The following is a 56,561-nucleotide window of genomic DNA, read 5'->3' as shown; positions in this document are numbered from 1 at the left end:
CGGTGAAGCGCTCGTAATGGCCAAGATCGAGATCGGTCTCGGCACCATCATCGGTGACGAACACCTCGCCATGCTGGTACGGCGACATCGTGCCGGGATCGACGTTGAGGTAAGGATCGAGTTTTTTGATGCGTGCGCGATAGCCTCGCGCCTGCAGGAGAGCCCCAAGGGCCGCTGCGGCAATGCCTTTTCCAAGTGAGGAAACCACGCCGCCTGTGATGAATACATATCGCGCCATGGGAGTCATCGCTTAACGCGGCCGGATTGATTCCGCCAGAGAAAAAACCACCGCGAAGGCTTTTTCCCAAGAAGGCGCGAGCCCTTGAGGGCAAGTCAAAACAAAAGGGCCGGCTGAGCCGGCCCTTTCGGCAGGATGATTGAAACGTCAGATGATGACGACTTTGGTGCCGACCCTGACGCGGCTGTAGAGATCCATGACGTGCTCGTTCATCATGCGGAAGCAGCCATTGGAGGCGCTGGTTCCGATCGACTGTGGCGCGATGGTTCCGTGAATACGCAGATGCGTGTCCTTCTTGCCGTCATAGAGATAGATTGCGCGGGCGCCGAGCGGGTTCTGGCCGCCGCCGGGCATGCCGTCCTTGAACCGGCCATAGTGACTGGGCTCGCGCTTCTGCATGTCGAGCGTCGGGATCCAGCGTGGCCATTCCTGCTTGTCGCCGACCGCGACGGTGCCCTTGAACTGCAGGCCTTCGCGGCCGACCGCGATCGCATAACGGCGAGCCGTCGTCGACGATTCGACGAGATAGAGGCGGCGGGCGCTGGTGTCGATGACGATCGTGCCGGCATCGTAGCCGGTGAACTCCACGTCCTGCGGCACGAATTCCGGCTTCACCTTGAACGGCTTCCTGGCGTCCTTCTTGGCGAGAGCCTGATCGAGAGCGCGTGTCTCCGGGAGATATGAAATCGAGGAAGATGAGGACGTGCCGCCAAACAAGCCGGCGAACAGGCCGCCACTTGGCTGATTCTGGCCGACGACCTCACTGCGCAGCTCGCCATTGTTGCCGGTCAAGGCGACATTCATCGCCTCGGCCGGGATCGGCTCCGCCGACTGGATTGGCGTAATCGGTTCAACCGGCTCGATGACCTTGGTCTTCTTGGCCGGCTTGGCGTCAGCCACTTCGGTTGCTTGCGCTTTCTGGCCCTTGCTAGCCAGGAAGGCCTGCCGGTCCGCGTCGGCCCTGGCCTTTGCCGCTTCGCGCATCGCCAGTTTCCTGGCTTCGAGCGCCTTGGCCTTGGCGTCTTCCTTGTCGGCAACGATCTTGGCTTCGATCTTCTTGATCTGGGCGAGATCGTCCGGTGTCGGGTTTTTCTTCCTCTTGAGAAGCTTCAACTGCGTCGCATCGCTCTTGACTGCGACGTTGATGGCGTCGGTTTTTTCTAACGAGACCGACTGTTGCGCGGCCATGTTTGCCGGCATTCCGGCGAAGGCCGGGGAATTCAGGCCGAATGCGGCGCAAAGTCCCAGGAAAATGAAGCTGCGAAGCTGCATGGCGAAGATCCGATCGTTCAATGCTTGTTGCCCACGGCGTCGCCCGGCATCCCCCAAGGACACCGAAAATGCCGCCTGCAATCTATAGTCGAATAAGGGCGGGTGCCTCAAGCGCGAGACCGCGCTGTAACCCGTCGAATCTTCGTGATCGAGCAGCATTTGCCACGACTGTGTTCAAACGATCACAGATTCGCGGCTTTGGAAATGCCGAGGTTACTGGTTCGGAACCTGGGGAGCCGCCGGCGCGGTGTTGGTCGTGCCGTTGGCTGCCGGCAGGGTCGTACCGGCGGCGGGAGCCGTGGCCGGAGCAGCCGGCTTCGCTGCGGCATCGTTGCCCGACGGCGGCGTCGGCTTGGTGCTGCCGGCCGGTGCCGGGGTGGTCGTTCCCGGCAATTGGTTGAGCACGCCCTTGCCGGCGCCATCGGAGGTCGCCGGAACGCGGTCGAGAATGTCGATCGGCTTCTCGCCGTAGCGGGCGATGACCGACAAGGTGAGCGATGTCACGAAGAAGGCAGCGGCCAGGATCGCCGTTGCGCGCGTCAGTGCGTTAGCCGCACCACGCGCTGTCATGAAGCCCGATCCGCCACCAATGCCAAGGCCGCCGCCTTCGGAGCGTTGCAGCAGCACCACGCCGACAAGGGCGAGCACGACCATGAGATGGATGACGATCAGTACGGTTTGCATAGTTTATCCTGGCAAGGCCTTGCCCGGCCGCGGACACGACCGGTGAATTGGAGGCGGCTCAATACAATGCTTTCACGGCATTTCCAAGCCCGTGGCCGGAATATGGGAAGCAACGCGTCCTTTGCAACGAATTTGGACGGGATGAGACCCGTCCAGCATCGCGGATCTCAGCCTGCAATGCTGCGATAGGCTTCCGCGATACCCAGGAAATCAGCCGCTTTCAGGCTGGCGCCGCCGACCAGCGCGCCATCGACATTCCTGACGCCCAGCAGTTCCACTGCGTTGGACGGCTTGACCGAGCCGCCATAGAGAATGCGCACTTTGGCAGCGATGGCGCCGAGTTTTTCCGACAGCTGTTCGCGGATATGCGCATGCGCTTCGGCCACGTCGGCTGCCGTCGGCGTCAACCCGGTGCCGATCGCCCAGACCGGCTCATAGGCAATGACGGTGTTGGATGGCGTGGCACTTGGCGGCACCGAGCCGGCCACCTGGCGCGACAGCACGTCCAGCGTCGCGCCCGCTTCGCGCTGCTGCTGCGTCTCGCCGATGCAAATGATCGCCACGAGCCCGGCGCGCCATGCGGCGGAGGCCTTGGCCTGGACCGTCGCATCGTCCTCGCTGCGTTGTTCGCGGCATTCGGAATGGCCGACAATAACGTGGCTGGCGCCTGCGTCCTTCAGCATTTCCGCCGAGATACAGCCAGTGTAGGCGCCGCTTTCCTTGGGGTGGCAGTCCTCGCCACCGGCATGCACCGGCGTGCGCGACAGAATCTCCGCTGCATGGGAAAGCAGCGTCGCCGGAACGCAGACCAGCGCTTCGGTCTCCGCGTCAAGCCCGCTCATGAACCCGTTGCCGATCATCCTGAGCTCGTTGAGCGAGGCGCTGGTGCCGTTCATTTTCCAGTTGCCGGCGACAAGCGGGCGAATTCCTGGCGTCATGGTCTGCTTCTCCGGGCAATATCAGGCTCTGGCCCTCACTACCAAAATCAGGCCACAAAGCAATCGACAGTGGGCCGGAAGGGCGCTATTGCGCTTGTTTCAGACTCGGCGCATGCGAAAATGCGCATAAATCGGAAGTAACCATGCTTGGTATATTGAGAAGCGCGGCGGGTACCTGGGTCGCGAAGACCTTGCTTTCGCTGCTGGTGGTCAGTTTCGCCGCCTGGGGCATCTCCGGACGGTTGATGGGCGGCTTTGCCGGCCACGATTCGGTGATAACAGCGGGTGGCACCAAAGTATCGATCAACGAGTACCGCCTCGCCTATGATCGCCAGCTTGCCGTGATGTCGCAGCAGTTCGGTCAGCGCCTCACTCACGAACAGGCAAAGGCACTTGGCATCGACAACACGGTGCTGGCGCAGCTCGTTTCCGGTGCTGTTCTCGACGAACAGGCGCGCAAGCTTGGCTTGGGATTTTCCAAGGATAAACTGGCCGAACTGACGCGAGAGGAACCCGCCTTCCAGGGCCCCGGCGGTCAGTTCGACCGCAGGGTCTTCGAGGCGCGGCTTCGCGATCTCGGCATGCGGCCGGAGGACTATTTGAAGAACAAAGCCCAGGTGGCGGTGCGCCAGCAGATCGTCGAGGCGGTCTCGGACGGCCTCAAGGCGCCGGACACGTTCTTCAAGGCTGTGGCGCTCTATCGCGGCGAGGACCGCACCGTCGATTACCTGGCGTTGCCAAAGACGCTCGTCCAGCCGATCGAGGCACCGAGCGACAGCGTGCTGTCGGCCTATTTCGAGGCCAACAAGAAAACCTACGCCGCACCCGAATACCGCAAATTCTCCTATGTCCGCCTCGAGCCGGCGGACATCGCGGATACGACCGCAGTTACCGACCAACAGGTCAGCGACGACTACAACAAGAACAAGGCGCGCTACACCACGCCTGAAATGCGCACCATCGAGCAGCTTGTGTTCAAAACGCCGGATGCGGCCAAGGCCGCGCTCGATTCGCTCAAGGCCGGCGCCACTTTCGAAAAGCTGGTGACCGCCGAAGGCAAGACCCCCGCCGACACGCTGCTTGGCACGCTCGCCAGGGACAAGATCGCCGACAAGGCGGTTGCCGATGCCGCCTTCGCGCTCAACGCCAACGAAGTCAGCCAGGTCGTTCAGGGCACCTTTGGCCCGGTGCTGCTGCGCGTCACCGAGATCAAGCCCGAGGTGGTGAAGCCGCTCACTGAGGTCTCCGACCAGATCAAGAAGGACCTGGCGCTAGGCGAGGCAAACCGCATCCTTTTGGATGTGCACGACAGCTACGAAGACACCCGCGCCTCCGGCAGTTCGCTGGCCGACGCGGCCACCAAGCTGAAGCTGAAGGACGTCACCATCGACGCCATTGATCGCAGTGGCCTCCGGCCGGACGGCTCCATCGTCAAGGACCTGCCGGAATCGCCGGATTTGATCAAGGCCGTGTTTGACGCCGAACCCAACACCGAAAACGAGGCGCTGACCACGGCCGACAACGGCTTCGTCTTCTATGAGGTTGGTTCGGTCACGCCGGCCCGCGACCGGACACTGGATGAGGTCCGCAAGAAAGTCGTCGCCGACTGGACGGCGGCAGAGACGACCAAGCGACTCGCCGCCAAGGCGGGCGAACTTGAAAAGCGGCTCAAGGCTGGTGCGACGCTTGACGTCATCGCCGGCGAGCTCAAGCTGGACAAACAGACCAAGCGCGGCCTGAAGCGTGAAGCCGACGATGCCGATTTCGGCAAGGAGGGCGCGGCCGTCATGTTCGGTGTCGGCGAAGGCGGCACCGGCTTGATCCCCTCGCCCACCGGCGACGGACAGATCCTGTTCAAGGTCGCCGAAGTCTTCGAACCCGCCGGGGCCGATGCCAGCTCGGTGCCTCAGGATGCGCAGAAATCCTTCACTTCCGGCATGTCGGACGATTTGCTCGACCAATTGGTGGCGCAGTTGCAGACGCAGTACGACGTCCGCATCGACCAGGCCGCAGTTGCCCAAGCCTCGACCCGATGAGCGCGCTGAAAACCCATATCGCCAAGGTTGCGGGCGGCACCGCGCTTTCCTTTGAGGAAGCGCGCGAGGCCTTCGACATCATCATGTCTGGCGATGCGACCCCCGGGCAGATCGGCGGCTTCCTGATGGCGCTGCGCGTGCGCGGTGAAACGGTGAGCGAGATTTCGGGCGCTGTCGCCACGATGCGGGCCAAAATGCTTCGCGTCGAGGCGCCCGCCGGCGCGATCGATATCGTCGGCACCGGCGGCGACAATTCCCACAGCGTCAACATTTCGACGGCATCGGCGTTCGTCATCGCCGGCAGTGGCGTTCCAGTCGCCAAGCACGGCAATCGCGGCCTGTCCTCGCTGACCGGCGCTGCCGACGTCCTGATCGCCCTTGGGCTCAAGATTGATATCTCACCGGAAACGATCAGCGGCTGCATCAGGGAGACCGGTCTCGGCTTCATGTTCGCCCCCGCGCACCATCCGGCGATGAAGCATGTCGGCCCGACCCGCGTCGAGCTCGGCACCCGCACCATTTTCAACCTGCTCGGGCCGCTCTCTAATCCGGCGGGCGTAAAGCGGCAGATGGTCGGTGTGTTCCTGCCCGAATGGATCCTGCCGATCGCTGAGACATTGAAGGCGCTGGGCACAGAGCATGCCTGGGTCGTTCATGGCGACGGCTATGACGAAATCACCACCACCGGCGAGACGCAGGTGGCGGAACTGATCGGCGGCGAGATCCGCAGCTTCACGCTGACCCCGGACGAGGTCGGGCTGAAGCGTCACACCAAGGACGAGCTGCGCGGCGGTGACGCCGCCTACAATGCCAAGGCATTGCGCGATATGCTGGGTGGCGCTGCCGGCGCCTATCGCGACACCGTACTGATGAATGCTGGCGCTGGATTGGTGATCGCGGGCAAGGCAACGACGCTTGGTGACGGCATCGCGCTCGCCGCGCAAGCCATCGACAGCGGCCGGGCGCTGCAGGTGCTCGATCATCTGGTCGAAATTTCTAACGGGTGAACCGTGTCTGACATTTTGCGCAAGATCGAAGCCTACAAGCGCGACGAGATCGCCGCCGCCAAGGCACTGATACCGCTGGCCGAGATCAAGGCGCGAGCCAAGGATGCCGACGCACCGCGCGGCTTTCTTGCGGCACTCGAGGCGAAGCGCAGGTCGGGCAACTTTGCCCTGATAGCCGAAATCAAAAAGGCGAGCCCCTCCAAAGGGTTGATCCGGGCCGACTTCGATCCACCGGCGCTGGCGCAGGCCTATGAGAAAGGTGGCGCCGCCTGTCTTTCGGTGTTGACCGATGCGCCGTCCTTCCAGGGTGCGCCGGAATTCCTCACCAAGGCACGGGCAGCCGTCGCCCTGCCCGCGCTACGCAAGGATTTCCTGTTCGACCCCTATCAGGTCTATGAGGCTCGCGCCTGGGGCGCTGATGCTATCCTGATCATCATGGCCAGCGTCGACGACACCCTGGCGAGCGAATTGGAAGCGACCGCATTCGAACTCGGCATGGATGCGCTGATCGAGGTGCATGACGAGGCCGAGACGCTGCGCGCGGTAAAACTCTCGTCGCAGCTGATCGGCATCAACAACCGCAATCTGAGAACGTTCGAAACCAGCCTTAAAACCTCGGAGCGGCTGGCACCGATGGTGCCGGGCGGCCGCTTGCTGGTCAGCGAGAGCGGTATTTTCACCCATGACGACTGCCTCAGGATGCAGAAGACCGGCATCGGCACCTTCCTCGTCGGCGAGAGCCTGATGCGGCAAGAGGATGTCACCGCGGCCACGCGCCTGCTTTTGACGGGCAAGGTATCAGCCGAGGCCGTCTGAGAATGACATCAGCCCTTACCCATCTCGGCGCGCAGGGCGAGGCCAATATGGTCGATGTCGGCGACAAGGAAGAGACGACGCGAACCGCGATCGCCGAAGGCTTTGTTTCGATGCAGCCCGAGACGCTGAAGACCATTCTCGCCGGCAACGCCAAGAAAGGCGATGTGCTCGGCACGGCGCGCATCGCCGGCATTATGGCGGCGAAGAAGACGCATGAGCTGATCCCGCTCTGCCATCCGTTGCTCCTGACCAAGGTTTCCGTCGACATCGAGCCCGACCATGCGCTGCCGGGCCTGAAGGTCACCGCCTTGGCGCGCGTCACCGGCAAGACCGGCGTCGAGATGGAAGCGCTGACCGCCGCGTCCGTGGCCTGCCTGACCATTTACGACATGGCAAAGGCGGTGGACCGCGCCATGGTCATCTCCGGCATCCGATTGGTCGAAAAGACCGGCGGCAAGTCAGGCGACTACAAGGCCACCGAACATGCGGCAGGCGCCTGATGGCGCTGGTTCCGGTCGCGGAAGCACTCGAACGCCTGCTTGATGGTTCAGCCCCCCTGGCCGGCGAAGGTGTCCCTCTGTTCGAGGCCGTGGATCGCGTTCTCGCTGAACCGGTCGTGGCACTTCGCACCCAGCCGCCCTTCAACGCCTCGGCCATGGACGGCTATGCTATCCGCACCGCCGATGTGGCCTCAGTACCGTCGAAACTCTCGGTGATCGGCATGGCGCCGGCCGGGCGTGGCTTTGACGGCACTGTCGGCGAGCGCCAGGCGGTACGCATCTTCACCGGCGCTCCGCTGCCTGACGGCGCCGACACCATCGTCATCCAGGAAAACGTCCGGGATCTCGGCGGCGGCCATATCGAAGTGATCGAACCGACAGCGGAATGGCGCAACATCCGCCGTATCGGCCTCGACTTTTCCAAAGGCGACGTCTTGCTGGAGAAAGGCCGCTTGCTCGACCCGGCGGCGCTTTCGCTGGCCGCGTCGGCCAACCATCCCGTGGTCACAGTGGTCAGGCGGCCGCTAGTCGCCATCATCGCTACCGGAGACGAGTTGCTGCCGCCGGGCAGCGAGCTCGGGCCGGATCAGATCATCTCGTCCAACGCCTATGGTGTTGCTGCCGCTGCGCAATCGGTCGGCGCTCGTGCTCTCGATCTCGGCATTGCCCCCGATCGCAAAGAGGCAATTGCCGCGCTGGTGCACAAAGCCGTCGCGGCCGGTGCGGATGTCATCGTCACGCTTGGCGGCGCCTCGGTCGGCGACCACGACTTGATCCATGACGTGCTGACTGGCGAAGGCATGGCGCTCGGCTTCTGGAAGATCGCCATGCGCCCCGGCAAGCCGCTGATGTTCGGCCGCCTCGGCAACATCAGGTGCATCGGCTTGCCCGGTAACCCGGTGGCCAGCCTGGTCTGCTCGCAATTGTTCCTGAAGCCGCTCCTGGCCAGGCTCGGCGGCCGCAATCATCGTCAGGACATTCGTCCGGCACGATTGGGCGCCGCAATGCCGGCCAACGACCTGCGCCAGGATTATGTGCGGGCGGTGGTCAGGGAAGACGATTCCGGGCTGGTGGCGACGCCGTTCAACATCCAGGATTCCTCGATGCTGAGGATGCTGGCCGACGCCAACGGGTTGATCGTGCGGGCGCCATTTGCCTCTGCATCCGCGACCGGAGACCCTTGCAGGGTCCTGATGTTGCGCTGAAGTAGCGCAATATAACCAACTGATAGAATTACAGAAAATGATCCCTTCTATTCCGAGATCAAGGTCCGCGTCAGCGCATGTGCCGGATCGGCAAGCCCATCGACAACGTCGTAATGATGCCGGTCGGGTTCGACCACCGTGCAGGTCGTGGCGCCAAGACCGGTCCAGATGTTGGCCAGCAGCGCATTCTGGCGCAGGAACTCCGAGCGCTCACCGCCGCCGGCCCAGCAGGTGATGCGAACACCCTCCATGGGGCGCAGCAGCGCCGGGCTTTCCGCCAGGGCTTCAGCCTCATCGATTGCCAGAGCCGCGTTCATGCCTATGCGCATCAGCGGGCGCAGGTCATGCAGGCCTGAAATCGAGACGACGTGGCGTATGCGCTTTGCCACATCGGCGGCCAGAAACGTTGACGTTGTCACCATGCGGCTGGCGAGATGTCCGCCGGCCGAATGTCCGGTCAGCATCAACGGTCCCCCGACCATCGCCGCCGCCGTGTCGATCGCCGCGCCAATTTCGCGGACAATGCCGGCGATACGGATGTCCGGGCACAGCGTGTAGGACGGCATCGCCACGGCGAAGCCGTTGCTGACCGCGCCTTTGGCCAGGTGTGACCAGGTGCTCTTGTCGGACTCCAGCCAGTAACCGCCATGGATGAAGACGACGAGCCCCTTGGGAGCCGTCGCCGGAAGGAAAAGATCGAGCCGATTGCGCGGTCGGTCGCCATAGGCGATGTCGATGCGTGCCCGGCCCTGCGCCGACAGCGCGTCACGAAAGGCTTGCGCCGGTTCTGCCCACGCGGCCGGCCAACGGTTGCTGCCGGCGATGTTCGCGCCATTGGCATAGGCATTGTTCCAATCGGCAATGCGATGTCCAGGCATCGGCACCCTCCCCAAAGCGCGTCCGTTTCAGCGCCAGCAATCGCCGCCACCATGCCATGCATCGACGTTCCAGGCAAAAACATTTTAGGCTTGAAACAAATTTCGACTGGTGCGATCCTGCCCCACGAACAGCGACAATGGGAGGTCTGCTGTGCTGTCCAAACCTGCGGATGGCCACCTTTGCCGGTGGTGTCTCGAACAGACGTAGCTGGCTGCACGAAGCCTCTCGCGAAAAGATGGGAACTTCAGATCCACCACCTCGGACAGATGCTTCGCGCACTGGCCAGGCAGCAGATGGGATGGCGGCGACATGCTTGGGCCTTCAGCGCATATCGACACTTTCACGCGCGATCATCTGCCGCCGCCGGATCAATGGCCTGATATCCTGCTCGACGGCTTCGACTATCCGGAACGCCTCAACGCCGGTGTCGAATTGACGGACAGGCTGGTCGAGAAGGGCCTTGGCGATCACACCGCCCTGATCGGCAATGGCCGCCGCCGCACCTACAAGGAACTGTCCGACTGGACGAACAGGCTCGCCCACGCGCTGGTCGAGAATTACGGCGTCAAGCCGGGCAACCGGGTGCTGATCCGCTCCGCCAACAACCCCGCAATGGTCGCCTGCTGGCTGGCCGCCACCAAGGTCGGCGCCGTGGTCGTCAACACCATGCCGATGCTGCGTGCCGGCGAACTCACCAAGATCGTCGAAAAGGCGGAGATCACGATTGCCCTTTGCGACACCAGGCTGATGGACGAGATGACCGCCTGCGCCAAGAACAGCGCGTTCCTCAAGCAGGTCATCGGCTTCGATGGCACCGCCAACCATGATGCCGAACTCGATCGTGCTGCCCTCGACAAGCCGGTCACCTTCACCGCCGTCAACACCGGCCGCGACGATGTCGCCCTGCTCGGCTTCACCTCGGGCACGACGGGCGTGCCGAAGGCGACGATGCATTTCCACCGCGACCTGCTGATCATCGCCGACGCCTACGCCCGCGAGATTCTGCAGGTGACGCCGGACGACATCTTTGTCGGCTCGCCGCCACTCGCCTTCACCTTCGGCCTTGGCGGGCTCGCCATCTTTCCCCTGCGCTTCGGTGCCGCGGCAACGCTGCTGGAACAGGCGACGCCGCCCAACATGATCCACATCATCGAGACCTACAAAGCGACCATCTCCTTCACCGCGCCGACCGCCTATCGCGCGATGCTGAAGGCCATGGATGAAGGGGCAGACCTGTCATCGCTGCGCGTTGCCGTTTCGGCGGGCGAAACATTGCCCGCTCCGGTCTTTGAAGAGTGGACGAAAAAGACCGGTAAGCCGATCCTCGACGGCATCGGCGCCACTGAAATGCTGCACATCTTCATCACCAACCGCTTTGACGACATGAAGCCTGCTTCCACAGGTAAACCGGTCGGCGGCTACGAGGCGCGCATCGTCGACGACGCGATGCGCGAGGTGCCGCGCGGCGAGACCGGACGGCTGGCAGTGCGCGGCCCGACCGGCTGCCGCTACATGGCCGACGACAGGCAGAAGGAGTATGTGCGCGACGGCTGGAACCTCACCGGCGACACTTTTACCCAGGACGAGGACGGTTTCTTCCATTTCGCCGCGCGCTCCGACGACATGATCGTCAGCGCCGGCTACAACATCGCCGGGCCCGAGGTCGAGGCAGCACTGCTGTCGCATCCCGATGTCGCCGAATGCGCTGTGATCGGCGCCAGGGACGCCGAACGCGGCGAGATCGTCGAGGCGCATGTCGTGCTGGTGCCAGGTGTTTCGCCCGACGCGCTGACCATCAAGCGCCTGCAGGACCACGTCAAGGCAACCATTGCGCCCTACAAATATCCGCGCTCGGTCAAATTCATCGCCGCCCTTCCCAAGACGCAGACCGGCAAGATCCAGCGCTTCCGGCTGCGCATGGAGAAAATCAATTGAGCGAGCCCTACGATCCGGCGTCCGAAGGCGCGCAGATGTCGTTCAAGGAGCGCATGTCCTACAGCGACTATCTGCATCTGGAAAAAGTGCTGGAGGCGCAGACGCCGCTATCTTCGGCGCATGACGAGATGCTGTTCATCATCCAGCACCAGACCTCCGAACTCTGGATGAAGCTCGCTTTGCACGAGATTGGTGCCGCGATCCGCTCCATCCGCGCCGATCGGCTCGAGCCTAGCTTCAAGATGCTGTCGCGCGTCGCCCGCATTTTCGAGCAGCTCAACAACGCCTGGGACGTGCTGCGCACCATGACCCCCAGCGAATACACCGAGTTCCGCGACGCGCTCGGCCAATCCTCGGGCTTCCAGTCCTGGCAGTATCGCGCCATCGAATTCATGGCCGGCAACCGCAACCTTGCGATGCTTGGCCCCCACAAGCACCGGCCGGACCTCAGCGGCAAGCTGGAAGCGATCCTCGCCGAGCCGTCGCTCTACGACGAAACTTTGCTGCTTCTGGCGCGCAACGGGTTCGACATCGGCGCCGACGCCAAGCGCACCGACTGGCGCGAAACCCGCACCGAGAATGAAGAGGTCCTGGTCGCCTGGCAGACCGTCTACCGCGATCCGCAGCGCTATTGGATGTTTTACGAACTGGCCGAGAAACTGGTCGATTTCGAGGACTATTTCCGTCGCTGGCGCTTCAACCATGTCACCACGGTTGAACGCATCATCGGCATGAAACGCGGCACCGGCGGCACGTCAGGCGCGTCCTATCTGAAGAAGATGCTTGAGGTCGTGCTGTTTCCCGAGCTCTGGACGGTCCGCACCCGGCTCTGAAATCATCGATCGAGAACAATGGCACCGGGCGGATGTCATAGTGGCAGGGATCCGTCGCGAATAAGCAAGGACTGAATGACCATGAGTGGAATTCCTGATCTCGCTGCAATCGAAGCAATGGATGCCGCGGATCCGTTGCGAGCGATGCGCGATTGTTTCATTCTGCCCGATGGGGTGATCTATCTCGACGGCAATTCACTTGGCGCGGCGTCCCACGCCGTCTTCGGCGAACTGCAGAAAGCAGCAACCCAGGAATGGGCCCAGGATCTCATCCGAGCCTGGAACACAGCCGGATGGTTCGAGATGCCACTGGAGCTCGGCGATCAACTTGGACGCCTGATCGGAGCCGCCGCCGGCCAGACCGTGGTCTGCGACACGACGTCGATCAACATCTACAAGGTGCTGCATGCGGCGCTGAACATGCGGCCAGGCCGGCCGGTCATCGTCGCCGAGGGCGACAGTTTTCCCACCGATCTGTACATCGCCGAAGGCGTCGCCTCGACCCGAGAGGGCATCTTGCTGCGGCTGGCTGGCGTCGACGCGCCAACCATCGAAGAGCTGATCGACGAAAACGTAGCAGTGGTGCTGGTCAATCACGTCAACTACAAATCGGGTGAACTGCGCGACATGGCGGCGCTGACGCGCAAGGCTCATGCCGCCGGAGCGCTGATCATTTGGGATTTGTGCCATACCGCAGGCGCTCTACCCGTCGAACTCGACCGTGCGAATGCCGATTTCGCCATCGGCTGCACGTATAAGTATCTCAACGGCGGTCCTGGCGCACCGGCCTTTATCTACGCCGCGCAACGTCATCATGGCGATATCAGCCAACCGCTCAGCGGCTGGTGGGGGCATGCCCGCCCCTTTGCGTTTGAACGCGGTTACGTCGCAGGAACCGGCATTCGCCGCTTTCTCTGCGGCACGCAGCCCGTCCTGTCGATGCGGGCGCTCAAGGGTGCGCTCGCCATCTGGGACGATGTCGACATGGATGCGTTGCGGAAGAAGAGCGTCGCACTGACCGAATTGTTCATCCAACTCGTCGAAGCGAAGTGCGGCGCCTATGGTCTCACGCTGGAAACCATCCGCGACGCGACCAAGCGTGGCAGTCAGGTGTCGTTCCTTCACGATCACGGCTATCAGGTCATGCGAGCCTTGATTGAGCGCGGTGTGATCGGCGACTTCCGCGCGCCGTCCACCATCCGTTTCGGATTTACGCCGCTCTACGTCGCCTACAAGGATGTGTGGCTGGCGGTTGAGGTCCTGCAAGACATTCTACGCGCCGGCGCATGGAAGGATCCGCGTTTCGCCGTCAAGGAGTCCGTCACCTGAAGCGGCGATCCTAGCGATCGGTTGTCACCGGCCGTATAACGAGCAGCGAGTTTCCAGTTCACAAATGGGTAGCCTCTCGGTCGAGGCGCTAATGGTCGCGGACAAGCCAGAGGTTGGCATTTTGGCTTCGTTTCGTTCACGGCAAACGAGCGTCCTCAAAACTGTATATGCGTGGCATGGAACTCTGTAGCCGACTGATGCCAAGCCAAGCCGCCGGATAGGCCACAAGCCATTAACCAAAGCGATTTCAATGGTCGCCAACATGCGGCGACAGGGTTGACGCGTCAGTCATTGCCGCAGCCGCCTGCCAAATAATTTCAGACGCGTTAACAAATTCACTAAACTTTAAACGGTTGCAGAACACAACTGGAACAGATAGTGTTTGTTCTGGGTTTGTTTTTCGATTCTGGTTCAAACCCTTCGTTCAATGCCTTGGGGGCCGCCATGCTGACGCGCAAGCAACATGAACTCTTGATGTTCATTCATGAACGGCTGAAGGAAAGCGGTATCCCGCCGTCCTTCGACGAGATGAAGGAAGCGCTCGATCTCGCCTCCAAGTCAGGCATCCATCGCCTGATCACGGCACTGGAGGAACGCGGCTTTATCAGGCGGCTGCCCAACCGGGCACGCGCGCTGGAGGTGCTGCGGCTGCCGGATTCAATCGCGCCGGGTCTCAACGCGGCCAAGAAATTCTCGCCAAGCGTCATCCAGGGCAGTCTTGGTCAAGGCGGCCTTGGCCGCCAACTCAAGCCTGCAACGCCATCGCGCCTGCCCGCTGCCGGTAATGATGACGACGTGGTTTCGGCGGTGTCGATCCCTGTGATGGGCCGTATCGCCGCCGGTGTGCCCATCGATGCCATTCAGCATCAGACGCATTCCATTTCGGTGCCGCCGGACATGATCATGGGCGGCGAACATTATGCGCTGGAGGTCAAGGGCGACTCGATGATCGAGGCCGGCATCTTCGACGGTGACACCGTCATCATCCGCAATGCCGATACCGCCCAGCCTGGCGAGATCATCGTGGCGCTGGTGGATGAGGAGGAAGCGACGCTGAAGCGGTTCCGCCGCAAGGGTGACTCGATCGCCCTTGAAGCCGCCAATCCGGCCTATGAAACGCGTATTTTCGGACCGGACAGGGTCAAGGTGCAAGGCAAGCTGGTCGGGCTGATCCGGCGCTACTGAAGCGGTGGCGGTTTAACGGTTGGCTTTTCGGGTTTCTTGTAAGGTGGCAGGCCCCTCGCCTCACGCGAGAATTTGCGTTGCGCGTGCCAGGGTCGGTACGGGCTGTCCACGGCGAAGCTGACGGTTGCCGGCGTGATCGCCGATTGGCGATCGAAAAAGACGGCCGCGCTGCCTTTGCGGGCAAGCTGCCGCTTGGTGATGACGAGAACCAGCGGGTTGTGACAGGCATCATAGCCGGTTGCGTCGTTGACGATGATCAAGTCGGCGAAGCCGCAGGCCTTCCAGGTGTCCTTGCGGTCTTCGACATAGGCAATGATCGCACCGGATGTGTGCTTGGCCAGACAAACGCCTGAAGTGCAATAGAACGGCGCTCCTGGCGGCAGTTCCGTGGCATCCGCGATCTCGAATTGTCCGTCACCTCTGGTGAAGGTTTCCGGCGCGACGATGGTTTCGGATGTCAGAGCGCGTTTCCAGTTGTCGACCATGAATTCGTTTGGACGCGCGCGGCTGACGGCGAGTTCGCCGCCCCCGATCGGCATCGCAACCAGCCTGGCGTCCTCCGAGATCAACACATCCGGCGTTCGCGTGTCCGGGATGGTCAGCACACTGGCAAGCACGAAGGGAACCGCGGCAAGCCGAAGCCATGTCGTCGCCGTGGTCGCAATCACTAGGGCAATCGTCACCAGCAAGACGGACTGTTGGGAAATCAGGCCCGACCGCATCGACCGGAGAGCGCTCCGATATCCAGGCCGAGATGGCGATCATTGCGGTCAGGCCCTTGCCCATCAAATAGAGGGCAGGCCAATCCAGCCCAAATGGCATCAACAGCGCGCTGGCCACAGCCAGAAACATCACCACTGATACAATCGGCATGATGGCCAGATTGGCGATCAGGCTGAGCGGCGACACGCGCTGGAAATGCCAGATGGCAAACAGCGCCGTGGCACTGCCGGCGATGATGGAGGTCATGGCCAGCCCGCCTGTCGCCAGCAGAAATTTTCGCGCCAGAAAGCCGGGCAAGGATCGCTTTGGCGGCGGCGGTCTGGATTTTCCCGCACGATGATCCGCCCAACCCGCATAGGCGCCGACCAGCGCAGCCGTCGCCGCAAAGGACATCTGAAAACTTGGGCCCACCACCTCATGCGGCGATACCACAATGACGGCGATCGCCGAGATCGCCAGATTGCGCATGGTCAGCGCCGCCCGATCGAACAGCACTGCAATCAGCATCACCGCCAGCATGATGAAGCTGCGCTCGGCGGCAACGACGACGCCCGAAATGATGAGATAGGCGGCGATTGAGACCAGCGCTGCGGCGGCCGCGTATTTCTTCACCGGCCGGCGCGCGGAAAAATCTGGAAACAGCGCGAAGGCGCCGCGCAGCAGGCCCATGATGGTGCCGGCGACCAGCGCCATGTGCAGTCCTGAAATAGAGATGATGTGATAAATGCCGGTGCGCCGCATCGCTTCGTTGATTTCATCGGGAATGCCGGCACGAACGCCGACGATCAGCGCCGCCGCGATCTCGCCTTCGGCGCCGCTGACCGTGCCCCTGATATGATCGGCGATGGCTTCACGGGCATTTTCTATTCCTGAGGAAAGACGGGCCGAGATCGGCATGTCACCGTCGCTGGCCGATACAATTTTTGGATTGCCGAGAAAAAAGCCGCTGCCGCCGATGCCGGCGAAATAGCTGTCGAAGGAGAAGTCGTAGCTCTCCGGCCGCACCGGACCGGTTGGCGGCAACAGTTTGGCATAGCCGGTGATGAGTGAGCCCGCGGTCATCTCTGGCGGTATCTTGCGCGCCGAAAGCCGTACCCTTTCCGGCATGTAGCGCAGTTTCGGCCGGGCGGTCGCTGTCACGTCGATGGTCAGCCGGATGCGGCCAGTTTCCATTTGCTCGAGCGAGACCACACGCCCGGTCAGTTGTGTCGAGATTTCAGAACCGAGCATCTGCGTTCCGACCCGCCATGTCTCGACCTTGCCTGCGAGCAAACCCAGAGCGCACAGCAGCGCCGCCATGAAGCACAGATGGGTTTTCGGCCAGGAACGCGAGACAAGCGCACATATCCCCGTCAGCACGACGACCGCGATGAGCCTTGGGAAATCAGGCTCCGCGGCCAGCGAGAAATAGCCGACCGCCCCAACCGCCAGGCAGACCGGCACCAGCAGGAAGGCAATGCCCCGATCAAGCTCCATCTCCGCCGCAGTCGCCGCGCTACGACGCAGGCGCGGCAAAGAAACCTGGCCAAGTTGCCGACGGACCCGCACAATCCTGCCGTCGGCGGGCGAGACTGGCGCTGGAATATCCGCCTGAAAGGGTTGATTGCCAGGACCTGGAATGACAGGTGGTGGCGGCGGCGAGGCCGGCAAAGGCATCGCAAACAGGGATCGTTCGCTGACGCCGACATTAGCGTCCTCGCCCTGATCCAAGCTCCGGCCTCGTCCAGCCATCGGGTCTGCCCCTTGCACCCCTGACGCCCTATGCTACATGAACGCGCAAAGCGCGAAAGTCCGCGCACCGACACCCCGTTTCAGACGTTTCCCGAGAGTTCCATGTCCGACAAGGTCGTTACCCGTTTTGCCCCCTCGCCCACCGGCTACCTGCACATCGGTGGCGCGCGCACGGCGCTGTTCAACTGGCTGTACGCAAAGCACACCGACGGCACGATGGTGCTGCGCATCGAGGATACCGACCGCGAACGATTCAACGAGGCGGCGACCCAGGCCATTCTGGATGGGTTGACTTGGCTCGGGCTTTCCTGGGACGGCGAGGCCATATCGCAGTTCGAGCGCGCACCGCGCCACCGCGAGGTCGCCGAGGAACTCGTGCGCCTGGGCAAGGCCTATTACAGCTACGAGACACCAGCCGAACTCGAGGCGATGCGCGAGGCGGCACGCGCCAAGGGCCTGCCGCCGCGCTATGATGGCCAGTGGCGCGATCGCGATCCATCCGAGGCACCTCCCGGCGTCAAGGGCGCGATCCGCATCAAGGCGCCGACCGAGGGCGAGACGGTCGTGCACGACCGCGTCCAGGGCGAGGTGCGCTTTCCCAACAAGGATCTCGACGATTTCATCATCCTGCGCTCGGACGGCAACCCGACCTACATGCATGCCGTCGTCGTCGACGATCACGATATGGGTGTCACGCACATCATCCGTGGCGACGACCACCTGACCAATGCCGCCCGCCAGACCGTGATCTACAACGCCATGGGCTGGGACGTGCCGTCGATGTCGCACATCCCGCTGATCCACGGTGCCGATGGCGCGAAACTGTCGAAGCGGCATGGCGCGCTCGGCGTCGAGGCCTATCGCGCCATGGGCTACCTGCCTGAGGCGCTGCTCAACTACCTGGCGCGCCTCGGCTGGAGCCATGGCGATGACGAGATCATGTCGATCAAGGACATGATCTCGTGGTTCGACATCGGTGACGTCAACAAGGGCGCGGCCCGCTTCGATTTCGCCAAGCTGGAGGCGATCAACGGCGCGCATATGCGCCGCATGGCCGACCCCGAGCTGTTCGACATCTTCATCGCCACCTTGCCCTATCTCGAGGGCGGTCCGGCGATGGCCGCGCGTCTTGACGATCGCAACAAGGCGCAGTTGCTGGCAGCCCTTCCGGGGCTGAAGGAGCGCGCCAAGACACTGGTCGAGCTCGTCGACGGCGCCGCCTTCCTGTTTGCCACGCGGCCGCTGCCGATCGACGACAAGGCTGCACTCCTGCTCAATGACGATGCCCGCAAGATCCTGCGTGGCGCTCACGAAGCTTTGAACGCGCTTACAAGTGACTGGACGGCTGCCGCGGCCGAGGCTGCGATCCGCGAGGTTGCACTGGCTGGCGGCCACAAGCTCGGCGCCGTGGCCCAACCTTTAAGGGCCGCGCTGACCGGCAAGAGCACCTCGCCGGGTGTGTTCGACGTGCTTGCCGTGCTCGGGCGCGAGGAGAGCCTGGCGCGCATAGCGGATCAAATCGATTAGGAGCAAACTGGCCCAAGAAGATTGGCATTGAAAGGCGCGTTTCGCAGTGCAACATTAGGCCTTGGCCCAATCTGGCACGCACCTCCTGAAATGCGGTGGCGAATATGCGCATTGCGGTGATTTCGACGTGTCGCTCTGCGGAATTTGCCCTTGCCGGCATGAGGAAACAAGAAGGAGTTTGCAATGACCGAAGCTGCGAAAAAACTGGATGTGGGCGGCCATGAGGCTACGGCAACGCTTGAGTTCGCCGGCAAGACTCACGAGTTCAAGGTGCGAAGCGGCTCCGTCGGGCCCGACGTCATCGACATTGCCTCGCTCTACAGCACGACCGGCGCCTTCACCTACGATCCCGGCTTCACCTCGACCGCAAGCTGCGAGTCCGAAATCACCTTCATCGATGGCGATGCGGGTATTCTTCTCCATCGCGGCTACCCGATCGACCAGCTGGCCGAGCACGGCGACTTCCTCGAAGTCTGCTATCTCCTGCTCTATGGCGAACTGCCGACCAAGGCGCAGAAGGACGATTTCGATTACCGCGTGACGCGCCACACCATGGTGCACGAGCAGATGTCGCGTTTCTTCACCGGCTTCCGCCGCGACGCACACCCGATGGCGGTGATGTGCGGCGTGGTCGGCGCGCTGTCGGCCTTCTATCACGACTCCACCGACATCTCCGATCCCTACCAGCGCATGGTCGCGTCCATGCGGCTGATCGCCAAGATGCCGACGATCGCGGCCATGGCCTACAAATACCACATCGGCCAGCCCTTCATTTACCCGAAGAACGAGCTGAACTTCGCCGCCAACTTCCTGCATATGTGCTTCGCCGTGCCGTGCGAGGAGTACAAGATCAACCCGGTGCTGGCGCGCGCCATGGAACGCATCTTCATCCTGCACGCCGATCACGAGCAGAACGCCTCGACCTCGACCGTTCGTCTCGCCGGCTCGTCGGGCGCCAACCCGTTCGCCTGCATCGCCGCCGGCATCGCTTGCCTCTGGGGCCCGGCGCATGGCGGCGCCAATGAAGCGGCGCTGAACATGCTGGGCGAGATCGGCCATGTCGATCACATCCCGGAATTCATTGCCCGTGCCAAGGACAAGAACGACCCGTTCAGGCTGATGGGCTTCGGCCACCGCGTCTACAAGAACTATGATCCCCGTGCGAAAATCATGCAGAAGACCGCGCATGAGGTGCTGGGCGAGCTCGGCATCAAGGACGATCCGCTGCTCGACATCGCCATGGAACTGGAAAAGATCGCGCTGACCGATCCTTATTTCATCGAGAAGAAGCTCTACCCGAACGTCGACTTCTATTCCGGCATCACGCTGAAGGCGCTGGGCTTCCCCACCACCATGTTCACCGTGCTGTTCGCGGTCGCCCGCACCGTCGGCTGGATCGCGCAGTGGAAGGAGATGATCGAGGATCCGCGCCAGAAGATCGGCCGCCCGCGCCAGCTCTACACCGGTGCGCCGGAGCGTGACTACGTGCCGATCGCCAAGCGCTGACCGAAGCTATCTGATCGAAAAAAGGCGCCTCTCAGGGCGCCTTTTTTATTTGGCGCAGCACCACGCCCGCCGCGATCTCGCCAGATGGCTTGTCGGTCGCCATGCGCCTTGCGATTTCGGCAAAGCCTTGCTTCTGCCAGGCACGCATGCCGCTGTCGGCGAACAATGCTTCCATCTGCCGGGCCAGATTGTTCGGCTTGACGTACTCATTGTAGAACTCGGGAATGAGCGCACGATCGGCGATCAAATTGGGCAGCAGCGCCGACCAGACCGAGACGAAATAGGGGGCGATGGCCCGTGCGATAGGGTCCAGCCTGTAGCAGGACACCATCGGAACGCCCGACAGCGCCAACTCCAGAGAGACGGTACCGGACGAAATCAGCGCGGCATCGGCCTTGCCGAAGGCCTGCCATTTGCGCTGGGGATCGACGATGATTTCGGGCTTTTCGTCCCATCGGGTGACGCCAGCATGGACGAGCTCCGCGACATGCGGCACTGTCGGCAGCATCAGCCGAAGGCGATGGCCGCGAGCCTTCAGCATCGACACCGTCTCGCCAAACGGCTCCAGCAGACGTCGCACCTCGCTGCGCCGTGAACCGGGCAGCACCAGCAACGTCTTGACGCGATCCGCGGAGAGGTCGCGCGGCAGGTCTTGCGCCTTCGCCGCCGCCAGAACGCCCACATCATGGGTCAGGCGATGCCCGACATAAGTGCCGGGCGGACCACCAAGCCGCTCCAGTTCCTTGACCTCGAACGGCAGGATGCAGAGGATATGGTCGACATAGGGTTTCATTGCCGCCGCCCTGCCCGGCCGCCACGCCCATACACTCGGGCAGACATAGTGGATGATCGGGATCGACGGATTGGCCGCGCGCACTTTCCTGGCCACGCGCAGCGAAAAATCGGGGCTGTCGATGGTGACGAGGCAGTCCGGCTTTTCCTGAGCAACGGTCTTGGCCAGCTGGTTGATCCGCTGCATCAGCCGTGGCAGATCGCGCAGGACGGCGGTGAACCCCATGAGTGCGATCTCGCCGGCATCGAATGGCGATACCAGGCCCAGAGCCTGCAGATGGCGGCCACCCAGTCCGAGGAGTTGCACATCGCGACCGGTCGCATGTTTCAGCGAATGCACGATGTCGGCGCCGAGTACGTCTCCGGACTCTTCGCCGGCGACGATGGCAATCCTCAGTGGCCTGTCACTAACCATTAGCCGGCTCCACAGCAGGCAGACCGACGATGAAGAGGCCAAGTGCATTGGCCCGGGCGATGGTCGCAGGGCCTTCCAGAACCAGTGAACGTCCTGCCTCGACGGCAATGCCGGCCAATCCAGCCGCATGCGCCGCTTCCACCGTCTGCGGGCCAATTGAAGGAAGATCCGCGCGCAGCTCCTGACCGGGCTTGGCGCATTTGACGAGAACGCCACGGGTCTTGCCCGCGATGCGGCCGTGGCCGCGCAACAGCTTCGCCCGGTCGAGCAATCCAGCCGTCCCTTCAATGCCTTCCAGCGCGATGACGCGGCCACCGATCGCTATCGCCGCCTGGCCGATATCCAGCGCCCCGATGGCCTTCGCCGCGGCGAGCCCCGCTTCGATATCGTGCCGATCCGAATCCCTGGGTGCTGCTTTCGTCAACACGCCTTCGGCGGCAACAAGGGTCGGAACGATTTCGTGGGCGCCGACGACCTTTATTCCACGCGCCTCAAGGCCTCGCGCCAGCACCTTCAGCAGGCCGTCGTCGCCGCGCGCGAGTGCCATCACAACAAGCGGTATGACCGCAAGCAGGCTGAGGCTGGGGCGCAGATGTGTCAGTCTGGGTCTGCGCCTGATCTCACCCGCGAGCACCAGGTGGGTGATCCTGTGGCGCCTGAGCAAGGGGAGCAGTGAGCCGATGGCCTCCAGGGCAAGGGTCTCATGCTCATACTGGCGCAATTCGACCAGCCGGTCGGCCTCACCTTCCATGAGAATGATGAAGGGCGGGTAGCCCTGCCCGACCGAGCCTGCCGCGACTTCGACCGGCAGACTGCCGCCACCGGCGATGATGCCGACCTTGGCATCAGGCGAAAGATCGAGACCCCTCGCGACGACCTCAGTCTTCGTCATCGACGTCGTCGCCATCGCCGCCCCTGAGCGACGGCACGGCATAGTGCCGCTTGCCGCGGCTGGAGATGAAATCGATGATCTTCATGGCTGTCGGCGACGAGGCGAATTCCGCCTTGGCCAGCTCGACATTCTCGGCAACCGTGCGGGAACGATCGAAAATCGTCCTGTAGGCTTTGCGCAGCAGGTAGATTTCCGCGCGCGGCAGGCCGGCCCGCTTCAGGCCAATGATATTCAGGCCGCGCAGGCTGGCGCGGTTGCCGACGGCAATGGCATAGGGGATGACATCGCCGACAAACGCCGAGCATCCGCCGAGGAAAGCATTGTCGCCGACGCGCACGAATTGATGAACGGCGCTGAGGCCGCCAATATAGACGTTGTTGCCGACCTCGCAGTGGCCGCCCAGCGTCGCGCCATTGGCAAAGGTGGCATTGTTGCCGACAACGCAATCATGGGCGATGTGGGCGTAGGCGAGGAAATTGCCGTTGTCGCCGACCGTAGTTTCGCCGCGGCTGGTATCGGTACCGACATGCATGGTGACGCCTTCGCGGATGGTGCAATTGGCGCCGATGACCAGCGTGGTGCGACCGCCCTTGTGCTTGGTGTTCTGCGGCGGCGCGCCCAATGTCGCCATCGGATAGACCTTGGTCGACGCCCCGATGGTCGTCGCGCCCATCACCGAGACGTGGCTGACCAGTTCGACACCGTCGCCGATCATGGCATCGGCGCTGATGTGGCAAAACGGCCCTATACGGACACCCTGGCCAATTTTGGCGCCTTCTTCCACGACGGAGGAAGGATGGATTGAATTCTTGATTGTCATAAGCACCCGATCGTCAGTCGCCGGTGACCATCATGGCTGAAATCTCGGCCTCGGCCACCTTGGTACCCTCGACCATGGCTTCGCAGGCGAATTTGAGCAGGTTGCCGCGCTTCTTGATTTTCTTGACGTGGATCTTCAACTGGTCGCCAGGAACGACCGGTTTGCGGAATTTGGCGTTGTCGATGGTCAGGAAATAGACCAGCGACGGCTTCGACGCCCCAAGGCTGCGGATGCAGATGGCGCCGGCCGTCTGTGCCATGGCCTCCACGATCAGCACGCCCGGCATGACCGGCTGCTCAGGGAAATGGCCCTGAAAATGTGGCTCGTTGATGGTAACGTTCTTGATGCCGATGGCCGAATTATCGCCATCGATGTCGACAATGCGGTCGATCATCAGGAAGGGATAGCGATGCGGCAGGAGCTTCATCAGCCCCATAATGTCGACCGCTTCCAGCGTCATCGCCGCCACCATATCAGCCATTTCCGTTGCCCTGCTTGCGTGCCCTGGCCATCGTGCGCAACATGGCTATCTCCCGCATCGCTTCCGCCATCGGCTGTGCCGGATAACCACCCCAGATCTCGCCGGCAGGGACATTGCTCATAAATCCACTTCTGGCGGCAAGCTTGGCCCCAGACCCGATGGTGAGGTGATCCGCAAGCCCGACGCCGCCGCCCATGGTGACATTGTCACCCACGACCACGGAACCCGAAATACCCGAAAGTCCAGCTATTATGCAATTGCGCCCGATGCGAACGTTATGGGCGATCTGCACGAGATTGTCGATCTTGGTGCCCTGGCCGATGGTCGTATCGGACATGGCACCGCGATCGACCGTCGTGTTGGAGCCGATTTCGACATCGTCCTGGATGACGACCCGTCCGATCTGGGGAACGCGTTCCGGCCCCTTGGCGCCGCCAACAAAGCCAAAGCCATCCTGGCCGATCCTGGCGCCGCCATGGATGATGACGCGGTTGCCGATCAGCGCATATTGGATACTGGTGCCTGGGCCGATGTAACCGTCGCGGCCGATCTGGCAGTACTGTCCAATGACCGCGTTTGGCGCGATGACGGTGCCGCTGCCGATCGAAGCCCCAGGCCCGATGACCACGCCGGCCTCGATGATGGCGCCGGCTTCGACATGCGCGGTCGGATGGACATGGGCATGCGGCGAAACACCGGTCTCACCGGTCATTGGTCCCGGCGTGGCTGCCGCGGGGAACAGCAGTCGACCGATCAGCGCGAAGGCCTGTTGCGGCCGTGGATGGGTCAGGACGGCAACGCCCGCCGGAGCCTTGCTGGCGAATTCGGTCGGGCAAAGGACCGCGGCTGCCCGCAGGGACGGCATCAACGCGGAGTTGCGCTTGCCATCGACGAAGACCAGCGCATTGGCACCGCCCTCGCTCGCCGGTGCGAGCGCCTCGATAAATATGTTGGAATGGCCGGAATCGACAAGCACCGAGCCGGTCAGATTCGCGACTTCGGCCGCCGTAAACCGGCGTGATGGCGCGAAGAACACCGGATCGGTCATTCCAGAAGCTATATCCAGCTAGGTCGGAACATTTCTCCCGGATCCAGAAAATCCGGGAGCATCGTTGGCCGCCGATCAGAAGCGGGTCGATATGCCGAAGTTGAATTCCTGCACGTCGTCGTGAGCTTGCTTCTTGACCGGGATCGCATAGTCGATACGGATCGGGCCAAACGGCGAGGCCCACATCAGGCCAAGACCGACAGAGGCGCGCAACTCCAAGTTCGTTGACTCCTGAGCAACGCTCGTAACCTGGCTGCCATAGAGAGTGGCCGCGTCAGCAAACACAGCACCGCGAAGGCCGAAGCTTTCCGGAACGACTGGCAGCGGGAACTGGGCTTCAGCGGAGGCATTGAAGTAGGTCGTGCCACCAAGATGGTCACCCGTAGCAGGATCCACAGGACCGATACCATTATACGCGAAACCACGGATCATACGGTCCGAGCTCTGGAACTGGTCGAAGATACGCAGGCCGTCACTGCCATAACCCTCTACATGACCGGCGCCGCCCGAAATAAGGCCGACAAGGTCAAGCGACTCGGACAGCGTCTGATAGACACTGCCGCGACCCGTGATCTTTACGAACTTCGCATCGCCGCCCAGACCCGCCACTTCGACGGACGTGTTGGCATAGATACCCTCATGCGGGTTCTTCATGTCATCGATGGTGTTGTAGACCAGCCCCAGGCTGACAGACGATTTGATCCACGGGCTCTGATCTATGCCATTCAGAATCGCAGTCGAGATGGTACAAGGGCTACCTGCAATATATGCCCCGTTGGTCAAGCAGCTGTCGTCCACCTTATATTTTTCTTGGGCGATATTATACGCCAGCTGGGTCGTGATGTTGTTGGTGATCGGCAGGCCGAAACGGATCGTCGCGCCCGTGGTGTCGCTGTCATAGTTGTTGTTGTATTCCCGCGTCGACTTGTAGATGTCGAAGCCGGCGGCGATACGCCGTCCGAGGAAATACGGCTCGGTGAAGGACAGGCTGTAGTCGCGCGAATTCTTGCCGCCGCCGGCTGAAATCTTGATGAACTGGCCACGGCCAAGGAAGTTGCGCTCGGTGATCGATCCTTCGACCGACGGACCCGCCGTATCGCCGCCAGTCGAATAACCGGCGCCAATCGAGAATTCACCCGTCGACTTCTCGACCACGGTGACCACCAGAACAACCTGATCGGGTTGCGAGCCAGGCACTGTCGAGATGTCGACCGACGTAAAGTAATCGAGGTTCTCCAGGCGCTTCTTCGCACGCTGGACGAGCACCTGATTGAAGGCGTCGCCTTCGCTGACATCGAATTCGCGGCGGATGACGTAATCACGCGTACGATCGTTGCCACGGATCTCGATGCGCTCGACATAGGCCTTGGTGCCCTGGTCGATGGTGTATACCACCGAAATCGTATGGTTCTCGAAGTTGCGGTCGCCACGCGGCGTCACCTGAGCGAAGGCGTAGCCGGAACCGGCCACCTTCTCGGTAAGCGCTATGAGAGAGTCTTCGACGTCCTTGGCGTTGTAGACATCGCCCTTTTGGGTCAGGACCACCGATTCCAGCGACTTCGAGTCGACTTCCGGGATCGTGCTCTCGACGCTGATATCGCCGAAATTATAGCGAGTACCTTCCTGGACGGTGATGGTGACCGTGTATTTGTTCGTCGCGTTGTCGAGTTCGCCGACAGCGGACACGACCTGGAAGTCGGCATAACCGTGATTGTAGTAGAAACGGCGCAGCAACTCCTGGTCGGCGCGCAGCTTGTCTTCGTCATAGACGTCGTCACGCAGGATGAACGAAACCCAGGACGAGCGCTTGGTGTTGATCACGTCCGACAGGCGGCGGCTCGAATAGGCGCTGTTGCCGACAAAATTGATCGCCGCGATCTGCGTGCGGTCGCCTTCGGTGATTTTGAAAACCACATTCACGCGGTTGTCACCGAGGTCCATCACCTCAGCGGTCACGCCGGCGTCGTCGCGGCCGATATGCTTGTAGGCGCCCTTGATCTGCTCGACGTCGGCATCGAGCGTCGCCTGAGAGAACGTGCCGCGCGGCTTCAGCTGGATAGCCATCTGAAGCGCGGGGTCCTTGATCTTCTTGTTGCCCTGGAAGAGCACCTGGTTGACGACCTTGTATTCGGCAACCTTGACCACCAGCGTCGAGCCGACCTGGTTGATCTGGACATCCGAGAACAGGCCGGTGCCGAACAGCGCCTTGACGGCCGCGTCGATGTCGGAACTGGAGAAGGCCTTGCCCGGCTTGATGGTGATGTAGTTGCGGATGGTTTCGGCGTCGACACGCTGGTTGCCGCTCACTTCAACCCTGCTGACGACAGCGGCCTCAGCCGTCGATGTGGCAACGATTTGCACTGCGAGCGCACCCGGCACAACCAGAGCCGCGGACAGTGCCGCCGCTGACGCGGCGTTCAGAAACTTGGAAGCTGCCTTCATCGGGCTTAATAACCTTTTCTCGTAGTCCCCACGGCGAGAAAACCGGACGTGCGGTAATTTCCCCTACCGTATTAACCGGATTTTCCCTACACGCAAGGCTTCTGGTTAATTTGTATTTACTTAACCCTGGTGCGTGGCTTTCGCGTCACTCATATCCCCGTGCATGGTAAACGGCGTCTCAACATCGACCATGCCCAGGCCAAATTCCTTCATGATTTCAGCATCCAAACAGATCGTTCCAGAACACGAACCCCATGAAGCACAAGACCAGAAGCAGACCGGCCCGATAGGCCATTTCCATCATCCGTTCCGACACCGGCCGGCGGATGACGGCCTCCACCCCGTAGAACAAGAGATGGCCGCCGTCGAGGGGGGGAATCGGCAAAAGGTTTAGAATGCCTATCCCCACGGACAGCAGTGCGACGAGTTGCACCAGCCATTCAAAACCCAGTTTGGCCGCCTTGCCGGCCATGTCGGCGATCTTGACCGGACCACCCAACTGGCACTTGTCCTCGCGCCCGACGGCGAAGCGCTGCATGAACTGGCCGGTGCGCTCGATGACGTGGCCGGTCTCCTCGACAGCCGCCGCAACGGCGCCGACCGGTGTATAGGTGATGAGACGAGGCTGGCCGAGTTCCTTGTTGTTGACGACGCCGATCACCGCGACCTTGACCTTGTTGCCGAGCGCGTCTTCCTGCTCCATCAGCTGCGGGCTCGCGGTCACCGTGACTTCCTTGCCATCGCGCAGCATGACGAAGGTGATGATATCGCCGGCGCGGCCCGAGACCAGCCGCTGCACGTCACCGAAGGTTTCCACCTTGCTGCCGTCGACGCTGACGAATCGGTCGCCCGGCAGAATGCCAGCCTTTGCCGCCGGACTGTCTGTTGTAACCTCGGCCACCATGGGCTCTGCGACATAACGCCCATAGGTGGCAAACAGCACGGAAAAGACGACGATCGTCAGCAGGAAATTGAACAGAGGCCCGGCCGCCACCGTTGCCGCGCGCTTCCAGATCGCCTGGGTGTGGAAGGCAACCTTGTGCTCTTCCTCGGTCAGCGTTTCCAACTCATCCGACGTCGGCTGGCTGGAGGTGGCGTTCATGTCGCCGACAAATTTGACATAGCCGCCAAGCGGTATGGCGCACAGCTTCCAGCGCGTGCCATGGCTGTCGTTGAAGCCGATGAGTTCGGGACCAAAGCCGATCGAGAAGGCCCTGACGCCGATGCCGCACCAGCGGCCGACGAGGTAGTGGCCCATTTCGTGGACAAAAACCACCACGGTCAGCACGAATAGAAACGGCACGAGCGTGCCGAGAAGCAAGCCGTCCGTGCTGAAAATCGCGTGAAGAATCTCGTTCAAGACAAACCCTCAAATTCTTCCGCGGCACAGTAGCGCCGTGACTGTGACATCAATCGGGGCGAATCCAAGGCACGCCTGGTGCCGGATCGCGAAATGACATCGTTCAAATGGGAAACAGCCCGTGCGCCGGATGATCGGCGCCTGCCGAAATCCAGCCGATGACGTACAAAGCCAGAGCTGCCGCGACAAGCCCGTCGACACGGTCCATGACGCCGCCATGGCCTGGGATGAGCACGCCCGAATCCTTGCGGCCGTGCCGCCGTTTGACCCATGATTCGAACAGGTCCCCGGCCTGGGCAACAATCGAGAGCACGAGCGCCACCAGACCGAGCAGCGCCAGATTGCCGGCACCGGCAACCGCGGCGAGAATCAGCCCGGCAACCACACCGCCAACCGCGCCACCGAGTGCGCCGCTGCGCGTCTTGCCGGGTGAAATCGACGGCGCCAGCTTGGGACCGCCCACAGTGCGCCCGACGAAATAGGCAAAAATGTCGGTCGCCCAGACGACCGCGAACAGGAACAGGATGGCGACGAGGCCCGAATGATCGCCGTCGCGCAGCAAGGCAAGCGACAGGCCGGACACGCTGGCATAGGCGAGGCCGCACGCGTCCCACTGCCCGCTGTTGCGAACCAGGGCGGCTATCGCTGCCACGACAATCAGGATGACGACAAGCGGCAGCAGCCAGAATGCTGGAAGGCCGGCAATCAAGGTGCCAATGAAAACGACCATCAGCGCTTCCGGCAGGAAGCCCAGTCCATTGGCCAACATGGGCCGCGACATGCGTGTCCACTCGTAAAAGATCATCCCCGACATGGCCGCGCACAGCAATCGGAAAGGCAGGCCGCCAAGCCAGGTCAGGCCAAGGGCGACGATGGCAAGGACAACCGCTGAAATGACGCGGAGCTGGAGATTGCTCATCCCGCGGCCGGTCGCGACGCGACGTCCTGCGGGCCATGTCCGCCAAAGCGACGCTCGCGGCCGGCGAATTCGCGCAAGGCCTCGGCGAGATGCTCGCGACTGAAGTCCGGCCAATAGCAAGGCAGGAAGACGAGTTCGCTGTAGGCGGCCTGCCACAACAGGAAGTTGGACAGGCGAAGCTCGCCGCTGGTGCGTATGACCAGCTCCGGATCGGGGATCCCTTGTGTGTCGAGAGAGCCGGCAAAGCTTTCGGCGGTGATTGCCTCGCTGTCGATTTCGCCGCGCGCCACAGCCGCGGCAAGCTTGCGGGCCGCGCGGACGATCTCGTCGCGTCCGCCATAGTTGAAGGCAATCACCAGCGTCAGCGCTTCGTTGCCTGATGTCAGCGATTCGGCCTCGTCGAGCAGCCCTCTGATGTCGGCCTGCAGCCCTGCCCTGTCGCCGATGATCCTGACCCGCACGCCGCTCTGGTGCAGTTCGGCCAGGTCACGGCGGATGAACAGCTTCAACAGCCCCAACAGGTCGCTGACTTCCGACTTCGGCCGCGACCAGTTCTCCGACGAGAACGCATAGACGGTCAGGAAGGAGATGCCGAGACCGGGTGCCGCGCGCACCGTCTTGCGCAGCGCCTCGACGCCGGCGCGATGACCCGCGAGCCTCGGCATGCCGCGCGCCTTGGCCCAGCGTCCATTTCCATCCATGATGATCGCGACATGCGCGGGCGTTGTCATGATCTCGCTTTCGGGTCGGCCTGAGGCCAACCCTAAACCTGCATGATTTCAGCTTCCTTGTCGGAAAGCAGATGATCGATGGTGCTGATTGTCTCGTCGGTAAGCTTTTGGACCTGGTCCGAACGCTTGCGCTGATCGTCCTCGCTGATGGTGCCGTCCTTCTCAGCCTTCTTCAGGAAGTCCATGCCGTCGCGCCGCACATGGCGCGCGGCGACGCGGGCATTCTCGGCATAGGTGTGCGAGATCTTGACCAGTTCCTTGCGGCGCTGCTCGTTGAGCTCCGGCAGCGGAATCCTGAGATTGGTGCCGTCAACGATCGGGTTGAAGCCCAGATTGGATTCGCGGATGGCGCGGTCCACCGCGCTGACCATTGCCTTGTCCCACACAGACACCGAGATCATGCGCGGCTCCGGCACGGAGACGTTGGCCACCTGGTTGATGGGCATGCTTGTGCCATAGGCCTGCACCTGGATCGCATCGAGCAGATTGCTGGAGGCGCGACCGGTCCGCAACGAGGCCAGATCATGCTTGAACGCCGCGATTGCCCCATCCATGCGCCGCTTGAGATCGTCGTACTCACTCATCTTGGTCTCCTCGACCCGTCTGCCGCGGGTTCACTGCTTCGGGGCAAGGCCCCGTTCGAGCCTGATTTTCGAAAAGCCGGTTTCCCTTTTTCAGGGATCAGGCCCCGGATCAATCGTCCGCGACGACCGTACAGCGGCCACCGCCCCTCAGAATATCGCCGAAGCCACCTTTTTCGTGGATCGAATAGACGATTATCGGAATGTTGTTTTCGCGCGCAAGTGCAATTGCAGCCGTATCCATGATGGAGAGGCCGCGTTTTATGACTTCACCATGGCTGATGCGCTCGAAACGGGTCGCATTCGGGTCCTTCTTCGGGTCGGCCGAGTAAACGCCGTCGACCTGCGTTCCCTTGAACAGCGCATCCGCGCCGATTTCGGCGGCGCGCAGTGCCGCGGCCGAATCAGTGGTGAAGAATGGATTGCCGGTGCCGCCGGCGAAGATCACCACCTTGCCCTGGTTCATATACGCATCTGCCTGGCGCTGCGAAAAGCTCTCGCACAGCTCGGGCATGGCGATCGCCGACAGCACCACGGCGTCGACGCCGATCTTGTTCAGCGAGGTGCGCAGCGCCAGCGAATTGATGACCGTGGCAAGCATGCCCATGTGGTCGCCGGTGACGCGATCACCGCCCTTGGAGGCAACGGCGACGCCGCGAAAGATGTTGCCACCGCCGATGACGACGCCGACCTCGATGCCCAGCGCACGCGCTTCGGCAATATCGCCGGCGATACGATCGACGACCGAGACATCGATGCCAAAATGCTGTTCGCCCATCAATGCTTCGCCCGACGCTTTCAGCAAGACACGTCGGTAGAGGGGCTTCACCGTCATCTGGGCCTCGTCATTTTGCATGTGGCGTCCGGGCATGCATTCGCGCGGGCGCGATCCCAAAACACTGGGTTCCGATACACGAAGGGCGCCGCGATGTCACGCGGCGCCCTCACCCAATTCTACCTGTCTGTCGTGGCCTGTCAGCGGCTGGTAATGCTCACGGCGGCGCCCTCGACCAGCAGCGGCGGCGCATAACCCGCCGGCTTGTCGCCGGTCACGGCATCCCCCGTAACACGGGCCTGGATTTCGGAACCGAAGTACGAGTAGGGAAACGACGGCGGCGTTTTGCTGACCGCATCGAGCCTGGCGCGAAGCGCGTCGGGAATCATGAAATCAAGCGCGGCAAGGTTGTCCCGCAGTTGCGCCAGCTTGGTCGCGCCGAGGATCACGCTGGCGACGCCCGGTTGCGTTGCTACCCAGTTGAGCGCGACCTCAGCCATGCTGCGCCCGAGCTCGGAGGCGATCTTTTCGAGCTCGGCCACGATCGCCCAGTTGCGCTCGGTGAATTTCTGGAACCCCGGATGTGTGGTGTTGCGAAAACCGTCGAGCCGACCGGCATTGCCGTCCTGGGTCGGACGGTACTTGCCGCTGAGCAGGCCGCTTGCCAGTGGGCTCCACACCATGATGCCGGCGCCATAACGGGTGCCGAAGGGCACGAACTCGTGCTCGATCGACCGCTCGGCGAGCGAATATTCGAGCTCCAGGGCCGACACGGGCTCGTAGCCGCGCAATTCGGCGATCGTTTGCGCTCGGGCGGCATACCAGGCCGGCACGTCGGACAGGCCGACATGGCGAATTTTGCCTGCGCACACAAGATCATCCATCGTGCGCATGACCTCCTCGGCCGGTGTGAGCCCGTCCCATACGTGCAGGAGATAGAGGTCGATGTAATCGGTGCCCAATCGCTTGAGCGATGCGTCGACGGCGCGCAGGATATTTTTGCGGCCGTTGCCGCCTGCGTTCGGATTGCCGGGTTCCGCGTTGAACGTGAATTTGGTGGCGATCACCGCCTTGTCGCGCATGCCCCGCTCGGCAATGAATTCGCCGAGCCAGGTTTCGGCGGTGCCACCCGTATAGAGATCGGCGGTGTCGAAGAAATTGCCGCCCGCCTCGACATAGGCGTCAACCATGGCGCGAGCGGTTTCCCTGTCTGTGCCCCAGCCCCACTCCGTGCCGAAGGTCATCGTGCCCAGCGCCAGCCGGCTGACGCGGAGGCCGCTGTTGCCAAGAGTGTAATAGGTCATGGTCATGATCGTTTTCCAATGCTGGTGATGAATGCCGCGGTCTCACTAGCCCGGCGTCGCCTTGACCCAAGGGTTGCCGCGCTCATGCGTCATGCGGAACGCGAAGCCGTCGACCTTCCAGCCGCCAGCGGAGCGCGTCAGGTGATGCTCATAGGTGCCCCAAACTTCCCAAAGCGGGTCGCCATTGCCTTCCATCCGGTTCCAGGCATAGCCGTTGGAACGGACCGTCGCCGTATCCGCCTCGAGCACAACCTGGTGATTTGTGCGCAGATGCAGGCTCGTCTTGCTGCCCTTGAGGTTGCCGGCCCAGGCGCCGATCAGGTCGTCGGAGGCGATGTTAGCCGAAGGCTGCCCGGACAGGCTGCTGAAATCGGCGGTAACCCGATCCGCGAAATAGCTGCGCGCCAGTTTCCAGTCCTGCGCGTCGACGGCGCGATCGATCGCATCGGCGATACGGATGACGGCGCGTTCGTCCGCGAGCGCCCGCCAGCCGGATGGTTCCGCGCCGCCGGCATCGATCGGCGCCAGCGCCATGCCTGCTGCGAAGGTCACATGTTTCAATGCATTCATGTCTTTTCTCCTTGATGCCATCAGCGATTGCCGATGTGTGGGCGCCGATGTGTTGGCGACAATGTGGGCCAATGTCGTCACATCGATAAGATTGCATTGTTCGCAAAGACTATGCGATATGATGCATGAATGGATCGGGATCTACTTACCCATCTGCCAGTTGTCATTGCAGTTGCCCGGCGCGGCGGTTTTGCGCTTGCCGCGGCCGAACTCGGTATGAGTCCGTCAGCCGTCAGCCATGCGGTGCGCCTTGTCGAAGAGCGCATCGGTCAGCCGCTGTTTGCGCGCACGACGCGCAGCGTTTCGCTGACGGAAGCCGGCAAGGCGCTGGTGGAGACGGCGGCCCCTGCCCTTCAGGACATTGCAGACCGGATGGACCGCATCCGCGCCATCAAGGGCCGGCCTTCGGGCCTGCTCAGGCTCAACGTTCCCAACATCGCCATTCCTCTTGGCATGACGGCGGTGGTTGCGGCGATGGCCGAGCGTTATCCGGATGTGACAGTTGAATTGCTCACCGACCAGGGGCTGGTCGACATTGTCGGCGAGGGTTTCGACGCCGGCATCCGGTTGGGCGAAATGATTGCGCAAGACATGGTCACTGTCCGGCTGACGCCGCCGTTCAAGGCCGTGATGGTCGCATCGCCTGCCTATGTCGGAAAGCACGGCCGTCCGCGCAGCGTGGCCGATCTCGCCAACCACAATTGCATCGCCTACCGGCTGGTTCGCTCCGGTGCGCTCTATCGCTGGGATCTGACCGAAGACGGCAAGGATGTCGTTGTGGAGACAAAAGGCACGGTCATCGTCACCGATTCGCTGGCCGCGATCGACCTGGCGCTTGCAAGCGTCGGTCTTGCCTATGTGTTCGAACCGCTGGTGCGCGCGGATCTTGCCGCCGGCCGCCTCGTCCGGATCCTGCCGCAAACCGCGATCGAGGAGCCGGGGCTGTTCCTCTACTTTCCGCGCCGAGCGGCGATGGCGCCGAAACTGCGGGCCTTCATCGACACTGCAAACGACATCGGCCGGGCATCCCTGCGGACGCCCGGCCGAAAAACACAGTCGCAATAAAGCGTTAGGAAGCTTACTTCTGGACCGCTGCCGCGACTTCCGCCGCGAAATCGGTCTCTTCCTTTTCGATGCCTTCGCCGAGCGCGAAGCGCAAATAGGCCGTGATCTTGGCCGGCGCGCCGATTTCCTTCTCGGCATCCTTCAGCGCCTTCTCGACGGTGATGTCGGGATTGAGCACGAAGGCCTGCTTCAGAAGCACGACTTCCTCATAGAACTTGCGCAGGCGGCCCTCGACCATCTTCTCGATGATCGCTTCGGGCTTGCCGGACTGGCGGGCCTGATCGGAGAAGATCGCCTTCTCACGCTCGACCGCCGCAGGATCGATCTGCTCGGCGGTCAACGCCAGCGGGTTGGTGGCGGCGACATGCATGGCGACTTGGCGGCCAAACGCGTTGGCGGCATGCTCGTTGCCCGTGGTTTCGATCGCGACCAGCACGCCGAGCTTGCCAAGGCCGTCGGCAACCGCATTGTGGACGTAGGTGGCGACAGCGCCGTGCGGAACGGTCAGCTTGGCCGAGCGGCGGAAGCCCAAATTCTCGCCAATGGTCCCGACAGCGTCCTTGATCGTGTCGGTAACCGACTTGTCCGAACCCGGGTACTTTGCAGCGGCGACAGCCTCCGTCGTGCCATAGGCCAGCGCGACCTTGGCAACGTTGGCGACGATTTCCTGGAATGCGGCATTGCGGGCAACGAAGTCGGTCTCGGAATTGACCTCGACGACGGCTGCCTCGCGCACGCCATTGTCGACGCCGATCAGGCCTTCGGCAGCAGTGCGGCCGGCCTTCTTGTCGGCCTTGGAAATGCCCTTCTTGCGCAGCCAGTCGACGGCCTCTTCCATGTTGCCGTTGGTCTCGGTCAACGCCGCCTTGCAGTCCATCATGCCCGCGCCGGTCAAGTCGCGGAGTTCTTTGACCTGTGCAGCCGAAATGCTCATTGTCGCCTCTTTGTCTAGAATGCACCGACGCACCATCGGTATTCGATGGTGCGTCTGTTTAGCGTGCCAAAATATGAGAAAGATGAAGGCCGCAATCGGCCTTCGATTATCAAGCCTCGGGGGCTTCCGACGCCGGAGCCGGATCGAGCGCCGGCTCGACCGGAGCTTCGACCGAAGCGCCGATATCGACACCGAGCGCGCCCTGCTGGCGGGCGATGCCGTCGATCGCAGCCTTGGCGATCAGGTCGCAATAGAGCTGGATGGCGCGGGCCGCGTCGTCATTGCCGGGGATCGGGAAGTCGATCTTGTCCGGATCGCAGTTCGAATCAATGATGGCGACGACCGGAATGCCGAGACGCTTGGCCTCGAGGATGGCGATCGCTTCCTTGTTGGTGTCGATCACGAACATCAGGTCGGGCGTCGAGCCCATGTCCTTGATGCCGCCGAGTGCCTTGTCGAGCTTCTCGCGCTCGCGGTCGAGGTTCAGGCGTTCCTTCTTGGTCAGGCCCTGGGCCTCGCCGGCCAGCATCTCGTCGAGCTTGCGCAGGCGCTGGATCGAGTTCGAGATCGTCTTCCAGTTGGTCAGCATGCCGCCGAGCCAACGCGAGTTGACGTAATACTGGGCCGAACGCTGTGCCGCATCGGCAACGATATCAGATGCCTGGCGCTTGGTGCCGACGAACAGCACGCGGCCGCCCTTGGCAACAGTGTCGGAAACCTGCTTCAGCGCCTGGTGCAGCAAAGGCACCGTCTGCGAGAGGTCGATGATGTGGATGTTGTTGCGGGCGCCATAGATGTAAGGCGCCATCTTCGGGTTCCAGCGGTGGGTCTGGTGGCCGAAGTGAATGCCAGCTTCCAAAAGCTGGCGCATGCTGAAATCAGGCAGAGCCATTCTTATTTTCCTTTCCGGTTAGCCTCCACGGACACAGGCATTTTTGGACGAAGTCCTCGAACGCCACCGGAGGTTTCAGCCGGATTTCTCCCGGGCAGACACCAAAGTCCGTGTGTGGAATGAGCGCGCATATAGAGGGGAAGCGCAACAAACGCAAGCGCGGCGGCGCTTTACCGCTCAGCGTGCGGCAATCAGCGCTCCGGTGCCGATCATCGCGCTGCCGGCAAACCGGTTCATCAGCCGCATGCGCCTGGGTGTCCTGAACCAGCCCGAGGCCCGACCGGCGAGCGCAGCATAGACACCCATGGTGACGATGTTGACGGTGATAACGACAGCCACCACCAGCAAGCCATCGACAAAGGTCATGGTGTCGAGGTTCAGGATGAGCGGCATGATCGAGGCGTGGAACAGGATCGCCTTCGGATTGCCGAGCGCAATGGACGCGCCGAGCAGGAAAGACCGCGACAATCTCGTTTCAACAGCCTTCGGTTCAGTCGGTTGTGTGGCGGCAGCGCGCCACATCCGGATACCGAGATAAATCAGATAGGCAGCGCCAGCATATTTGAGCAGGAGGAAGACCCATTCGAACGTCTGGGCCAGGCAACCAGTCCAAGCAGTGCGAGGGTGACCAGTACGGCATCGCCAGCGGCAACGCCGACACCGGCCATGAACGCGCGACGAAACCCGCGCGACACGCCATTGGTGATGACTGTGAACATCGCTGGCCCCGGTGTGGCGGCAGCGAGCGTGACGGCGGCGCAATAGGCGAGAAATGCCGTTGGTGTCATCGCTTGGCCTTTCCGTTGGGCACCCGAACCCGGCGGAAGATCGCGACGATCTCCTCGCGGCTGCATTCGATGGCGCCGAGCCGCACCGCGCGGTCGCGCTCGAAACCGGTTATGTCATAATGCGGAGCGGATGTCCTGGGCGGTCCCTGGTAGGATGAACGCTTCACACCAAGCTGGGCTGCGAAACGATGCAACTCGTCGGTATCGTCGGCCATCAGGTGGCACCAGCGATGGCCGGCCCACTTCCAGATCGCCGCATCGACATAGACTGCCATCAAGCCCGCCGCGGCCAGCCCAATTGCGCACTCCTGCTATTTCGATACCGGGCAAGGCTTCGTCTGGTCGAACAGCGACAGGTTGACCAGCTTGCCGGTCATCGAGAAGTCACCATAGTCCATGACGAGATCGCGGGTAATGCCGTTCTCGTGCAGCTTGAAGCTGATCCGGTATTCCGGCACCTCTTCGCCGTTCTGGGCGCTGTCGTCGAAATAGGCGATGTCGACCGGCCAGTATTTGTCGGTGGCAAGCTTCGCCAGCGCCGGAGCCTCCGGATCGGCCTTGTCGGCTTCGGTCTTCTTGCCGACGACGACAGTGGTCGTCATTACCTTGTTGGCGTCCTCCGAGCCGTCGAACAGGTTTGTCTGGTAGAAGTTTTCGCCCTTCTCGGCCTTGCCGATCAGCTCAACCAGATGCTGGGTCGGAAACTGGGTGGCGGCAAGCTCCAGACTGTTCTTCTCGGGCTTGTCGATATCGACCTTGAGGCCCTTGGCGTCTTTGGTGGCGATACCCTTGACCTCCTTGTCGAGGTTCTGGTCGACAAAGGATTTGGTCACGAACGAGAACGTCTTGCCTTCGGCATCCTCGAAAGTCGTCGTCTGCTGGTCCGTCAGCTTGGTGTTGTCGTTGGTCGCGATCTGCGTGACAAAACGGAATTTCACCGTATAGCCTTCGCAGGCTGAACCATTGAACTCGTAGACCATGCGGCCGGTGATACCGGTGATGCCGGAACGATCGTCCGCCTTCTTGAGGGTGAGGTCGTACACGGCGCGATGCGCCTGCAGCGCCGGAACCGCGAAAGCCGGGACTATCGGGAGGGCCGCCGACAACAGGACGGCGTGGAATGCAAGGCGCGTGGCGCGCATGTGGTACTCCGATCGTCGCGGCTGATGGCAGGCCGCAGGGAAAGATGGTCCAGCTTAAAAAAAGTCGTGGCGGAAGCGAGGCAAAAATAGCAATTTCGGCCCGGCCAGCGCAGCACCTTCCAGCAATAGGGAAAAGCAATGAGTGAAACAATCGAAAAGCGGCTAAGTGATCTCGGCGTGACGCTTCCCGCCGCCGCCGCACCAGCCGCCAACTACGTGCCCTATGCAAGGACCGGCAACCTGCTGTTCACCGCCGGACAATTGCCGCTCAAGGATGGCAAGCTGCAGGCGAGCGGCCTGCTTGGCCGCGACGTCGACACAGCAAGCGGCAAGGACGCGGCAAAATACTGCGCGATCAACATTCTGGCGCAGGCCAAGGCAGCGCTTGGCGATCTCGAGAAGATTCGCAAGTTGGTGAAAATCACCGTCTTCGTCGCCTCCGTCGCCGACTTTGTCGAGCAGCACCTAGTTGCCAACGGCGCCTCCGATTTCCTGGTCGCCGCCCTTGGCGAGCGCGGCAAGCACGCCCGCTCAGCCGTCGGCACCGCCTCCCTGCCGCTTAATGCCGCAGTGGAAATCGAAGCGATCTTCGAAGTCGAATGAGCGAAGGCCTGACATGACCGACCTTTCCTGGCTGACCGCCCGGCCTGTGGCCCATCGCGGCTTTCACGACATGAACAAGACGCGCTGGGAAAACACGCTTTCCGCCTTTGCCGCCGCCGCCGAACGGGGCTACGCCATCGAATGCGACGTGCATCTGTCGTCGGATGGCATTCCCGTCATCATCCATGATGACGACCTGAAAAGGCTGACCGGACAGGACGGTTTCGTCTGGCAACGCAGCGCGGCCGAACTGACCGCGCTCAAGGTTGGCGGCACATCCGACCACATCCCGACGTTGCAGGAGGCGCTCGACCTCGTCGATGGCCGCGTGCCGATGATCGTCGAACTGAAAGGCATTCCCGGCCGCGACGAAGGCCTCGTGGCGCGTGTCGGCAAGATGCTCAAACGCTACAAGGGCAAGGTGGCGATCATGTCGTTCGATCACTGGCTGATCCGCGATTTCCCGAAACATGCGCCCGGCATTCCCGCTGGGTTGACCGCCTACGGCAAGGACCTCAAGCTGATCGAGGCGCATTTTTCGATGCTCGCCCACGAGCTCTCCTTCACCTCCTACGCTGCCGGCGACCTGCCGAATCCGTTTGTCAGCTTCGTGCGTGAAAAGCTCAAAATGCCAGTCATCACCTGGACGGTGCATGACCAGCCCGCGATCGACCTGACCTTCAAATATGCCGATCAGATGACATTCGAAGGGTTCGAACCCGATCTGGTCAAAGTCGCCTGAGCGGGGTTTCTGAAACGTGACTTGTAGCAGCCCGGATGGAGCTTAAATAAGCCTCATGGATCAGGGCGACCACGGCGATGGACAAACAGCGAATGCGGACTATTCGATCCGCATCGCCGCCGGCATCGGCGCGTTCACCTGCGATGAATGGAACGGCTTTGCCGGTACCACGCGCGGCGACGCGGAAAATGGCTATAACCCGCTCGTTTCATTCGCTTTTTTGAGCGCCCTGGAAGATTCCGGCTGCGCCGTGCGGCGCACCGGCTGGCAGGGACATCACCTGCGGCTGGAGACTGCGCAAGGCAGGCTGCTGGGTGCGGTCCCCTGTTATCTCAAATCGCACAGCCAAGGCGAATATGTATTCGATCACGGCTGGTCGGATGCTTTCGAGCGTGCCGGTGGCAGCTATTACCCAAAGCTGCAATGTGCCGTGCCTTTCACGCCCGTTACCGGCCCTCGCCTGCTGGTCGGCAAAAGCGAGGATCAGGACGCGGTGAAGGCCGGGCTTGCCGCCGGTCTCAAAATGGTGACCGACAAGCTCGGCGTGTCCTCGGCGCATGTCACCTTTGCGCAAGAGAGCGACGTTGCGACCCTCGAGGCCGCGGGCTTCCTGCATCGCACCGATCAGCAGTTCCACTTCTTCAACGAAGGCTTTTCGACTTACGACGACTTCCTGGGCACGCTTGCCTCGCGCAAGCGCAAGGCGATGAAGAAGGAACGACGCGAGGCGCTTGCCCCAGGCATCACGATCGACCGGCTGACCGGCAAGGACCTGACCGAGAAGGCCTGGGACGACTTCTTCGCCTTCTACATGGATACCGGCAGCCGCAAATGGGGCCGTCCCTATCTGAACCGCAAGTTCTTCTCGCTGATCGGAGAACGCATGGCGGACGACATCCTGCTGGTGATGGCCAGGCGCAACGGGCGCTACATTGCCGGCGCCATCAATTTCATCGGCTCCGACGCGCTCTATGGCCGCAACTGGGGCTGCATCGAGGATCATCCCTTCCTGCATTTCGAGGTCTGCTACCACCAGGCCATCGACTTCGCCATCGAACGCAAGCTGAAGGTGGTTGAGGCGGGTGCCCAGGGAGAGCACAAGCTGGCGCGCGGGTACCAGCCGGTGACCATGCATTCCGCCCACTACATTTCGCATCCTGGCTTGCGCAACGCCGTCGCCGACTATCTCAAGCGCGAGCGGCGCGAGGTCGAGCGGATGGGCGAATATCTGGAAGAACATACCCCGTTTCGCAAGGATCTGGAGGAATAACAGCCCCCGGCTTGCCGCCTGCCGCTGTTTACCGCCCGGCCGGAATCCGCTAAGCCATGTCCCGGGACATGGGTGCGCAAGCACCCTGGGGGAAACATGCAGGGTTTGGCATCTCTGGGTGTCGGGCAATGGCTCGGTGCAGCGGGGCTGGTGGTCACGCCGCCTCTGGTTGCCTGGCTCGAAGGCAAGCGCTCGGGCTGGCCTCTCGGCTTCGCGACCTTTTTTCTCCTTTTTGGCCTCGCGCATCTCCTGTTCGCGGGTGACATCGTCGCCTTGTGGGCGGCGCTGGTTCTGACGGCCATAATCGGCATCATCTCCAAACTGAAGCATCGCTATCTCGGCTTCAATTTCCTCGCCGGGGACATCTATCATCTCGCGGCAAGCAGTTTTCGAAGCGTGCTGGCCGATCATGCCCGCATGATGATCCCTGCCCTCACGGCCATGATCGCGATCGTCCTGGCGATAATTGTCCTGGCAGTAATGCTCGCCGAGCCGGCGATGCCGCTCCCGCAGCGCCTTGCCTTGTTCAGCGCGGCGGCCTTTGTGTATCTATGCGTCTTCTGGGCAAGTGGCGGCCCGAAGCGATTTCGCTTTCACCATCTGACCGGCGACCGGTTTCACCTTTCCGCCTTTGTCGCCTCATGGTTCGGCGCGGGCCCTTCACGGCGAGCCGGCTTTGTCGACATCGATCCGGAGCCGTTGCCGCTGCTGCCGCCAGTGCCGGCCAGGCGACCAGCCGGTGAGCGAGCGCCGCACATCGTGATGATCTTGCACGAATCGACATTCGACCCGAGCCGGCTCGGCATGGCGGCCAATGAAGCGTTCGAGCGGTTCTTCACGCCGCCGGATGGCCTCTCAGGCGCACTGCATGTCGATGTCTTCGGCGGCAGCACGCTGCAGACCGAATTTTCGGTGTTGACGGGCCTCTCCTCGCTCTCATTCGGCAATGATAGCCGCTACGTCTTTCACCTTCTGAGTGGACGGGTGCGGCATTCACTTCCATCCGTGCTGAGTGGCATCGGCTACAACGTGTCCCATGTCAGCTGCGACCGGCCTTCCTTCGTCAATTGTGGCCGGTTCTACCAATCGGTCGGGTTTGACGAGGTCAGCTATGCCGAAACCTTGCCGCCGCCATTCGACGCCGACCGCTGGAAACGGGAAAATCATGACGAACAACTCTACGATCACGCGCTTGACCAGCTTTCAAACCGCGTCGCGGCCGGCAAGCCATGTTTCCTTTCGATCACGACCCTGATGAACCATGGCGACCACCGCCGCCGAATCTTTCCAATCGAGCGTCATGCGGAATTGCGCCAAGAGGCCGTAGCGGCAACCGGCGTTCCGTTTTATGGCGAATATGCCGTGCGGCTGGCCGAGAGCGTCGCAGCCTATGCCGCCTTTCGCAGACGACTCGAAATCCTGTTAAACGGCCAGCCGGCGATCATCGTCCGCTACGGCGACCATCAGCCGTCATTCACCACGGCGCTTACCGGATTGCCGCCTTCCGATCCGGCCTTGCGTCAAACGTTCTACGCGATCGAAGCCGTGAACAGCGGGCTTCCGGACGATGTTGTGGCTCCGCCAGTCCTCGATTGCGCTTTTCTGTCGACACTGACCTTGCTGGCCGCCAGGCTCCCGCTCGATCCGGTATTCGCCACGCGGGCCGCCTTGTTGAACGATTGCGCCGCAGCTTATTTCGACGCCGCATCGCCGCGCAAAAGACGTTTCCATCGCGCGCTTGTCGACGCCGGCATGGTCGATCTCGCCTGAACGTCTTGCCGCTCAAGAGCGGCCTCGCTACACCGATGGCGAGCTGCAATCCGGAGCATCCGCCATGGCCGAAGTCTACGATCCCGGCAATATCTTCGCAAAGATCCTGCGCGGCGAGATTCCATCGCACCGCGTCTACGAAGATGACGCCGTCATCGCCTTCATGGATGTGATGCCGCAAGGACCGGGCCATACGCTGGTGGTGCCAAAAGCCCCGTCGCGCAATCTGCTCGACGCCAACCCATCGACCTTCGGCCCACTTTTCACCGTCGTTCAGAAAGTGGCGCTGGCAGCGAAGAAGGCGCTTGATGCCGACGGTGTCACCATCCTGCAGTTCAACGAGCCGGCCTCCGGACAGACCGTCTATCACCTGCATGTCCATGTCATCCCGCGCTTTGATGGCATCCCGTTGAAGCCGCATAGCGGTGGGATGGAAAAACCCGAAGTGCTGGCCGGGAACGCCGAGAAGATTCGCGCAGCGCTCGGAAGCTGACCCGCACCTCGTTGCACGGGCAGGAGAAGGTCTAGTCAGCGACTTGAGCCAGCCGCTCGATCGCGTTTGGCCGGGCGCCACTTCGCATCAGCCATTGGCGGATCGCATGCGCGCACTGTTCAGGGCTGAGGACCGAGGTGTCGACCTCAAGATCATATATGCCCGGCCGGTGCACCGCTTCCTGCCACAGACGCACCGGCAGAGGTATGGGATCGTCAGAAGAGCCGGTGACATATCCCCTGCCCGCCTCGCTGGCGGCTCGCCTTTGCATGATGATGTCAACCGGACAACGCACACCGACAAACAGCACCGGCAGGCCGGCCAGCCGGCGCGCGCCATCGATCAGGCAGTCAAGTGACTTCGAATACGCATCGTGATGGCCGACATCCGTCACGACATTCAGGCCCAGCCGGCTGTGGGCTGCGATGGATTCGTAGAGGGCGGCGTACAAACGCGACACGAACACCTCCAGATCGGGGCGTTCGCCGCCAGGGCGCAACCCTATTCCTGGACGAAGTCGCGGGGGCGTGATCTGCTCATAGCTGTCAACGCCCAGATTCATCCATGGGCCATCAAAGCTTTCCTGAATGGCTCGAGCGATGCTCGACTTCCCCGATCGGGGCACGCCGTTGAGGATGATGATCTGGCCTGGCATAGCCACCCCATTCTCCAAATGGAAAAAGCCCCGTTGCCGGGGCTTTTTTTGAGTGAGTGCTGATCAGCTCTTGCGAGGCAGTTGCGGCACCAGGCTGCGCTTGCCGCCATCCTTGCCCTTGGGCTCTGGCTTCTGCGCCACCAGCTTCTTTGCGGCAGGCTTCTTGGCCACGGCCTTGGGCGGCTTCGGCGCGTCTTCCGGCTCTTCCTTCTTCGGCGTGACAGGCGCTTCGTCGGCGAGCGATTCGAGCTTCAGGCCGGTCTCACCGGTTTCCTTCTTCTCGACGGTGACGCGCACCGTGCCGCCCTTCTTGAGCTTGCCGAACAGCACTTCGTCGGCCAACGGCTTCTTGATGTGTTCCTGGATGACACGGCCGAGCGGCCTGGCACCCATGCGCTCGTCATAGCCCTTGTCGGCGAGCCAGGCGATGGCGTCCGGCGACAGGTCGAAGGTGACGCCCCGCTCGGAGAGTTGGGCCTCGAGCTGCATGACGAACTTCTGCACGACCTGATGGATGACCGGCACCGGCAGCGAGCCGAACGGTATGATCGCATCGAGACGGTTGCGGAATTCCGGCGTGAACAGCCGGTTGATCGCCTCGACATCGTCGCCTTCACGCTTGGTCGAACCGAATCCGATCGCCGCGCGCTGCGCATCGGATGCGCCCGCATTGGTGGTCATGATGAGGATGACATTGCGGAAGTCGATCTGCTTGCCATTGTGGTCGGTCAGCTTGCCGTGGTCCATGACCTGCAACAGGATGTTGAACAGGTCCGGATGCGCCTTCTCGACTTCGTCCAGCAGCAGCACGCAGTGCGGATGCTGGTCGACGCCGTCGGTCAAAAGGCCGCCCTGGTCGAAGCCGACATAGCCGGGAGGCGCGCCGATCAACCGTGAAACGGTGTGACGTTCCATATATTCCGACATGTCGAAGCGGATCAGCTCGACGCCGAGCGAGGCAGCGAGTTGCTTGGCGACTTCCGTCTTGCCGACGCCGGTCGGGCCTGAGAACAAATACGAGCCGATCGGCTTTTCCGGTTCGCGCAGGCCGGCACGGGCCAGCTTGATCGCCGAGGTCAGCGCGCTGATCGCTGTGTCCTGGCCGTAGACGACGCGCTTCAGCTCTATGTCGAGACCCTGCAGCACCTTCTCGTCATCGGCCGAAACCGTCTTCGGCGGGATGCGCGCCATGGTGGCGATCGTCGCTTCGATTTCCTTGATGCCGATCGTCTTCTTGCGCTTGGCCTCCGGCACCAGCATCTGCGAGGCGCCGGTCTCGTCGATCACGTCGATCGCCTTGTCCGGCAGCTTGCGGTCGTTGATGTAGCGCGCCGACAGTTCCACCGAAGCCTTGATTGCCTCGTTGGTGAACTTCACCTTGTGGAATTCCTCATAATAGGGCTTGAGGCCCTTCATGATCTCGATGGCGTCCTCGATGGTCGGCTCGTTCACGTCGATCTTCTGGAAGCGCCGCACCAAAGCGCGGTCCTTCTCAAAGAACTGGCGGAACTCCTTGTAGGTGGTCGAGCCGATGCAGCGGATCGCACCCGAAGATAGCGCCGGCTTCAGCAGGTTCGACGCGTCCATGGCGCCGCCCGATGTCGCGCCTGCGCCGATCACCGTGTGGATCTCGTCGATGAACAGCACCGCACCCGGGTAATCCTCGAGCTCCTTGACGACCTGCTTCAGCCGTTCCTCGAAATCACCGCGATAGCGTGTGCCGGCCAGCAGCGTACCCATGTCGAGCGCGAAGATGGTGGCGTTGTGCAGCACTTCGGGAACATCGCCCTCGACAATGCGCTTGGCCAACCCTTCGGCGATCGCCGTCTTACCGACGCCGGGATCACCGACATAGAGCGGGTTGTTCTTGGAGCGGCGGCACAGCACCTGGATGGTGCGGTTGATCTCGCTCTCGCGGCCGATCAGCGGATCGATCTTGCCGGCCTTGGCCTTGTTGTTGAGATTGACGCAGTAAGCGGTCAGCGCATCCTGCTGCTGCTTCTTCTTGCCGCCCTCTTCTTGTGGCTCCGAGCCGTTCTGGCCATTGCCCTGTTCGTCGTCGGCGCCGCGCGGCGAGCGCGTTTCCGATGCGCCCGGGCGCTTGGCGATGCCGTGCGAGATGTAGTTGACCGCGTCGTAACGGGTCATCTGCTGTTCCTGCAGGAAATAGGCGGCATGGCTTTCGCGCTCGGCGAAGATGGCGACGAGCACGTTGGCGCCCGACACTTCCTCGCGGCCCGACGACTGCACATGGATTACCGCGCGTTGAATGACGCGCTGGAAGCCGGCGGTCGGCTTGGAATCCTCGTCGTAACCGGTGACGAGGTTGTCCAGCTCTGTGTCGATATAGGTGAGAACAGTGTGCTTCAACTCGTCGAGATCGACGTTGCAGGCGCGCATGACGGCGGCCGCCTCGGTGTCGTCGATCAGCGCGAGCAGCAGGTGTTCAAGGGTTGCGTATTCGTGGTGCCGCTCATTGGCGAGCGTCAGCGCCTGGTGAAGCGCCTTTTCCAGGCCTTGGGAGAAAGCCGGCATGTTACCTCACTTCTTCTCCATCACGCATTGCAGCGGATGCTGATTCTGTCGGGCGAAATCCATGACCTGAGACACTTTGGTCTCGGCCACCTCGAATGTATAGACCCCGCACTCGCCCACCCCATGATTGTGAACATGAAGCATGATGCGTGTGGCGGCTTCGCGGTCCTTCTGGAAAAAACGCTCCAGCACGTGAACCACGAACTCCATCGGAGTGTAGTCGTCGTTGAGGATGAGGACCCGGTAAAGGCTGGGCTTCTTGGTCTTGGTTTTGGTGCGCGTGATGACGGCGGTCCCGCGGCCGGCTTCATTGCCGTCGCCGCCGCCGTTTGCCATCCGCGCCACTTGTCTCGTGGCAGTCAAATCGATCGTCACGTAATCCTGCCTCTTTCGAATCCTCATGCGAGTTCGACATGTAGGTGTTCGATGGACGATTTTAAGCCCTTCTGGTTAGCTGACAATATGGCTAGGTGACCAAACTTGGCGGATTTTCGCAATCGTGAAGCAGTACGCGGTTCCCAGGGGAAAATTCACATGAAAAAACCCGGCCGCGCTTCCGCGACCGGGTTTTTTCCCGGACCCAAAGGGCCGGATTTGGAACTGTCAGGCGAAACTAGGTCGCCCGGGCGAAATTACTTCGCCTTGGCAACAATCGATTCGAACGGCTTGTAGGCTTCCTTGGCGAGTTCGGCATAGAGGTCGCCAATCTTGGTGGCCTCTGCGACGAACGCCTCGTAGGACTGCTTGGCATAGTCTGTGTGAATCTCGATCGCCTTGTCCAGCGACTTAGCCGAGAACAGCTTCTCGACAGTGGCGCTGCCGGCTTCGAAGCTCTTCTTGGTGTATTCGCCGGCCTCGGTCGCGATCGCCTGCGCGCCCTTGGAGAGCGAAGCGAAGCTCTTCAATCCGGTATCGGCAAATTCCTTGCCGTATTTGCTGAAGTCCTCATAGGTCTGGGTCATTTCACGATTCCCTTGACGGTTGTGGCGTCCTTCTCCGGGGCGCCCTTGTGCAATGCACGATAATATATTGTGCGCCGCACAAAAGTCAATATTTCGCCGGCGTGCGGGGCCCGCCTGCGCAGGCAATGGCTAAAAATCAAATAAAGTGAGTTTCAAGCCCGAAGAAAATGGTGAACGCGACGGTTACCATAAACGGATTGGTAACGCTGCCCGGCTAGCTTGGCTGCAAGTGAGGCAGGACCCTTTGCCGCCTCCAACGCAACGAAGAATTCAAGGGTAGTATCAGTGCGTAAGGCGTTGTTGGGCATCGTTTCCAAATCCACTTCCCCCCTCAAAGCGATCATGGTCTTCGCCTTGGCGTTGACAGTTGTTTGCGCTGACGTCGCCTCGTCATTGGCAGCGCGGCCGGCGGCCATCGTCGTGGACGCCAAGACTGGCAAGGTGCTGTACTCGGCGGATGCCAACGGCAGGCGCTATCCGGCGTCACTGACCAAGATGATGACGCTTTACCTGACGTTCGAGGCTCTGGCGAAGGGCAAGATCAGCAGGAACTCGCCAGTCGTGTTTTCAGCCCACGCTTCCGCCGAGGCGCCGACGAAGCTCGGTGTAAAGCCGGGCGGTTCTGTCACCGTCGACACCGCCATCCTGTCGATCGTCACCAAGTCGGCGAACGACTCTGCCACAGCGCTTGGTGAAATGCTTGGTGGCAACGAAACCACTTTTGCCCGCATGATGACCGCCAAGGCGCGGGCACTGGGCATGAACGGCACCGTCTTCCGCAACGCCAACGGCCTGCCCGACCCCGGCCAGTTCACCACCGCGCGCGATATGGCGACGCTCGGCATCGCACTGCGCGAGCATTTCCCCCAGTACTACGGCTATTTCTCGCAGCGCTCCTTTCTCTATGGCCGCCAGCGCATCAATGGTCACAACCGTTTGCTGGGACGCATCAAGGGCGTCGACGGCATCAAGACCGGCTACACCCGCGCCTCCGGCTTCAACCTCGTCTCGTCGGTTAATGACGGCAACCGCCGCCTCGTCGCCGTTGTCATGGGCGGCACGTCGGGCGGCAGCCGCGACAACCAGATGGCAGGCCTGATCAACACCTACATGCCAAGGGCATCGACCCGCGGCGGTGGCGCCCTGGTCGCCGATGCTGACGCTGATCGCGGAAATCCGATCAAGGCGCTTGCCAAGGTTCTCCTGCCCAAGCACGACGCGCCGACCCCGGATGACAAGCCGGTGGCGGTAGCCAGCGCCGACGACACAGCCGTTGCCGAAGACGCAGCCGTCGCCGAAGACACGCCCGTTGCGCAGGGCGACAGTGACGACGAAGAGAGCGCCGAGGCCGAAGCACCCAAGCTGGTTGTCCCGGCAAAGAAGGTGAAGACGGTCATCGTCTCCGCCCCCAAGGTCGCCACCGCCCAGGTCGTATCCGCCTATGCCGAGCCCGCGCCGGCTGTCGATCCGGTCAACACCGCTTCGGTCCCGTCGGGCTGGGCCATTCAGGTCGCCTCCTCGCCGAAGCAGTCCGAGGCCCAGGCCTTCCTCGACAAGACCAGCAAACAGGCGCCCAAGGTGCTGGCCGATGCTGCCGGTTTCACCGTCGCCTTCGACAAGGACGGGCTCACCTATTATCGCGCCCGCTTCGGCGGCTTTGGTTCGAAGGACGCCGCCTGGAAGGCCTGCACCGCTTTGAAGAAGAAGAAAATCTCGTGCTACGCCGTCCAGCAATAGGACGGCGTGGAAGCGATCTCCCGGAAAATTTTTGCGTCGAAGGAGACTAGTTGTGGTTGGAGAGCAAGACGTCCTTGGCTTCGTTGATTCGCGCCGCCAGGAAAGACGTACCGCCGATATCGGGGTGCAGGCGCTGCATCAGGCGGCGGTGCGCCTTGCGGACATCCGCCGCGGCGGCCCCCGCTTCAAGACCAAGGACCTTGTAGGCCTCCTCCTTAGTCATGGCGCCCGGACCTGGCGCAACACCCAGCCCTTCGCCACCGTTCGCCTCAGTGTTTTTGCGCCAGACGGGAAATCTGCCGTCAAGATACGTCTCTAGCAACTGGCGGCTCTCCGCGTCGCCGGAGAGCTCGCGGTAGAGATGCTGCAACTCCGCAAGACCCATCGCGCCAAGCATCTTGCCGTCGTGGCGGCCGGCCAGAACAAGCCCTTCGAGGCCGCCCGTATCGTGGTCCAGCTCCATTTCGAGCGCTGCCGTCCGCACCGTTGAGCGTTTTCCGGGCGCCAGCCTGGCATCAGGCCGGTTTGTGCGCGTGGCGGCATACCAGCCGATTGCCACGAACAGCATGACGCCGCCGATCCCGCTTCGGCCAACCAGAAGCACCGCGCCGCCAACCAGAGCCAACAGGATCGGCCCAGCCGTCCTCGTTCCATTTGCGAGCCTTGCCGGATCGGCACGCAAAAACGCGGTGGCTACGCTCAGCAGCACCAACAGCAATGCAACCAGAACGATAATTGCGCCTAGCATTTCCCACCGCCTCGCGGATCTCCTGAACGTTGGGATAACCGCGTCATTTCATCAAACACTTTTTCTGGCCTCGGGGACCGGAAGAGGGCCGCCTTGCGATCCGGCTCGACCAACGCAGCAGCCCTTTGCCGATTTCGACAGCTTTCCATGGGGCATGAATTTCAAGATGTGGCGTTGTCTCGCCGCTTGCAAGTCCAGCGCGAAGCAAGATTGAGGGCCAGAGAAAGCCCGCGCACGAACATGCGACGCTGCTGCGCGATAACCTACAGCAGACCGAGATCGGCAAGCTCACGCCTGAGTTTCGGCGGCATTTCGATCAGCCCCGCCTTGCCCTTGCCGAGATCGACCGGTGCATCCGACGGTTTCAGGTAGCGCCAGCCCTGAAAAGCCCGGCGCGGCTGCCAATCGGTGCGCACGACTTGTGGGTCGAGCATCAGGTGGCAGCGACCGATGCCATCGTCGTCGGTGAACGGCCGGATCTCGGTGATCAACTGGCGACATTGCACGTTGCCCTTGACCACCCAGTAGAGCGAACCGCCATCGATGATTTCGGCGCCCCGCGTCGGCACCATGCGCGTGGTGTGCCAGTGTTCGGCCGGTTCACCGGCCCGGCGCCGTTCATCGAGACGAAACTCGATCCATTCCTCGAGATCCTCGACGCTGTCGCAGCCGACGCACAGTTTTAGCAGATTGAGAGCCATTCGCTAAGGTTAGTCCGGAGCGCCGCGACGTCAACGGCCTGCCGGACTTCTCCACAGTGCCGGTGAGCCGACCCGTGGAGCGTGCAGAAATACGGTGGCCATGCCCGTCACCATCGCTATGCTGACGCTTTACGGAGCGATCGTCATCTTGGCATACCGTCGAGAACGAAATGGGCCGAACCGGCGCAACGTGCTTTTGGTGGCAACGCTTGTCGTGTCGGCCATCACAGCGAAGGCGCATGGCGGATCTTCCGCACCCAATGGAAAATCTCCGATGCCGGCATCCGACGCGGATATCGAGGGACGCATTCAGCGAGTTCTTGCCGGGCTGCGGCCTCAAATTGGATTTGCCGGCCAGCCCCATGCCACATTGCGGGACCGGATGGAGGCGCTACACGTTCCCGGCGTCAGCATCGCGGTCATCCACAATGGGACGATAGAATGGGCGCGCGGCTTTGGCGTTACAGCGAACGGGGGGCCGCCGGTTGGACCGGAAACGCTCTTTCAGGCGGGATCGATCAGCAAGCCGGTCGCAGCAATGGCCGTGCTAGCGTTGGTTCAGGCAGGAAAACTTGACCTCGATGCGGACGTAAACTCGTACTTGAAGAGCTGGAAAGTTCCGGCGAATTCGTACACCGACGAAACGAAGGTCACTCTTCGCCAATTGCTCAGCCACTCCGCCGGGGCGACCGTACATGGCTTTGCCGGGTATGAGACAGCGACAGCGATCCCTTCTCTCCTCGAGGTCTTGAATGGTGCTCCGCCGGCGAACAGTCCTCCCATTGTCGTCGATCAGCAGCCTGGCAAAAGTTTTCGCTATTCCGGCGGCGGCTACACGATCGTGCAGCAGCTGCTCATCGACGTCACCGGCAAGCCATTTGCTAAATTGCTGGACGAGACAGTGCTTCGTCCGCTTGGAATGACCCGCAGCTTCTATCACCAACCCTTGCCCGCCGCTGACCTTCGCGACGCAGCGATGCCACACAAGGCAAGCGGTGATCCGGTTGCCGGTGGGCCACACACCTATCCCGAACTGGCCGCGGCTGGATTGTGGACGACGCCAGCCGATCTGGCCCGCTTCGACCTAGCCTTGCTGGACGCCTGGGCAGGCCGGCCGATGCCGGTGCTGTCCCAGCCAGCGGCGATACAAATGCTGACGCCCGGGCTTGGGAACTACGGGCTGGGTCCTGTCATCCGTGGTTCGCCACCACATCGGCGTTTTGGCCATGACGGCGTGAATGCGGGTTTCATAAATTCGATGATCACCTATGAAACGGGCGACGGCGCCGTCGTGATGACAAATGGCGACCAGGGCGACGTGCTGGTTGCGGAGATCATGCAAAGCATTGCCGCCGAGTACCAATGGCCGGACTGGGTTCGCAAAGTGCGGACATTGGTCGCGGTCGATCCAAAGCTCCTGGATCGATTGACTGGAAATTATCGACTGAGCCCTACCATGGTCCTGCATATTTCGAATGAGGGGGGGAATTTGTTTTCGCAGGCGACAGGACAGGCAAAATTCGAGCTGTTCCCACAAAGCGACCGGGATTTCTTTACGACCGCGTTCGATTCCGTCTTCACCTTCGAAACGGACGGCTCAACCGACGCTCAGCGATTGACCATCCATCAGGACGGCAAGGACTATCCCGCTGACCGCATCCCGTGATCGGGACCGCCGCCACTTGTCGGTGAGTCCCTCAGCATTCCACGACGTTGACCGCAAGACCGCCAAGGCTGGTCTCCTTGTACTTCTCGTTCATGTCGAGGCCGGTCTGGCGCATGGTCTCGATCGCGGCGTCGAGCGGCACGAAATGGACGCCGTCGCCCTTGATCGCCAGTGACGCGGCCGTCACCGCCTTGACCGCGCCGAGCGCATTGCGCTCGATGCACGGCACCTGGACCAGCCCGCCGACCGGATCGCAGGTCATGCCGAGATGGTGTTCGAGCGCGATCTCGGCGGCGTTCTCGACCTGCATCGGCGTGCCGCCCATGACAGCGCACAGGCCGGCCGCGGCCATTGCCGAGGCGGACCCTACTTCGCCCTGGCAGCCGACCTCGGCGCCCGAGATCGACGCATTGGTCTTGATGATGCCGCCGATAGCGGCGGCCGTCAGCAGGAAGTCGCGGATGCTCGGCTGGTCGGCCTCGGGATGGAAATGCAGCCAGTAACGCAGCACTGCCGGCAGAGTGCCGGCGGCCCCGTTGGTCGGCGCGGTGACGACGCGGCCGCCGGCCGCATTCTCCTCGTTGACGGCCATGGCGTAGATCGACAGCCAGTCATTGGCGAGCAACGGATTGGGTTTGTTCTGCTGCCACTGTTCCTGCAGCTTGTCGTGCAGCATGCGCGCACGGCGCCGGACCTTCAGCCCGCCCGGCATGATGCCGTCCTGCGACAGGCCGCGGTCGATGCAGCTCTTCATCGCAACCCAGATGGCGTCGAGGCCGGAGTCGAGCTCCTCGCGCGACATCTGCGTTTCCTCGTTGACGCGCTTCATCTCGGCGATGGAAAGGCCGCTCCTGGCCGCCATCTTCAGCATCTCGACCGCGTTCTTGAAGGGATAGGGCACTCGTCTGCCTTCGGTCGTCACCGAGCCCTTGGCCTTCATCCGCTGCAGCTCTTCTTCCGAAACCACGAAGCCGCCACCGATCGAATAATAGATGCGCTTGAGCAGCAGACGGCCGGCGGAATCGTAGGCGTAGAAAGCCATGCCGTTGGCATGACCGGTAAGCGGCGTCTTGCGGTCTAGCACCAGATCGGTGGCCGGGTCGAAGCGATAAGAGGGATGGCCGGGAGGCGAAATGCGCCTTTCAGCAGCGATGAGGCTGGCAATGCCATCAGCCTGGTCGGGATCGACAGTCTGCGGTGTCAGGCCGGCAAGGCCGAGCACGACGGCGCGATCACTGCCGTGGCCGATGCCGGTATAGGCAAGCGAGCCGTGCAGGCTGGCGCCCAGCCCGTCGACCTTGACGCCAGCCGGCCGCGGCCAGTCGCCATTGAGGATTTCGTCCAGGAAACGCGAGGCCGCCGTCATCGGCCCCATCGTGTGCGAGCTCGAAGGACCGATGCCGATCTTGAACAGGTCGAAAACCGAAAGGAACACGAGGGCGTTGTCTCCACAGGTCACGTCGAGGACTGCATATAGGAATTCCAAGGATGTTTCCGCTCTTTTGAAATTCGCGGCGCTGCACGTGCCGACCTTGTTTGCTCCGGCAGCGACATTGCTGTCGATCGCTGGAGCCGGCCATCGAAGCGAGCGCGCGAGATGTGGTAAATTCAAACCATGGGCGATTCCTTCTATCTTTCGACAGCTGACTTCGCGGCGCTCGGCCTTTTCCTCCTCGCTTGGGTACTGCACACGCTCGCTTCCGACGGCCGGCTGGTCAGCCGCATGTCGTTGACGACGGCCATGAATGCGCAGCGCGAGGCCTGGATGCGCACTATGGCTGAGCGGGAGATCCGCATCGTCGACACCGCCATCATGAGCGGCCTGCAACAGGGAACCGCCTTCTTCGCCTCCAGCTCGCTGATCGCGCTCGGCGGCTGCTTTGCCTTGCTGGGTGCATCCGACCGGGTGCTTGAAGTTCTGAGCAACCTGCCGCTCGGCGGCGCGCCGTCGCGCCCGGCCTTCCAGATCAAGGTGCTGGGGCTGGTGTTGATCCTCGCCTTTTCCTTCTTCAAATTCGGCTGGGCCTACCGGCTGTTCAACTATTGCTCGATCCTGATCGGCGCTGTGCCGATCCCGCATGGCGAAGCCTCGCGCAATCCGGTCACCGAGACGGCGGTGTGGCGTGCGGCGCAGATGAACATGCTGGCCGGCAAGCATTTCAACTCGGGCCTGCGCGGCGTGTTCTTCTCGATCGGCTATCTCGGCTGGTTCGTCGATCCGGTGGTGTTCGTTCTGTCGACGCTTCTGCTGCTGGCCGTGCTGGTGCGACGCCAGTTCTTCTCGGGGGCACGGCGCGCCGTCATCGGTCAGCCGCCTGGTGCTGGAAAAGGCTGATCGATGCGGCCGGAAAGCCAATAGGCGAACAGCCCGATCCATTCGCGGATCGCCATCGTGGTTGCCTGCAGCGAGTCGGACGGGTTGTCGCGGAACAGGCCGACACCTTCCTTGCCCGAGGTGCGATAGTCGACCGGCCATGGGACGGTTGGAAAACCAGCCTTGTCGAACAGTGCCTTGGCCCGTGGCATGTGGAAGGCGGAGGTCACCAGCAGCCACGTCTCGCCCGGCTTCGGTTCGACAAGTTTGCGGCTGAAGACCGCATTTTCATAGGTGTTGCGGGACTTGTCCTCGATGACAAGACGATCGGCCGATACACCCAGCGGGCCAAGGAGGCGGGGCGCGGTGTCGGCGTCGCCCTCGCCATCAAGGAAAAGCGAGCCGTTTCCGCCTGATACAACCACCTTGGCCTGCGGGAAGCGCCGGGCGAGGATAGCAGTCTCGACCATGCGATCGCCGCCGCTGCTCAATTCGTACCCGCCGCGAACCAGATTGATCCCGCCCTCGAAGCCACCGCCGAGCACGACGATGCCGTCGATCTTTTCCGGCAGCGGCGGGCGTGGAAAGCGTTGTTCGAGCGGGTTGAGCATCATGGCGCCGAGCGACGTCCAGGCCGACAATGCAAGAATCAGGAAGGCGAGCACGCTGCCGGTAATGGCCAGCCGCCGGCGGCTGATCATCCCCGCAATCAGCCCCGCCAGAAGCAGGAAGATCGTCAGGTTGAGTGGCTGGATGAAGAACCAGAATATCTTTGAAAGGTAGTAGAACATCGCTCAGCCCTTCAGATGAGCGATACCCTTACCACCACTTCTCCGGCTGAAATGTGCCGGCCGCCTGCTCGATGACGGCGGCGGTCTGGAACAGCGTCTCTTCCTCGAACGGCCGGCCGATCAGCTGCAGGCCAAGCGGCAGCCCCTTGGGGTCGAGACCGGCGGGTACGGCGATGCCCGGCAGGCCGGCCATGTTCACGGTGACGGTGAAAATGTCGTTGAGGTACATCTTGACCGGATCGGCGGCCATGTCCTCGTCGGCGATGCCGAAGGCCGCGGACGGTGTCGCCGGGGTCAGGATCACATCGACGCCGTCGGCAAAAACATTCTCGAAGTCACGCTTGATCAGGTTGCGCACCTTCTGAGCCTGCAGATAGTAGGCATCGTAATAGCCGGCCGACAGCACATAGGTGCCGATCATAATGCGGCGCTTGACCTCGCGGCCAAAGCCGGCGGCGCGGGTCTTCTCGTACATCTCGATGATGTCCTTGCCCGGCACGCGAAGCCCATAGCGGACGCCGTCATAGCGCGCCAGGTTGGACGACGCCTCGGCGGGCGCCACGATGTAATAGGCCGGCAGCGCATATTTGGTGTGCGGCAAGGAAATGTCGACGATCTCGGCGCCGGCGTCCCTGAGCCAGGCAATGCCCTTCTGCCACAGCGCCTCGATCTCTTCGGGCATGCCGTCGACGCGGTATTCCTTGGGAATGCCGACCTTCATGCCCTTGATCGGCTTGCCGATCACCGCCTCATAGTCCGGCACTGGCCGGTCAACGGAAGTGGTGTCCTTCGGATCGACCGAAGCCATTGATTTCAAAAGGATCGCGGCGTCGCGCACGTCACGCGCAATCGGGCCGGCCTGGTCGAGCGACGAGGCGAAGGCGACGATGCCCCAGCGCGAGCAACGGCCATAGGTCGGCTTGATGCCGACGGTTCCGGTGAAGGCAGCGGGCTGGCGGATCGAGCCTCCGGTATCCGTCGCTGTCGCGCCGGCGCACAGGAAGGCCGAGACCGCGGTCGCCGAACCGCCGGAAGAACCGCCCGGCACCAGCTGTGCATTGTCCAGGCTGCGCTGGGTTTTGGTGCCGCCGGACGACACGAAGCCGCCATCGCCCTGATGCGTCGTCGGCATCACCACCGTGTCGAGGCGCGAACGCCGCCACGGGTTGATGACCGGGCCGTAATAGGACGTCTCATTGGACGAGCCCATGGCGAACTCATCCATGTTCAGCTTGCCGAGCATCACCGCGCCGTCGGCCCAGAGATTGGCGGTGACGGT

54 protein-coding genes and 1 pseudogene (2 of these 55 only partly in view) are annotated in these 56,561 nt (G+C 62.1%); 20 read left to right on the top strand and 35 right to left on the bottom strand.

Annotation, left to right across the window (positions count from 1 at the left end):
• From A3A9_RS0111745 to tpiA, 4 genes are all read right to left on the bottom strand, one after another.
• A protein-coding gene (locus tag A3A9_RS0111745; RefSeq protein WP_080680716.1) for a CTP synthase crosses the window boundary here: on the bottom strand, nt 1-247 show its beginning. The gene continues 1,391 nt to the left of window position 1, outside the view; 247 of the gene's 1,638 nt are visible here — the first part of the coding sequence; its start codon is at nt 245-247; its stop codon lies off the left edge, out of view.
• Between the two features lie 138 nt (nt 248-385).
• Complete coding sequence (locus A3A9_RS0111740; protein WP_027058959.1) at nt 386-1,510, bottom strand: L,D-transpeptidase; 1,125 nt, start codon at nt 1,508-1,510, stop codon at nt 386-388.
• A 213-nt stretch (nt 1,511-1,723) separates the two neighbouring features.
• Nucleotides 1,724-2,194: a preprotein translocase subunit SecG gene (gene secG, locus A3A9_RS0111735; RefSeq protein WP_027058958.1), complete on the bottom strand. Its 471-nt coding sequence runs from the start codon at nt 2,192-2,194 to the stop codon at nt 1,724-1,726.
• A 167-nt stretch (nt 2,195-2,361) separates the two neighbouring features.
• The gene (tpiA, locus tag A3A9_RS0111730; RefSeq protein WP_027058957.1) at nt 2,362-3,132 is read right to left on the bottom strand and encodes a triose-phosphate isomerase; all 771 of its coding nucleotides are present in this window, start codon (nt 3,130-3,132) and stop codon (nt 2,362-2,364) included.
• A gap of 143 nt (nt 3,133-3,275) precedes the next feature.
• Here tpiA and A3A9_RS0111725 point away from each other — a divergent pair, with 143 nt between their 5' ends.
• Genes A3A9_RS0111725 through A3A9_RS0111705 form a run of 5 tightly spaced genes read left to right on the top strand, consistent with a single transcriptional unit; the run spans nt 3,276 to nt 8,696 of the window.
• Entirely contained in the window at nt 3,276-5,168 is a 1,893-nt protein-coding gene (locus tag A3A9_RS0111725) for a SurA N-terminal domain-containing protein (RefSeq protein ID WP_027058956.1), read from the top strand.
• On the top strand, nt 5,165-6,175 hold the full coding sequence (trpD, locus tag A3A9_RS0111720; RefSeq protein ID WP_027058955.1) for an anthranilate phosphoribosyltransferase: 1,011 nt from the start codon (nt 5,165-5,167) through the stop codon (nt 6,173-6,175). Before A3A9_RS0111725 ends, trpD begins: the two co-directional genes overlap by 4 nt.
• Nucleotides 6,176-6,178: 3 nt before the next feature.
• Nucleotides 6,179-6,991 (top strand): indole-3-glycerol phosphate synthase TrpC, encoded by an 813-nt coding sequence (gene trpC, locus A3A9_RS0111715; protein ID WP_027058954.1) that lies wholly within the window; start codon nt 6,179-6,181, stop codon nt 6,989-6,991.
• Nucleotides 6,992-6,993: 2 nt separating this feature from the next.
• Entirely contained in the window at nt 6,994-7,491 is a 498-nt protein-coding gene (moaC, locus tag A3A9_RS0111710; RefSeq protein WP_027058953.1) for a cyclic pyranopterin monophosphate synthase MoaC, read from the top strand.
• On the top strand, nt 7,491-8,696 hold the full coding sequence (locus A3A9_RS0111705) for a molybdopterin molybdotransferase MoeA (RefSeq protein WP_027058952.1): 1,206 nt from the start codon (nt 7,491-7,493) through the stop codon (nt 8,694-8,696). The genes moaC and A3A9_RS0111705 overlap by 1 nt, the downstream gene beginning before the upstream one ends.
• 47 nt (nt 8,697-8,743) lie before the next feature.
• On the opposite strand, the gene A3A9_RS0111700 is transcribed toward A3A9_RS0111705, so the two are convergent.
• The gene (locus A3A9_RS0111700; protein WP_027058951.1) at nt 8,744-9,574 is read right to left on the bottom strand and encodes an alpha/beta hydrolase; all 831 of its coding nucleotides are present in this window, start codon (nt 9,572-9,574) and stop codon (nt 8,744-8,746) included.
• Nucleotides 9,575-9,884: 310 nt separating this feature from the next.
• Here A3A9_RS0111700 and A3A9_RS0111695 point away from each other — a divergent pair, with 310 nt between their 5' ends.
• The 4 genes from A3A9_RS0111695 to lexA all read left to right on the top strand — a co-directional run bounded on the left by A3A9_RS0111695 (nt 9,885) and on the right by lexA (nt 14,857).
• Nucleotides 9,885-11,510: an AMP-binding protein gene (locus tag A3A9_RS0111695; RefSeq protein ID WP_027058950.1), complete on the top strand. Its 1,626-nt coding sequence runs from the start codon at nt 9,885-9,887 to the stop codon at nt 11,508-11,510.
• On the top strand, nt 11,507-12,343 hold the full coding sequence (kynA, locus tag A3A9_RS0111690) for a tryptophan 2,3-dioxygenase (protein ID WP_027058949.1): 837 nt from the start codon (nt 11,507-11,509) through the stop codon (nt 12,341-12,343). Before A3A9_RS0111695 ends, kynA begins: the two co-directional genes overlap by 4 nt.
• Nucleotides 12,344-12,424: 81 nt before the next feature.
• A complete protein-coding gene (kynU, locus tag A3A9_RS0111685) occupies nt 12,425-13,672 on the top strand; it encodes a kynureninase (protein ID WP_027058948.1) in 1,248 nt (415 codons plus the stop codon).
• A 444-nt stretch (nt 13,673-14,116) separates the two neighbouring features.
• Nucleotides 14,117-14,857: a transcriptional repressor LexA gene (gene lexA, locus A3A9_RS0111680; protein ID WP_027058947.1), complete on the top strand. Its 741-nt coding sequence runs from the start codon at nt 14,117-14,119 to the stop codon at nt 14,855-14,857.
• On the opposite strand, the pseudogene A3A9_RS41150 reads toward lexA, so the two are convergent.
• Nucleotides 14,851-17,311, bottom strand: a pseudogene (locus A3A9_RS41150) (ComEC/Rec2 family competence protein). The gene lexA and the pseudogene A3A9_RS41150 overlap by 7 nt on opposite strands.
• A 102-nt stretch (nt 17,312-17,413) precedes the next feature.
• On the opposite strand from A3A9_RS41150, the gene gltX reads away from it, so the two are divergent.
• A complete protein-coding gene (gene gltX / locus A3A9_RS0111670) occupies nt 17,414-18,838 on the top strand; it encodes a glutamate--tRNA ligase (RefSeq protein WP_027058946.1) in 1,425 nt (474 codons plus the stop codon).
• 183 nt (nt 18,839-19,021) lie between these two features.
• Entirely contained in the window at nt 19,022-20,344 is a 1,323-nt protein-coding gene (gene gltA / locus A3A9_RS0111665) for a citrate synthase (RefSeq protein ID WP_027058945.1), read from the top strand.
• 31 nt (nt 20,345-20,375) lie between these two features.
• On the opposite strand, the gene lpxB is transcribed toward gltA, so the two are convergent.
• The 13 genes from lpxB to A3A9_RS0111595 all read right to left on the bottom strand — a co-directional run bounded on the left by lpxB (nt 20,376) and on the right by A3A9_RS0111595 (nt 33,474).
• Entirely contained in the window at nt 20,376-21,551 is a 1,176-nt protein-coding gene (gene lpxB, locus A3A9_RS0111660; RefSeq protein ID WP_027058944.1) for a lipid-A-disaccharide synthase, read from the bottom strand.
• On the bottom strand, nt 21,544-22,458 hold the full coding sequence (locus tag A3A9_RS0111655) for an LpxI family protein (RefSeq protein WP_027058976.1): 915 nt from the start codon (nt 22,456-22,458) through the stop codon (nt 21,544-21,546). Before A3A9_RS0111655 ends, lpxB begins: the two co-directional genes overlap by 8 nt.
• The gene (gene lpxA / locus A3A9_RS0111650) at nt 22,430-23,263 is read right to left on the bottom strand and encodes an acyl-ACP--UDP-N-acetylglucosamine O-acyltransferase (protein WP_027058943.1); all 834 of its coding nucleotides are present in this window, start codon (nt 23,261-23,263) and stop codon (nt 22,430-22,432) included. The genes A3A9_RS0111655 and lpxA overlap by 29 nt, the downstream gene beginning before the upstream one ends.
• Nucleotides 23,264-23,276: 13 nt before the next feature.
• Complete coding sequence (gene fabZ / locus A3A9_RS0111645) at nt 23,277-23,744, bottom strand: 3-hydroxyacyl-ACP dehydratase FabZ (protein ID WP_027058942.1); 468 nt, start codon at nt 23,742-23,744, stop codon at nt 23,277-23,279.
• Entirely contained in the window at nt 23,737-24,792 is a 1,056-nt protein-coding gene (gene lpxD, locus A3A9_RS0111640; protein ID WP_027058941.1) for a UDP-3-O-(3-hydroxymyristoyl)glucosamine N-acyltransferase, read from the bottom strand. The genes fabZ and lpxD overlap by 8 nt, the downstream gene beginning before the upstream one ends.
• A 75-nt stretch (nt 24,793-24,867) precedes the next feature.
• Nucleotides 24,868-27,234 carry an outer membrane protein assembly factor BamA gene (gene bamA, locus A3A9_RS0111635; protein ID WP_027058940.1) on the bottom strand — a complete coding sequence of 789 codons (2,367 nt, stop codon included), beginning with the start codon at nt 27,232-27,234 and terminating at the stop codon, nt 24,868-24,870.
• A gap of 217 nt (nt 27,235-27,451) precedes the next feature.
• On the bottom strand, nt 27,452-28,594 hold the full coding sequence (gene rseP, locus A3A9_RS0111625) for an RIP metalloprotease RseP (RefSeq protein ID WP_027058939.1): 1,143 nt from the start codon (nt 28,592-28,594) through the stop codon (nt 27,452-27,454).
• A gap of 103 nt (nt 28,595-28,697) precedes the next feature.
• A complete protein-coding gene (locus A3A9_RS0111620) occupies nt 28,698-29,513 on the bottom strand; it encodes a phosphatidate cytidylyltransferase (protein WP_027058938.1) in 816 nt (271 codons plus the stop codon).
• Nucleotides 29,510-30,247, bottom strand: a complete 738-nt coding sequence (locus tag A3A9_RS0111615; RefSeq protein WP_275451168.1) for an isoprenyl transferase — start codon at nt 30,245-30,247, stop codon at nt 29,510-29,512. The genes A3A9_RS0111620 and A3A9_RS0111615 overlap by 4 nt, the downstream gene beginning before the upstream one ends.
• 29 nt (nt 30,248-30,276) lie before the next feature.
• Nucleotides 30,277-30,828 carry a ribosome recycling factor gene (gene frr / locus A3A9_RS0111610; RefSeq protein ID WP_027029034.1) on the bottom strand — a complete coding sequence of 184 codons (552 nt, stop codon included), beginning with the start codon at nt 30,826-30,828 and terminating at the stop codon, nt 30,277-30,279.
• A gap of 109 nt (nt 30,829-30,937) precedes the next feature.
• A complete protein-coding gene (gene pyrH, locus A3A9_RS0111605) occupies nt 30,938-31,660 on the bottom strand; it encodes a UMP kinase (RefSeq protein WP_027029035.1) in 723 nt (240 codons plus the stop codon).
• A gap of 140 nt (nt 31,661-31,800) precedes the next feature.
• Nucleotides 31,801-32,910: an aldo/keto reductase gene (locus A3A9_RS0111600; protein ID WP_027058936.1), complete on the bottom strand. Its 1,110-nt coding sequence runs from the start codon at nt 32,908-32,910 to the stop codon at nt 31,801-31,803.
• Nucleotides 32,911-32,949: 39 nt separating this feature from the next.
• A complete protein-coding gene (locus tag A3A9_RS0111595) occupies nt 32,950-33,474 on the bottom strand; it encodes a nuclear transport factor 2 family protein (protein WP_027058935.1) in 525 nt (174 codons plus the stop codon).
• A 129-nt stretch (nt 33,475-33,603) separates the two neighbouring features.
• Between A3A9_RS0111595 and A3A9_RS0111590 the strand changes: the two genes are divergently transcribed.
• Entirely contained in the window at nt 33,604-34,539 is a 936-nt protein-coding gene (locus A3A9_RS0111590) for a LysR family transcriptional regulator (RefSeq protein ID WP_027058934.1), read from the top strand.
• 13 nt (nt 34,540-34,552) lie between these two features.
• Here the strand turns inward: A3A9_RS0111590 and tsf are convergent, their stop codons facing one another.
• From tsf to A3A9_RS0111565, 6 genes are all read right to left on the bottom strand, one after another.
• Nucleotides 34,553-35,473: a translation elongation factor Ts gene (gene tsf / locus A3A9_RS0111585; RefSeq protein ID WP_027058933.1), complete on the bottom strand. Its 921-nt coding sequence runs from the start codon at nt 35,471-35,473 to the stop codon at nt 34,553-34,555.
• A 109-nt stretch (nt 35,474-35,582) separates the two neighbouring features.
• A complete protein-coding gene (gene rpsB / locus A3A9_RS0111580) occupies nt 35,583-36,365 on the bottom strand; it encodes a 30S ribosomal protein S2 (RefSeq protein WP_023777441.1) in 783 nt (260 codons plus the stop codon).
• 177 nt (nt 36,366-36,542) lie between these two features.
• Entirely contained in the window at nt 36,543-36,905 is a 363-nt protein-coding gene (locus tag A3A9_RS41145; RefSeq protein WP_275451167.1) for a LysE family translocator, read from the bottom strand.
• Nucleotides 36,905-37,153 carry a LysE family translocator gene (locus A3A9_RS46290; RefSeq protein ID WP_275451166.1) on the bottom strand — a complete coding sequence of 83 codons (249 nt, stop codon included), beginning with the start codon at nt 37,151-37,153 and terminating at the stop codon, nt 36,905-36,907. The genes A3A9_RS41145 and A3A9_RS46290 overlap by 1 nt, the downstream gene beginning before the upstream one ends.
• On the bottom strand, nt 37,150-37,428 hold the full coding sequence (locus A3A9_RS0111570) for a DUF4031 domain-containing protein (protein WP_027058932.1): 279 nt from the start codon (nt 37,426-37,428) through the stop codon (nt 37,150-37,152). Before A3A9_RS0111570 ends, A3A9_RS46290 begins: the two co-directional genes overlap by 4 nt.
• Before the next feature lie 36 nt (nt 37,429-37,464).
• Nucleotides 37,465-38,295, bottom strand: coding sequence for a cell envelope integrity EipB family protein (locus A3A9_RS0111565; protein ID WP_027029042.1), 831 nt, complete (start codon nt 38,293-38,295; stop codon nt 37,465-37,467).
• A 138-nt stretch (nt 38,296-38,433) separates the two neighbouring features.
• On the opposite strand from A3A9_RS0111565, the gene A3A9_RS0111560 reads away from it, so the two are divergent.
• The 5 genes from A3A9_RS0111560 (at nt 38,434) to A3A9_RS0111540 (ending at nt 43,173) form a co-directional block, all read left to right on the top strand.
• Complete coding sequence (locus A3A9_RS0111560) at nt 38,434-38,898, top strand: RidA family protein (RefSeq protein ID WP_027058931.1); 465 nt, start codon at nt 38,434-38,436, stop codon at nt 38,896-38,898.
• Nucleotides 38,899-38,911: 13 nt separating this feature from the next.
• Nucleotides 38,912-39,640: a glycerophosphodiester phosphodiesterase gene (locus A3A9_RS0111555; protein WP_027058930.1), complete on the top strand. Its 729-nt coding sequence runs from the start codon at nt 38,912-38,914 to the stop codon at nt 39,638-39,640.
• Nucleotides 39,641-39,695: 55 nt separating this feature from the next.
• On the top strand, nt 39,696-40,910 hold the full coding sequence (locus A3A9_RS0111550) for a GNAT family N-acetyltransferase (protein WP_027058929.1): 1,215 nt from the start codon (nt 39,696-39,698) through the stop codon (nt 40,908-40,910).
• 96 nt (nt 40,911-41,006) lie between these two features.
• Nucleotides 41,007-42,680, top strand: a complete 1,674-nt coding sequence (locus A3A9_RS0111545; protein ID WP_027058928.1) for a sulfatase-like hydrolase/transferase — start codon at nt 41,007-41,009, stop codon at nt 42,678-42,680.
• Between the two features lie 64 nt (nt 42,681-42,744).
• Nucleotides 42,745-43,173: an HIT family protein gene (locus A3A9_RS0111540; protein ID WP_027058927.1), complete on the top strand. Its 429-nt coding sequence runs from the start codon at nt 42,745-42,747 to the stop codon at nt 43,171-43,173.
• Nucleotides 43,174-43,204: 31 nt separating this feature from the next.
• Here A3A9_RS0111540 and A3A9_RS0111535 read toward each other — a convergent pair whose 3' ends face one another.
• From A3A9_RS0111535 to A3A9_RS45710, 5 genes are all read right to left on the bottom strand, one after another.
• The gene (locus A3A9_RS0111535) at nt 43,205-43,828 is read right to left on the bottom strand and encodes a chloramphenicol phosphotransferase CPT family protein (RefSeq protein ID WP_033838497.1); all 624 of its coding nucleotides are present in this window, start codon (nt 43,826-43,828) and stop codon (nt 43,205-43,207) included.
• A 63-nt stretch (nt 43,829-43,891) separates the two neighbouring features.
• A complete protein-coding gene (clpA, locus tag A3A9_RS0111530) occupies nt 43,892-46,363 on the bottom strand; it encodes an ATP-dependent Clp protease ATP-binding subunit ClpA (protein ID WP_027058925.1) in 2,472 nt (823 codons plus the stop codon).
• A 6-nt stretch (nt 46,364-46,369) separates the two neighbouring features.
• A complete protein-coding gene (gene clpS, locus A3A9_RS0111525) occupies nt 46,370-46,699 on the bottom strand; it encodes an ATP-dependent Clp protease adapter ClpS (RefSeq protein ID WP_027029050.1) in 330 nt (109 codons plus the stop codon).
• A gap of 296 nt (nt 46,700-46,995) precedes the next feature.
• Nucleotides 46,996-47,325, bottom strand: coding sequence for a phasin family protein (locus tag A3A9_RS0111520; RefSeq protein ID WP_027029051.1), 330 nt, complete (start codon nt 47,323-47,325; stop codon nt 46,996-46,998).
• A 152-nt stretch (nt 47,326-47,477) separates the two neighbouring features.
• Nucleotides 47,478-47,741: a hypothetical protein gene (locus A3A9_RS45710; RefSeq protein WP_245279020.1), complete on the bottom strand. Its 264-nt coding sequence runs from the start codon at nt 47,739-47,741 to the stop codon at nt 47,478-47,480.
• Here A3A9_RS45710 and A3A9_RS0111515 point away from each other — a divergent pair.
• A complete protein-coding gene (locus A3A9_RS0111515; RefSeq protein ID WP_245279019.1) occupies nt 47,668-49,062 on the top strand; it encodes a D-alanyl-D-alanine carboxypeptidase in 1,395 nt (464 codons plus the stop codon). The two genes, A3A9_RS45710 and A3A9_RS0111515, sit on opposite strands and share 74 nt — an antisense overlap.
• 46 nt (nt 49,063-49,108) lie before the next feature.
• Here the strand turns inward: A3A9_RS0111515 and A3A9_RS0111510 are convergent, their stop codons facing one another.
• Both A3A9_RS0111510 and A3A9_RS0111505 read right to left on the bottom strand, forming a co-directional pair.
• A complete protein-coding gene (locus A3A9_RS0111510; RefSeq protein ID WP_027058923.1) occupies nt 49,109-49,810 on the bottom strand; it encodes a DnaJ domain-containing protein in 702 nt (233 codons plus the stop codon).
• A gap of 263 nt (nt 49,811-50,073) precedes the next feature.
• On the bottom strand, nt 50,074-50,511 hold the full coding sequence (locus A3A9_RS0111505) for a DUF1489 family protein (RefSeq protein WP_027029054.1): 438 nt from the start codon (nt 50,509-50,511) through the stop codon (nt 50,074-50,076).
• A 100-nt stretch (nt 50,512-50,611) separates the two neighbouring features.
• Between A3A9_RS0111505 and A3A9_RS0111500 the strand changes: the two genes are divergently transcribed.
• Entirely contained in the window at nt 50,612-52,177 is a 1,566-nt protein-coding gene (locus A3A9_RS0111500; protein ID WP_082222021.1) for a serine hydrolase, read from the top strand.
• Nucleotides 52,178-52,208: 31 nt separating this feature from the next.
• Here A3A9_RS0111500 and A3A9_RS0111495 read toward each other — a convergent pair whose 3' ends face one another.
• On the bottom strand, nt 52,209-53,612 hold the full coding sequence (locus tag A3A9_RS0111495; RefSeq protein WP_027058921.1) for an L-serine ammonia-lyase: 1,404 nt from the start codon (nt 53,610-53,612) through the stop codon (nt 52,209-52,211).
• A gap of 180 nt (nt 53,613-53,792) precedes the next feature.
• Between A3A9_RS0111495 and A3A9_RS0111490 the strand changes: the two genes are divergently transcribed.
• Complete coding sequence (locus A3A9_RS0111490) at nt 53,793-54,512, top strand: DUF599 domain-containing protein (RefSeq protein ID WP_027058920.1); 720 nt, start codon at nt 53,793-53,795, stop codon at nt 54,510-54,512.
• Here A3A9_RS0111490 and A3A9_RS0111485 read toward each other — a convergent pair.
• On the bottom strand, nt 54,485-55,282 hold the full coding sequence (locus A3A9_RS0111485; RefSeq protein WP_027058919.1) for a YdcF family protein: 798 nt from the start codon (nt 55,280-55,282) through the stop codon (nt 54,485-54,487). The two genes, A3A9_RS0111490 and A3A9_RS0111485, sit on opposite strands and share 28 nt — an antisense overlap.
• 28 nt (nt 55,283-55,310) lie before the next feature.
• A protein-coding gene (locus A3A9_RS0111480; protein WP_027058918.1) for an amidase crosses the window boundary here: on the bottom strand, nt 55,311-56,561 show its 3' portion. The gene runs 315 nt beyond the window's last position; only the last 1,251 of its 1,566 coding nucleotides appear in the window; the start codon falls outside the window, past its right edge; its stop codon occupies nt 55,311-55,313.

The sequence above is a fragment of the Mesorhizobium loti CJ3sym genome, assembly GCF_000472785.1.
Lineage (GTDB): Bacteria > Pseudomonadota > Alphaproteobacteria > Rhizobiales > Rhizobiaceae > Mesorhizobium > Mesorhizobium loti_E.
The sequence above is the reverse complement of the archived record's forward strand: the minus strand, read 5'-3'. Positions and strand labels throughout refer to the sequence as shown.

What these genes read in the sequence shown, in the direction of transcription:
- A3A9_RS0111740 (WP_027058959.1), bottom strand. Translation starts at nt 1,510, where the DNA reads ATGCAGCTTCGCAGCTTCATTTTCCTGGGACTTTGCGCCGCATTCGGC.
- secG (WP_027058958.1), bottom strand. Translation starts at nt 2,194, where the DNA reads ATGCAAACCGTACTGATCGTCATCCATCTCATGGTCGTGCTCGCCCTT.
- tpiA (WP_027058957.1), bottom strand. Translation starts at nt 3,132, where the DNA reads ATGACGCCAGGAATTCGCCCGCTTGTCGCCGGCAACTGGAAAATGAAC.
- A3A9_RS0111725 (WP_027058956.1), top strand. Translation starts at nt 3,276, where the DNA reads ATGCTTGGTATATTGAGAAGCGCGGCGGGTACCTGGGTCGCGAAGACC.
- trpD (WP_027058955.1), top strand. Translation starts at nt 5,165, where the DNA reads ATGAGCGCGCTGAAAACCCATATCGCCAAGGTTGCGGGCGGCACCGCG.
- moaC (WP_027058953.1), top strand. Translation starts at nt 6,994, where the DNA reads ATGACATCAGCCCTTACCCATCTCGGCGCGCAGGGCGAGGCCAATATG.
- A3A9_RS0111705 (WP_027058952.1), top strand. Translation starts at nt 7,491, where the DNA reads ATGGCGCTGGTTCCGGTCGCGGAAGCACTCGAACGCCTGCTTGATGGT.
- A3A9_RS0111700 (WP_027058951.1), bottom strand. Translation starts at nt 9,574, where the DNA reads ATGCCTGGACATCGCATTGCCGATTGGAACAATGCCTATGCCAATGGC.
- A3A9_RS0111695 (WP_027058950.1), top strand. Translation starts at nt 9,885, where the DNA reads ATGCTTGGGCCTTCAGCGCATATCGACACTTTCACGCGCGATCATCTG.
- kynU (WP_027058948.1), top strand. Translation starts at nt 12,425, where the DNA reads ATGAGTGGAATTCCTGATCTCGCTGCAATCGAAGCAATGGATGCCGCG.
- lexA (WP_027058947.1), top strand. Translation starts at nt 14,117, where the DNA reads ATGCTGACGCGCAAGCAACATGAACTCTTGATGTTCATTCATGAACGG.
- gltX (WP_027058946.1), top strand. Translation starts at nt 17,414, where the DNA reads ATGTCCGACAAGGTCGTTACCCGTTTTGCCCCCTCGCCCACCGGCTAC.
- gltA (WP_027058945.1), top strand. Translation starts at nt 19,022, where the DNA reads ATGACCGAAGCTGCGAAAAAACTGGATGTGGGCGGCCATGAGGCTACG.
- lpxB (WP_027058944.1), bottom strand. Translation starts at nt 21,551, where the DNA reads ATGGTTAGTGACAGGCCACTGAGGATTGCCATCGTCGCCGGCGAAGAG.
- A3A9_RS0111655 (WP_027058976.1), bottom strand. Translation starts at nt 22,458, where the DNA reads ATGGCGACGACGTCGATGACGAAGACTGAGGTCGTCGCGAGGGGTCTC.
- lpxA (WP_027058943.1), bottom strand. Translation starts at nt 23,263, where the DNA reads ATGACAATCAAGAATTCAATCCATCCTTCCTCCGTCGTGGAAGAAGGC.
- fabZ (WP_027058942.1), bottom strand. Translation starts at nt 23,744, where the DNA reads ATGGCTGATATGGTGGCGGCGATGACGCTGGAAGCGGTCGACATTATG.
- lpxD (WP_027058941.1), bottom strand. Translation starts at nt 24,792, where the DNA reads ATGACCGATCCGGTGTTCTTCGCGCCATCACGCCGGTTTACGGCGGCC.
- bamA (WP_027058940.1), bottom strand. Translation starts at nt 27,234, where the DNA reads ATGAAGGCAGCTTCCAAGTTTCTGAACGCCGCGTCAGCGGCGGCACTG.
- A3A9_RS0111620 (WP_027058938.1), bottom strand. Translation starts at nt 29,513, where the DNA reads ATGAGCAATCTCCAGCTCCGCGTCATTTCAGCGGTTGTCCTTGCCATC.
- frr (WP_027029034.1), bottom strand. Translation starts at nt 30,828, where the DNA reads ATGAGTGAGTACGACGATCTCAAGCGGCGCATGGATGGGGCAATCGCG.
- pyrH (WP_027029035.1), bottom strand. Translation starts at nt 31,660, where the DNA reads ATGACGGTGAAGCCCCTCTACCGACGTGTCTTGCTGAAAGCGTCGGGC.
- A3A9_RS0111600 (WP_027058936.1), bottom strand. Translation starts at nt 32,910, where the DNA reads ATGACCATGACCTATTACACTCTTGGCAACAGCGGCCTCCGCGTCAGC.
- A3A9_RS0111595 (WP_027058935.1), bottom strand. Translation starts at nt 33,474, where the DNA reads ATGAATGCATTGAAACATGTGACCTTCGCAGCAGGCATGGCGCTGGCG.
- A3A9_RS0111590 (WP_027058934.1), top strand. Translation starts at nt 33,604, where the DNA reads ATGGATCGGGATCTACTTACCCATCTGCCAGTTGTCATTGCAGTTGCC.
- tsf (WP_027058933.1), bottom strand. Translation starts at nt 35,473, where the DNA reads ATGAGCATTTCGGCTGCACAGGTCAAAGAACTCCGCGACTTGACCGGC.
- rpsB (WP_023777441.1), bottom strand. Translation starts at nt 36,365, where the DNA reads ATGGCTCTGCCTGATTTCAGCATGCGCCAGCTTTTGGAAGCTGGCATT.
- A3A9_RS46290 (WP_275451166.1), bottom strand. Translation starts at nt 37,153, where the DNA reads ATGACACCAACGGCATTTCTCGCCTATTGCGCCGCCGTCACGCTCGCT.
- A3A9_RS0111570 (WP_027058932.1), bottom strand. Translation starts at nt 37,428, where the DNA reads ATGGCAGTCTATGTCGATGCGGCGATCTGGAAGTGGGCCGGCCATCGC.
- A3A9_RS0111565 (WP_027029042.1), bottom strand. Translation starts at nt 38,295, where the DNA reads ATGCGCGCCACGCGCCTTGCATTCCACGCCGTCCTGTTGTCGGCGGCC.
- A3A9_RS0111560 (WP_027058931.1), top strand. Translation starts at nt 38,434, where the DNA reads ATGAGTGAAACAATCGAAAAGCGGCTAAGTGATCTCGGCGTGACGCTT.
- A3A9_RS0111555 (WP_027058930.1), top strand. Translation starts at nt 38,912, where the DNA reads ATGACCGACCTTTCCTGGCTGACCGCCCGGCCTGTGGCCCATCGCGGC.
- A3A9_RS0111550 (WP_027058929.1), top strand. Translation starts at nt 39,696, where the DNA reads ATGGATCAGGGCGACCACGGCGATGGACAAACAGCGAATGCGGACTAT.
- A3A9_RS0111545 (WP_027058928.1), top strand. Translation starts at nt 41,007, where the DNA reads ATGCAGGGTTTGGCATCTCTGGGTGTCGGGCAATGGCTCGGTGCAGCG.
- A3A9_RS0111540 (WP_027058927.1), top strand. Translation starts at nt 42,745, where the DNA reads ATGGCCGAAGTCTACGATCCCGGCAATATCTTCGCAAAGATCCTGCGC.
- A3A9_RS0111535 (WP_033838497.1), bottom strand. Translation starts at nt 43,828, where the DNA reads ATGCCAGGCCAGATCATCATCCTCAACGGCGTGCCCCGATCGGGGAAG.
- clpA (WP_027058925.1), bottom strand. Translation starts at nt 46,363, where the DNA reads ATGCCGGCTTTCTCCCAAGGCCTGGAAAAGGCGCTTCACCAGGCGCTG.
- clpS (WP_027029050.1), bottom strand. Translation starts at nt 46,699, where the DNA reads ATGGCAAACGGCGGCGGCGACGGCAATGAAGCCGGCCGCGGGACCGCC.
- A3A9_RS0111520 (WP_027029051.1), bottom strand. Translation starts at nt 47,325, where the DNA reads ATGACCCAGACCTATGAGGACTTCAGCAAATACGGCAAGGAATTTGCC.
- A3A9_RS0111515 (WP_245279019.1), top strand. Translation starts at nt 47,668, where the DNA reads ATGGTCTTCGCCTTGGCGTTGACAGTTGTTTGCGCTGACGTCGCCTCG.
- A3A9_RS45710 (WP_245279020.1), bottom strand. Translation starts at nt 47,741, where the DNA reads ATGGCCGCCGGCCGCGCTGCCAATGACGAGGCGACGTCAGCGCAAACA.
- A3A9_RS0111510 (WP_027058923.1), bottom strand. Translation starts at nt 49,810, where the DNA reads ATGCTAGGCGCAATTATCGTTCTGGTTGCATTGCTGTTGGTGCTGCTG.
- A3A9_RS0111505 (WP_027029054.1), bottom strand. Translation starts at nt 50,511, where the DNA reads ATGGCTCTCAATCTGCTAAAACTGTGCGTCGGCTGCGACAGCGTCGAG.
- A3A9_RS0111500 (WP_082222021.1), top strand. Translation starts at nt 50,612, where the DNA reads ATGCCCGTCACCATCGCTATGCTGACGCTTTACGGAGCGATCGTCATC.
- A3A9_RS0111490 (WP_027058920.1), top strand. Translation starts at nt 53,793, where the DNA reads ATGGGCGATTCCTTCTATCTTTCGACAGCTGACTTCGCGGCGCTCGGC.
- A3A9_RS0111485 (WP_027058919.1), bottom strand. Translation starts at nt 55,282, where the DNA reads ATGTTCTACTACCTTTCAAAGATATTCTGGTTCTTCATCCAGCCACTC.